This is a genomic window from Nocardioides sp. NPDC127514, from assembly GCF_040302125.1.
Lineage (GTDB): Bacteria > Actinomycetota > Actinomycetes > Propionibacteriales > Nocardioidaceae > Nocardioides.
The window spans coordinates 56162-107347 of the sequence record NZ_JBEORF010000027.1 but is presented as its reverse complement, the minus strand read 5'-3'; the positions used below and the strand labels follow the sequence as shown (position 1 = coordinate 107347).

Sequence of the window (51186 nt, the reverse complement as noted above, 5' to 3'; positions counted from 1 at the left end):
TGTCACCCTTGAACGGGACGCCCGCCGGCACGGCCTCGGCGCGGCTGGCCAGGATCTGCGAGGTCGGGGCGTTGTTGAAGTAGGGGTCCGTGGCGTTCTCCTCGGCCAGCGTGGACTGGGCCTCCAGGTTGGCCGGGAAGTTGCCGGCCACCTTCGAGGCAGCGACCTGGGACTCGGCGTTGGTCAGGTAGTTGGCGAACTCCTTGGCCTCCTCCTGGTGCTCGGACTGAGCCGGGACGGCGAGGTAGGAGCCGCCCCAGTTGCCGCCGCCGCCCGGGAAGGCGTCGACGATGTCCCAGCCCTTCACGTCAGGTGCGGAGTCCTTGATGTTGGCGAACATCCAGCCGGGGCAGGGGATGGTCGCGAAGCCGTCGTTGGTGAAGTTGGCCATCCAGTCCTCGCCCCACTGCTCGACCTTGGTCGACTGGGTGGCGGCGTGCTCGGCGACCGTGTCGTAGACCGCCCGGAGCTCCGGGTTGTCGGCGTCGACCTTCTGGTCCTTGGTCTGGAAGGGGTATTCCACCTGGTTGAGCATCGCCTGGGCGATCGCGCCGCTGGAGTCGTACCACGCGGTCTTGGGCATCTTCGCCTTGAACTTGTCGCCGGTGGCGAAGTAGGTGTCCCAGTCCTTGAAGAGGGCCTTCACGGACTCGCGGTCGCTCGGCAGGCCGGCCTTCTCGAAGAGGTCGGCGCGGTAGCAGAACGCCTCGGGGCCGGCGTCGGTCGGATAGCCGATCTGCTTGCCGTCGGCGGTCTGGCCCTCGAGGTACTTCGACTCCATCCAGCGGCTGTCGAGCTCCTTGTCGGTGAGGTCGACGAACTGGTCGGAGGCGCCCTCGGCGACGAGCGCGGGCATCATGTCGCCCTCGATGCCGACGATGTCGGTGAGACCCTCGCCCGACTGCAGGCCGGTGGTGAGGCTCTGCTTCCAGGTGTCCCACTCGGCAACGACGGTCTGCTTGACCTTGAAGGGGCGATCAGGGTCGGCGTTCCACTGCTCGATGAGGTCGCCGTAGCCGAACTCGCTGAAGGTCGTGATGGTCAGGGTGTCGTCCTTGCCGAGCTTGGCCTGCTCGCCGGTGTCGTCGCTGCCGCCGCAGGCCCCGACGAGGCCAGCGACGAGAGTGGCGACCGCGCCAGCGGCTAGACCGCGGCGCCAGGACTTGGAGATCTTGGACACGGGGTGCTCCTGCACGTCTGTGTGGGGAGTGAGAGCGCTTCCACTCTCGGGACTAGGGAGAGTGTGATCGCGCTCACAAGGCTCTGTCAAGTAGCCGGGTGGTAACGATTTCGTGACCGTGGGAGCGCTTCCACCAAACTGGGGAAACGAGGGCGTCGCTCAGCCCGAGATGACGGTGAGCAGCCGGGCGGTCTCGGCGGCCATCGCGTCGCGGCCGGCGCCGAGGTAGCGGCGCTGGTCGACCAGGGCCGGGTCCGCTTCGAGGGCGTCGCGGACGGCGCCGGTGAAGGCCTTGTTGAGCTGGGTGGCGACGTTGATCTTCGTCATCCCGGCGGCGATGGCGGCTCGGAGCCCGTCGTCGCTCACGCCGGAGGAGCCGTGCAGGACCAGCGGTACGTCGACGGCGCGGTGGATCGCTGCGATCAGCACCTCGTCCAGGGCCGCGTCGCGGGTGGTCATCTTGTGGCTCGAGCCGACCGCGACGGCGAGGGCGTCGACGCCGGTGCCGGCGACGAACGCGGCCGCCTCGGCCGGGTCGGTGCGTACGCCGGGCGTGTGGACGCCGTTCTTGCCGCCGACCTCGCCGAGCTCGGCCTCGACGTGGGCGCCGCGGTCGTGGCAGCGGCGGGCGACGGCGGCGGTGCGGGCGAGGTTGTCCTCATAGGGGAGCTGGGAGGCGTCGTACATCACGGACGAGAAGCCGAGGTCGACCGCGATCCCGACCAGGCGCTCGTCGGTCGCGTGGTCCAGATGGAGCGCGATCGGCATCGTCGAGCCGGACGCGACCGCGATCGCGGCCTGGGCCAGTGGAGCCAGGCCGCGGTGGTAGCGCACCGCGTTCTCGCTGATCTGCACGATGACCGGCCGGTTCGCGGTCTCGGCTCCGGTGGCGATCGCCTCGACGGTCTCCAGGTTGATCGCGTTGAAGGCGGCGACACCGCGGCCCTCCTCGTAGGCCGAGCTGATCAGCGAGGCGGTGGTCGTGAGGGTCATGGTCGAAGTGTCGCAGCCAGCCGACGACGAGAACGGCCGCCGACCCACGAGGGTCGGCGGCCGTCCGATGAGTCGATCAGGACTTGTTGGCCTTGCGGGCGCGGGAGGCGATCCTCAGACCTTCGGTCTGGATCGCTTCGCCTCCCGCGACAAGTCCAATCAAGCAGGCTCCGCTAGCGCTCCGCCTACTTGTTGGCCTTGCGCGCTCGGCTCGCGATCTTGGCGCGGTCGTTCTGGTCGAGGACGACCTTGCGGATGCGGACCATGTCGGGGGTGACCTCGACGCACTCGTCCTCGCGGCAGAACTCCAGGCACTGCTCGAGCGAGAGCTTCTTCGGCGGGATGAGCTTCTCGAAGTTGTCGGAGGTGGCGGAGCGGACGTTGGTCTGCTGCTTCTCCTTGGTGATGTTGACGTCCATGTCATCGGCGCGGGAGTTCTCGCCGACGATCATGCCTTCGTAGACCTCGGTCGCCGGCTCGACGAACATGACGCCACGCTCCTGCAGCGAGGTCATCGCGTACGCCGTGGCCGCACCGGCCCGGTCGGCGACGAGCGAGCCGTTGTTGCGCGAGCGGATCTCGCCGGCCCAGCGGTCGTAGCCCTCGGAGATGTGGTGGGCGATGCCGGTGCCGCGGGTCTCGGTGAGGAACTCGGTGCGGAAGCCGATCAGGCCACGCGCCGGGACGATGAACTCCATGCGCACCCAGCCGGTGCCGTGGTTGGTCATGCCCTCCATGCGGCCCTTGCGGTTCGCGAGCAGCTCGGTGATGGCGCCGAGGTACTCCTCCGGCGCGTCGATGGTCAGGCGCTCGAACGGCTCGTGGATCTTGCCGTCGATCTCCTTGGTGACCACCTGCGGCTTGCCGACGGTCAGCTCGTAGCCCTCGCGGCGCATCTGCTCGACCAGGATCGCGAGCGCCAGCTCGCCACGGCCCTGGACTTCCCAGGCATCGGGACGCTCGGTGTTGAGGATCTTCAGGGACACGTTGCCGATGAGCTCGGAGTCGAGGCGGTCCTTGACCAGGCGCGCGGTGACCTTCGAGCCCTTGACCTTGCCGACCAGCGGCGACGTGTTGGTGCCGATGGTCATCGAGATGGCCGGCTCGTCGACGTGGATGAGCGGCAGCGCGACCGGGTTCTCCGGGTCGGCGAGGGTCTCGCCGATGGTGATGTCCGGGATGCCGGCGATGGCGACGATGTCGCCGGGGCCGGCGATCTCGCCCGGCTTGCGCTCGAGGCCCTCGGTGATGAGCAGCTCGGTGATGCGTACGTTCTTGACCTCGCCGTCACGGCGCATCCAGGCGACGTTCTGGCCCTTCTTCAGGGTGCCCTGGTGGATGCGGACCAGCGCGAGGCGGCCGAGGAACGGGCTCGCGTCGAGGTTGGTGACGTGGGCCTGGAGGGGCGCGCCCTCGACGTACGTCGGAGCCGGGATCGTGTCCATGATCGTCTGGAACAGCGGCTCCAGGTCCTTGGAGTCGGGCAGCTCGCCGTTGCCGGGCTGCTCGAGCGACGCGACGCCGGCCTTGCCCGAGGCGTAGATCACCGGGAAGTCGAGCGCGTCCTGGCTGTGGGAGTCGTCGAGCAGGTCCATGAAGAGCTCGTACGTCTCGTCGACGACCTCCTCGATGCGGGCGTCGGGGCGGTCGACCTTGTTGACCACCAGCACGACCGGCATGTCGGCGTTGAGCGCCTTGCGCAGCACGAACCGGGTCTGCGGGAGCGGGCCCTCGGAGGCGTCCACCAGCAGCACGATCCCGTCGACCATCGACAGGCCGCGCTCGACCTCACCACCGAAGTCGGCGTGGCCGGGGGTGTCGATGATGTTGATCGTCATCCCCTCGGGCGCGCTCGGCCCGGTGTAGTGGATGGCGGTGTTCTTCGCGAGGATGGTGATGCCCTTCTCGCGCTCGAGCTCGCCGGAGTCCATGACCCGGTCGGCGACCGATTCGGCCTCGTGCTCGGTGAACGTGCCTGCCTGACGCAGCATGGCGTCGACCAGCGTGGTCTTGCCGTGGTCGACGTGCGCAACGATGGCGACGTTGCGTAGATTGGCCTTGAGGATCTCGGACATGTGCGAAGCGGCTCGATTTCTGGCGCGGGACGGGACGTCTGATCTTATCCGCCGTGACCTCCTTGACCCGCATCCGGAGATGACGGTTGGCTGAGGCCCATGACTTCTCGGAAACACGTCTGCCAGATCGTGCCCCCGTATCTCATGCAGCGGCTCGACGCCGGCCGCCTCGACGAGGACAACGCGTTTCGAGCCGCTCGGGCCGAGCACCTGACCAGGGTTCTCGCCCAGGGCGCCGCGCCCGAAGCAGGCGAGACCACCGCCGAGGCCGGGGACTGGACGGTCTACACCGCCAACAACGGCACCGACCTCCCCGGGCAGAAGGTCCGCGCCGCGGGTGAGCCGGAGTCGGGCGACGAGAGCGTCGACGAGGCCGCGACCGGGATCACCGGCTCGCTGGCGCTCTTCGAGGAGGTCTACGGCCGCGACTCCTACGACGGCCGGGGCATCGAGGTCGTGATGACGGTCCACTACGACCGCGACTACGCCAACGCCTTCTGGGACGGCACCCAGCTGGTCTTCGGCGACGGCGACGGCGAGATCTTCCAGCGGTTCACCAAGGCCGTCGACGTGATCGGTCACGAGCTCTCCCACGCGGTCACCGAGCACTCCGCCGGGCTCGTCTACCAGGGCCAGCCCGGCGCGCTCAACGAGTCGATGTCGGACGTGTTCGGCTCCTGCCTCAAGCAGCGCCTCCTCGGCCAGAGCGCCGACGAGGCCGACTGGATCATCGGCGAGGGACTCTTCACCGAGTCGGTCCAGGGCGTCGGGCTACGGCACATGCTCGAGCCCGGGAGCGCCTACGACGACCCCACCTTGGGCAAGGACCCGCAGCCGGCCCACATGGACGACCTCTACGACGGCACCGACGACAACGGCGGCGTCCACATCAACTCCGGCATCCCCAACCGCGCCTTCGCCCTCGCCGCGAAGGCGATCGGCGGCAACTCGTGGGACGGTGCCGGCAAGATCTGGTACGCCGCGCTGACCAGCGGCGCCGTCACCACCGACACCGACTTCGCCGGGTTCGCCGCGGCCACCATCGCCGAGGCCGGCGACCAGGCCGAGGCGGTCACCACCGCGTGGTCCGAGGTCGGGGTCACCCCAGCATCCGGGGCTCCCGCGTCCGATGGTGAGGGCCCGACCATGGTGAAGGTACGCCGCAGCGGCGGTTTCCTGGGACGTACCAAGGAGGGGGTCGCGGAGCTCGCGCCCTCGGCCGCCCATGTGGCCGCCCTGCGCAACCTGATCGCGCAGCGCGACGTCACCCCTTCGAAGCCGAAGGGTGCCGATCGCTACATCTACGAGTTCGAGGTCGACGGCCGGAAGGTGGTCGTGCACGAGGGCGACATGAGCCCCGAGCTGCGCGCCGTTGCCAACGAGCTGCTCGAGAGCTGATCAGCGTCAGGGCAGGGCGCGGTCGAGCGCGGCCTCGACGTGCACGGTGATGGCGTCGAGGATGGGTACGTCGACGTCGCTGGGTCGCACCAGCAGGCTGAGCTCGGAGGCGCCGAGGATGACGCCGTCGGCGCCCGCGTCCCACAGCTCGTGGACGACCTCGAGGACCCGCTTGCGCGAGCCGGACACGACGTTCCGGTGGATGAGCTCCTCGTAGATGATCGAGTCGAGCATCTCCACGTGGAGGGTGTCGGGCAGGTTCACGTCGACGCCGTGGTCCGAGATCCGCTGGGCGAAGAAGTCGTTCTCCACGGTGTAGCGGGAGGCGAGGAACCCAGCCTTGGTGATGCCGAGCTCCTTGGCCTTCGCGGCGAGCTCGTCGGCCAGGTGCAGCACGGGTACGTCGACGGCGGCAGCCACCTCGTCGTAGACCTTGTGGAAGGTGGTGGTGCACAGCAGGATGAAGTCGGCGCCGCCGGCCACCACACTGCGGGCCGCGGCGGTCAAGATCTCGGCGACCTGGTCCCAGGACTCCTTCTCCTGCAGTGCCGTCAGCTCGGCCAGGTCGACGGAGGCCAGCACGATCTTGGCGGAGTGGAGACCGCCGAGCCGCTCCTGGACACCCTTGTTGAGTCCCTCGTAGTAAGCGGCGGTGCTTTCCCAGCTCATGCCGCCGATGAGTCCGATCGTCTGCACGTCATCGAGTGTGACACCGTCGGCTCTCGCGTACTGAATCCTCGGCGTCGCTCTGACCTGGACTAGACCAGGTCAGAGGCCGGATCAGGGGCTGTCAGCCCTCGCGGTGCACCTTGTGCGGGGCCGCCTGGGCGCGCGGCTTGATGACCAGCTCGTCGATGTTGACGTGAGCCGGACGGGTCGCCATCCACACGATCGCGTCGGCGATGTCCTCGGCGACCAGCGGGTCGGCGACGCCCTGATAGACCGCGTCGGCGGCCGCCTGGTCGCCCCCGAGACGTACGAGCGAGAACTCCTCGGTCTGGACCATGCCCGGGGCGATCTCCATGATCCGCACCGGCTTGTCGACGATCTCCAGGCGCAGCGCCTCGGTGACCGCGCGGGTGCCGAACTTGGCCGCGTTGTAGCCCGCACCGCCCTCGTAGGCGCGCCGGCCGGCGATCGAGCCGACGTTGATGATCGCGCCCGCTCCCGAGGCGACCAGCGCGGGGAGCAGCGCCTTGGTCACGCGGGTCAGGCCGATCACGTTGACCTCGAACATCGCCTGCCACTTGGTCAGGTCCGCCTCGGCCACCTTGTCCACCCCGAAGGCGCCGCCGGCGTTGTTGACCAGCAGGTCGAGACGGTCGCCGACCGCCTCGACGAGCGTGGCGACGGAGTCGTCGGAGGTCACGTCGGTCGCGATCGCGGTGCCACCGATCTCATCGGCCAGCGCTGCGATCCGGTCGGCCCGGCGAGCGGCGAGGAAGACGTGGTAGCCCTCCTTGGCGAGCTGGCGGGCGGTGGCCGCGCCGATCCCGCTCGAGGCGCCGGTGACGACAGCATTCTTGGACGACATGGCGCCATTCTCTCGTCGCTCGCTCGACTTTGCCCACCGGGTCCCACGATCGAAGACGATTCACGTTGGTTCACGCGGCCGGGAATGATGAGCGAGATCCACGTGTTGAGAGACGGGACCACAGGCGTATACACAAAGGGGCAGGAATGATCCACCGCGTAGCGATGGTCAGTCTGCACACCTCTCCGCTCGACCAGCCCGGCACCGGCGACGCCGGCGGCATGAACGTCTACGTGCTCGAGCTCTCCCGGCGGCTGGCCACCCAGGGCATCGCGGTCGACATCTTCACGCGCGCGACCTCCTCGCGCCTGCCGCAGGTCGTGGAGGCGTACGACGGGGTCGCCGTCCACCACGTCCACGCCGGTCCGTTCGAGGGGCTGGCCAAGGGTGACCTTCCGGGGCAGTTGTGCACGTTCGCGCGCGAGGTGCTCCGCGCAGAGGCGTCCAACCCGCCGGGCTACTTCGACGCCGTGCACTCCCACTACTGGCTCTCGGGCCAGGTCGGTGCGCTCTCCCGCGACCGCTGGGGCGTGCCGCTGGTCCACTCGATGCACACGATGGCCAAGGTCAAGAACGAGGCGCTCGCCGAGGGCGACTGTCCCGAGCCCGAGGCCCGCGTGATCGGGGAGGAGCAGGTCGTCGATGCCGCCGACATGCTCATCGCCAACACCGACCTCGAGGCCAAGCAGCTGATCAACATGTACGACGCGGAGCCGGGCCGTGTCGCCGTCGTGCATCCCGGGGTCGACCTGCGGGTCTTCCGTCCGCGCGGGCGGGCCGCGGCGCGTGCCGCGCTCGGGCTCCCTGCCCGTGCTCACGTGCTGCTCTTCGCCGGTCGCATCCAGCCGCTCAAGGCTCCGGATGTGTTGTTGCGGGCGGCCGCGGTCATGCTCGCCCGGGACCCGTCGCTGCGCCCCAACCTCGTCGTCCCGATCGTCGGTGGTCCCTCCGGCTCCGGTCTGGAGCACCCGACCGGGCTGGCCGATCTGGCCGCTGAGCTGGGGATATCCGACGTGGTCCGGTTCGTCCCGCCGGTGCGCCAGGACCAACTCGCGCTCTGGTACTCGGCCGCCTCCGTCGTCGCCGTCCCCTCCTACAACGAGTCGTTCGGCCTGGTCGCCGTCGAGGCCCAGGCCTGCGGCACGCCCGTCGTCGCGGCCGCGGTCGGCGGGCTGACCACCGCCGTGCACCACGGCCGCAGCGGGCTCCTGGTCGACGGCCACGACCCGGCGCAGTGGGCCGACGCGCTCACCAACGCCATCGCCTCCCACTCACGCTGGTCCGCCCTGGCCGACGGAGCCCGCGAACACGCCCAGGACTTCTCCTGGGATCTCACCGCACGCAATACGCTCGAGGTCTATGAAGAGGCCAAGATGCTGATGCGTGAGGAGCTGACGGCATGACTGATGCGCGGACCGACCTGGAAGAGGTCGTACGCGGCTGGCTGAAGTCCAACGACCTGACCTGGGACGAGACGTCCCAGCCGGGTGGCGAGGTGGTCTTCTCGTTCTCGCTCCCGGGCGAGCGCAAGCTGCAGACGCCGGTCCGGCTCGACCTGGGGCAGCACGCCCTCGGCGTCCATGCCTTCGTCTGCCGCCGTCCCGACGAGAACCACGAGACCGTCTACCGCTGGCTGCTCGAGCGCAACCTGCGGCTCTACGGGGTCTCGTTCGGTCTCGACCGGCTCGGCGACATCTACCTCGACGGCCGGCTGCCCTTGGCGATGGTCGAACCGGGCGAGCTCGACCGGCTGCTGGGCTCGGTCCTGACGTACGCGGACGAGTCCTTCAACACCATCCTCGAGCTCGGCTTCGCCTCCTCGATCCGCAAGGAGTGGGAGTGGCGCAAGCTGCGCGGTGAGTCGACCGCCAACCTCGAAGCCTTCCGGGGCTGGCTCGAGGCGACCGAGTGAGGACGAGCGGCGAGCTTGCTCGTCCGCTCGCGCCGAGCGAGGGAGCAAGCGCGCGGAGCGCGCAGGCCGGCGAGGACTAACGCGGCTGGCGCCGGGTAATCAACACACCCGCGATGCACATCGCGCCACCGATGAAGGCGAGGGCCGGCGGCACCTCGTCGAGCACCAGCCATGCCATCAGCGCGGTGATGAACGGCACCAGGAACGTCGACTGTGCGAACTTGCCGGCATCGGAGTGTGACAGGGCATAAGCCCAGGTCACGAAGGCCAGCGCGCTCGGGAAGAGACCGAGGTAGACGATCCAGCCGATGTTGCCGACGCTGATGTCGGGGATCGTGGTGGCCAGCTCGAACGACCAGGGCAGGCAGATGACGAGGCCGGCGATGGCGTACCAGAACGTCAGCAGCAGCGCGCTCATCGTCGGCAGCAGCTTCTTCTGGGTGAGGACGCCGACCGCGAAGGTGAGCGCCGCGACGACCGAGAGGGCGACGCCGATCCAATCGCCGGTGTCACCGTTGGCCGAGGCGCGGCCGATGACGACGACCCCTGCGAAGCCGACGCCGGTGCCGATCAGGATCCACCGGTGGATCGTCTCCTTGAGCACGAGGCCGGCCAGCAGCGCCACCACGATCGGCCCGACCTGCACGATCAGCGCCGCCGTCGCGGCGTCGATCCGGCGCTCGGACTCGTTGAGCGCCAGGTTGTAGATCCCGAGCCACGATGCACCGCCCAGCGCGATCAGCGGCCATTCCTTCCGGGTCGGCAGCCGGAACCCGCCCTTCAGTGCGAGGTAGGCGCCGAGCGCCGCCACCATCACGATCAGCCGGCCCAGCGACAGGCTCCCCGGAGGAACGGTGTCGCCCAGGTGACGGATCCCGACGAACGCCGACGCCCACAGGACCAGCGTGATCCCGCAAGCGATCAGTGGCTTCCAGATCGGCGTGGTCGCAGCGGGCGCGGGGCTGATCGTCGTCGTCACGATAAAAGGGTAAAGATCCGCGCCCCGGGGCGCGAGCGGATATCAGCCATCCATGTTCGACATCCCGCCATCTCGCCCCCGCCGAGACGTCAGCCGCGTCGGCCGAAGCGTCACCGGCGTCGGCCGAGAGGTCACGGTGGTGCCCACTCGGCCGACCGGAGTGACGCCTCGGCCGACCGGGGTGACGCCTCGGTGGGGTCAGCCGCGGAAGGTGCGGCGGTACGCGGTGGGGGTGACGCCGAGGGCGGCGTGGAAGTGGAGGCGGAGAGACTGGGCGGTGTTGAGGCCGCAGCGGGCGGCGACCTGCTCCATCGAGAGGTCGGTGGTCTCCAGCAGGTTGCGGGCGAGCTCGATGCGCTGGCGCTGCAGCCAGCGGCCGGGGGAGTCGCCGGTCTCGTCGCGGAACCGCCGGGTGAAGGTGCGTACGGACATCGAGACCCGGGACGCCATCGCCTCCAGGCTCAGCGGCCGGTCGAGGTGGGCGAGGGCCCAGGCGGTCGCCGCCGAGATGCCGGTGTCGCCGGGGGCGGGGGCGTGATGCCGGATGAACTGCGCCTGCCCGCCGTCGCGGTGGGGAGGTACGACCGTCGCGCGGGCGACGCGGTTGGCGACCGCGGCGCCGTGGTCGCTGCGTACGACATGCAGGCAGAGGTCCAGGCCCGAGGCAACGCCGGCGGAGGTGAGGATGTCGCCGTCGTCGACGAAGAGTACGTCAGGGTCCAGCTTGACCTGCGGAAACAGGGCTCGGAAGTCGTCGGTGTGCGACCAGTGGGTGGTCGCCGGGCGGCCGTCGAGAAGACCCGCGGCGGCGAGCGCGAAGGCGCCGGTGCAGATCGACATGATCCGGGTGCCGGGCCGGATGAGGTCGAGCGCCTCCTTCAGCGGCGCCGACAGGACGCCGTCCGAGACCGTCGGGTAGTCGAGGCCGAACTTCGGGATCACCACGGTGTCCGCGTCCGCGAGCGCCTCGGGTCCGTGCGGTGCGAGGACGACCACGTCCGAGTCCGACTGCACCGGTCCGGCTTCGCCGGTGGTGCAGGTGACGACCTCGTAGAGCAGCCGGTCCTCGCTGTCGCGGGCCCTGCCGAAGATCCGGTGCGGGATGCCGATCTCGAACGGGATGAACCCGTCCTGGATCAGCACCGCGACCCGGTGCGGGGAAGCCACCCGTACGTCGCTCATGGCTGGATCTTACCGATAGATGACAATCAGGCCACTATCTGGAGTGGTGCGAATCCGGAAGGATCACCGTCATGACCCAGACGACGACCCCGCCGCCTGCCGGCCGCGCAGCCGCGCGCCGCCCCCGCATCCACCCGGCCTGGTGGGTGGCCGCCGTCGCCTTCGTGACCATCGTCGGCGCCGCCGCCTTCACCGCGGCGCCGGGCCTCCTGGTCGGTCCGCTGCACGAGGAGTTCGGCTGGTCGCGCGGCACGATCGGCGCCGGGATCACCCTGCAGCTCGCGCTCTACGGCCTGACCGCCCCGTTCGCTGCGGCGCTGATGGACCGCTTCGGGATCCGTCCGGTGGTCGCCGTCGCGCTCGCCATGATCACCCTCGGCTCGCTCGGCACCGTGTGGATGAGCCAGTCGTGGCAGTTCGTCCTCGGCTGGGGTGTCCTCGTCGGCGGCGGCAGCGGCTGCATGGCGCTCGCCTTCGGCGCGACGATCACCACCCGCTGGTTCGACAAGCGGCAGGGCCTGGTCAGCGGTCTGCTGACCGCCGGCGGCGCCTCGGGACAGCTGATCTTCCTGCCGGTACTGGCCGTGCTGATCGGGGAGCTCGGCTGGCGGGCCGCCTCGGTGACCATCGCCCTGGTCGCCGCCGCGGTCATCCCGTTCGTGCTGCTGCTGCTCCGCGACTACCCGGCGGATATCGGCTTGGCGCCCTACGGCGCCTCGAAGATCGTGCCGCGCCCCGCGCCCGCGACCGGCGCCGCGCTACGGACTGTGCGCGTGCTCGGGATGGCGATGCGTACCAAGGCCTTCTGGCTTCTCGCCGGTGCCTTCGCGATCTGCGGGATCACCACGAACGGGCTGATCAGGACCCACTTCGTACCCGCTGCGCACGACCACGGGATGGCCACCGTCGCGGCCGCCTCGCTGCTCGCCGTGATCGGGATCTTCGACGTCGTCGGGACGATCTTCTCCGGCTGGCTCACCGACCGCTTCAACCCCGTGGTGCTCCTCGGCGTCTACTACTCGCTGCGCGGGATCTCGCTGATCTTCCTGCCGATGCTGCTCTCGTCCGAGGTGCACCCGCCGATGGTGTTCTTCATCGTCTTCTACGGTCTCGACTGGGTCGCCACCGTGCCGCCCACGCTCGCGCTGTGCCGCGAGATCTGGCCCGAGGACGCTCCGATCGTCTTCGGCTGGGTGCTCGCCTCCCACCAGGTCGGAGCCGGCCTGGTCGCCTGGATCGGCGGCGTCGTACGCGATGTCACCGGGTCCTACGACCTGGTCTGGTACGCAGCCGGCGCCCTGTGCGCCGCCGCCGCGCTGATGTCTCTGGTGATGCCGCGCGGCGCGGACCTTCGTCAGGGTATGCAGGCCGAGGAACACATCCCCAGCGGAGCTCCGCTGGGGGAGTGAGCCTTCGGCTGCATACCTCGACGAAGGAACAGCCTCAGAGGTCGAGCTTGTAGCCCAGCCCTCGCACCGTGACCAGGAACTTCGGCTCCGACGGGTCCGGCTCGAGCTTGGCGCGCAGGCGCTTGACGTGTACGTCGAGGGTCTTGGTGTCGCCGACGTAGTCGGAGCCCCAGACGCGGTCGATGAGCTGGCCGCGGGTGAGGACGCGGCCGGGGTTGCGCAGGAACATCTCCAGCAGCTCGAACTCCTTGAGGGGCAGCCGCTGCTCGGACCCGTCCACGGTCACGACGTGGCGCTCCACGTCCATCCGGACGGGCCCGGCCTCGAGGGTGGCGGGAGCCGCGTCGGGCTCGGTGCCTCGGCGGAGGACGGCGCGGATCCGGGCGACGAGCTCGCGCGGGGAGTAGGGCTTGGTCACGTAGTCGTCGGCGCCGAGCTCGAGGCCGACGACCTTGTCGACCTCGTCGTCCTTGGCGGTCACCATGATGACCGGGACCGACGAGGTGGCCCGGATCTGCCGGCACACCTCGGTGCCGGAGAGGCCGGGAAGCATCAGGTCGAGCAACACGATGTCTGCCCCGTTGCGGTCGAACTCCTTCAGAGCGTCGGTGCCGTCCTCGGCGACGGCGACCTCGAAGCCTTCCTTGCGGAGCATGTAGGACAGTGCCTCGCTGTAGCTGGCTTCATCTTCGACGACGAGTACCCGGGTCACGGGCGTTCCTCCTTGCTTGTGCCGGACTTCCCGGCAGTTGGTAGGTGCTGGGGCAGGGTGAGGGTGAAGGTGGAACCTTGACCCTCCTGCGACCAGACCTTGACCTCGCCACCATGCGTAGCGGCGACGTGCTTGACGATCGACAGGCCGAGCCCGGTGCCACCGGTGGAGCGGTGGCGAGCCGGGTCGACGCGGTAGAAGCGCTCGAAGATCCGATCGATCTCCGTGGACGGGATCCCGATGCCCTGGTCGACCACGGAGATCTCGACGGAGCCGTCGGTCGCGCGGGTCGAGACGGTCACGGTCGAGCCGGGGTCGGAGTAGGCGACCGCGTTGGAGACCAGGTTGGTGACCGCGGTCGAGACCTGCTCGTCGTTGCCGAAGACGTGCAACCCGGCGGTGCCGGCGCTGACCACGTTGATGCCCTTGGCGTCGGCGTCGACCGTCGAGGCGTCGACGGCGGCCGCGATGACCTTGTCGACGTCGACCGCGATCGGCGCCTCCAAGGGCTCGTCGCCCTGGAGCCGGGAGAGCTCGATGATCTGCTGGACGAGCTCGGTCAGGCGCTCGGACTCGGTGATCATCCGGTGGGCGAAGCGGCGTACGGCCTCGGGGTCGTCGGAGGCCTCGGTGACCGCGTCGGCGAGCACTCGGATCGCGCCGACCGGCGTCTTGAGCTCGTGGCTGACGTTGGCGACGAAGTCGCGGCGTACGGCCTCGACGCGGCGTTCGCGGGTGCGGTCCTCGACCAGGGCGAGCGCCAGGCGGGTGCCGAGCGGAGCGACCCGGGCGGTGACGTGCCGCGAGGCCCCGTTGGCGCGCGAGATCACCAGCTCGGTCTCCCGGATTTGGCCGTCACGGCGCACACCGTGGACGAGCTCGGACAGCTCGGGCGAGACCAGCGAGGTGCCGCGCACCAGACCCAGGGCGTACGCCGGGGCGCTGGCCTTGAGCACCGTGTCGTGCTCGTCGACGACGACCGCGCTGCTGCGCAGGACCGAGAGGACCGCGGCCACCTCGGAGGGAACCTTCGGGGGCTCGACCTCGGGGATCCGGCGGCGGGAACGTTCGCTCATCGCCCACGCAAGCACCGCCGCTCCGGCGACGACAGCGCCGAGGAGCGCAGCAAGAAAGGCCTGCGTCGTCGAGTCCACACGATCAGGGTAAGCCCATCAAACACCCATTCTTCACCTCTGGACGTCTCCGCGCCGAACGTTCACCGTCGGTTCACTCGGGATGAAGATCAGTACATGTCGTGTGTCTAGGATCGGCCCATGCGCGCTGCTTTCCATGAGGACCTCGATGCCATCTTCACCGATCTCACCAGTGTCTGTGAGCTGGTGTCGGTGGCCGTACGCGACGCCACCACCGCTCTTCTCGAGGCCCGCAACGACCTCGCCGAGCAGGTGATCGACAAGGATGTCGAGATCGACGACGCCCGCGAGCGCATCGAGGAGAACGCCCTCGAGCTGCTCGGCCTCCAGTCGCCGGTCGCCGGCGACCTGCGCGTGGTCGTCGCCGCGCTGCGGATGATCTCCGACCTCGAGCGGATGGGCGACCTCTCCGTCCACGTCGCCAAGATCGCCAGGCTGCGTACGCCGAACAAGGCCGTCCCCGAGCTGGCCCAGCCGACCATCGGCAAGATGGCCGAGATCGCCCAGCAGATGGTCGAGCGCACCTGCGAGATCCTCCGCACCCGCGATATCTCCGCGGCTCAGGACCTGGTCGCCGACGACGACGAGATGGACCAGCTGCGACGCAAGTCCTTCGCCGAGCTGCTGGGCCAGGACTGGACCCACGGCGTCGAGCCGGCCGTCGACGTGGCTCTGCTGGGCCGCTACTACGAGCGCATCGCCGACCACGCCGTCACGGTGGCCAACCGGGTCGTCTTCGTCGTGACCGGCGAGACCCCCGCCGACTCCTGACCTGCCGAGTCGGCTCGTACTGACCGAAAATCCCGCCGGGTCGGCTCGTCAAGACGAGCCGACCCGGCGGGATTGTGGTTGTTACTGCTTGCCTTGGTTGGCGACGGCCTCGGCGGCGGCGGCCGCGGCCTCGGGGTCGAGGTAGGTGCCGCCGGTGACGACCGGCTTCAGCGACTCGTCGAGCTCGTAGACCAGCGGCTGGGCCGTGGGGATGTTGAGCTTGGCGATCTCGGTGTCGGAGATGTTGTCGAGGTGCTTGACCAGCGCGCGCAGGCTGTTGCCGTGGGCGGTGACCAGGACGGTCTTGCCGGCCTGGAGGTCGGGCACGATCGCCGACTCCCAGTAGGGGATCATCCGGGCGACGACGTCCTTGAGGCACTCGGTGGCGGGCACGTCGATGTCGGCGTAGCGCGGGTCACCGGCCTGGGAGTACTCGGAGTCGGCCTCGATCGGGGGCGGCGGTACGTCGTAGGAACGACGCCACAGCTGGAACTGCTCCTCGCCGAACTTCTTCAGCGTCTCGGACTTGTTCTTGCCCTGGAGCGCGCCGTAGTGGCGCTCGTTGAGACGCCAGTCGCGGCGCACCGGGATCCAGTGGCGGTCGGCGGTGTCGAGCGCGATGTTGGCGGTGTTGATCGCACGTCGCAGCAGGCTCGTGTGGACCAGGTCGGGAAGGATCCCGGCCTCGGCCAGCAGCTTGCCGCCGTTGACGGCCTCGGCCCGGCCCTTGTCGGTGAGGTCGACGTCGACCCAGCCGGTGGACAGGTTGAGCGCGTTCCACTCGCTCTCGCCGTGACGCAGAAGGACGAGCTTGTAGGTCATCAGTGAGCTTCCTCGGCACCGGGCAGAGCGGCCGGGGGGAACTCGCAGGAGTAGGGGTCCTCGGAGATGGTGCCCGCGGACTCGTCGTGCGCCTCGCCCTCGGTGGCGTGCTCGCCCTCGGTCTCGGTCGCGTGCTCGCTCTCGGCGGGCTCGTCGGCCGGCAGGGTCGACGCCTCCTCGGTGCCCTCGGCAGCGCCCTCGGCGGCAGCGTCCTCGGACGCCTCGGCCTCGGCGTTCTTGCCCTTCTTCGCGGGCTTCGTGGTCTCGTCGACGGCTGCGACGACCTCGGCGTACGGACCACACTGGGTGACCACCGGGACGGAGATGGTCTTCTCCTCACCCTCGGAGAAGGTGAAGGTCATCGGGATGCTGTCGCCCGGCTTGAAGTCGCCGGTGACCGCGATGCCACCGACGGTCGGGTCGGCCAGGTTGATGATGCCGGACTTCGGCAGCTCGATCGGTGTGAACGACTCGGGCGTGACCGTCTCCTCGGCGTCGGCCGCCGTGGCGATCGAGGTGACCGTCGGGAGCGCCTTGCCGGCGACCGCCGGGTTGATCGCCGGGTCGAGCGAGAAGGTGCCGACCAGGACGCCGGAGCCTTCCTGCGCGGTCACGATGCGAGCGGCGTTGATCCGGATGGCACCGTCGAGCGTCGACCCGCCGTGGGTGATCTCGTTGGGCCGGTCCGTCGCGTAGTCGAAGCTGCTGCAGGCGGTCAGCGCCGGAAGCGCGAGAGCCACGAGTGCGCCCGTCACTGCGAGCCGCTTCTGCATAACCTTGGTCGTCACGCGCGACACTCTATCCGCCCGATCCCGCGATCTCGGAAAAGGGTCAGGCACGCAGTCCGACGGCGCTCGCGGCGTACAGCATCCCGGCGATCACCACGGCGATGTAGACGAGCGTGACGAGGAGGAGCTTGCCGGCCCCGAGCTTCAGCCCGGCCTTGAGCGGCAGGTACGTCCACTTGTCCTCGTTGTCGGCGACCAGGCCCCACAGCGCGGTCAGGAAGTGCACGCCGACACCGAGCGCCGCGGCGAGCGCGACCATCACCCAGTGCGGCGGTCCGCCCGCGGACTCACCGGCCCAGCCGGCGTACGAGAGGTATCCGGGGTAGCAGGCGAAGGCCGCCGCCCACAGGACCCAGGAGAAGAGGCCCTTGCGGAGCAGTACGTTGGCGAGCATCCCGAGGACCAGCGAGCCGAGGTAGAACAGCCCCGCGACGGTGCCCGAGGTGACCGAGAGCGGAATGACGAGCAGTACGCCGCAGCACAGCGCGAACCAGACGCTGCCCGATTCGAGACGGCCGTCCGAGATCGGCTTGCCCTCGCGCTCGTGACGACGGTCGACGGCCTGGTCGACGAGGTCGTTGTGCCAGCCGAGAACGGCCTGGCCGACGAGCACGGTGACCGCGATCAGCGTGACCTCGCGCGTCGTCAGCCCGGCGAGGACGGCCGCCACCGACAGGCCGATGGCGGTCAGCACCGCCTGGCGGGGGTGGGCGGAGCGGATGAGGAGGAACGGGGCCCAGTTGCCCACCTTGTCCATGACGCTTGCTCGGCCCGCCGGGGCATCAGGAACGGCCGACGCACTGGCTTGCGTCTCTTCCGGGTCCTGATCCTGGGCGTGCGACGACGACACGGTGAAGATGGTCTTGGGGGCGCTCTGCGATGCATTCGCCATGGCGGCAGTATCGGGCACTCTGCCGAGCCGCGCAGGACAACAGGCTGGCTACGGCGAGATTTCGGAGTCGTTTCGAAATCAGCCATGCTGCCACGTTCAACGGGCCTGCGCGCGCGGAACCACACAAGTTATCAATCTGTCAACCCCAGATTGAGCCCCTGACCTGCGCAAACACGGAATCCGAATTCTAAGATCCGTGGTAGACTTATAGCCCTAGGAAGGGGTACCTAAAAATATGACTTTCACCGTCGGCGAGACCGTCGTATACCCGAACCATGGCGCGGCCGTCATCGAAGACATCGAGATGCGCACCATCAAGGGCGAGGAGCGGCAGTATCTGGTCCTCCGCATCATCGCTCAGCAGGACCTCGTGGTGCGTGTTCCGGCCAACAACCTCGAGCTCGTCGGAGTTCGAGACGTCGTAGACAAGGACGGGCTTGATCGAGTCTTCGAGGTGCTTCGTGCGGAGCACGTCGAAGAGCCGACCAACTGGTCGCGTCGTTACAAGGCAAACCTGGAGAAGCTGCACAGCGGCGATGTCATGAAGGTCGCCGAGGTCGTGCGTGACCTGTGGCGTCGTGAGCGTGACCGTGGCCTCTCCGCCGGGGAGAAGCGCATGCTCGCCAAGGCACGCCAGATCCTCGTCTCGGAGCTCGCGCTGTGCGAGCACACCAACGAAGACAAGGCTGAAGTCCTCCTCGATGAGGTGCTGGCCAGCTGACGCTGGTTTCGGTCTGCGTTACAGGCTCCGGGGAAACCCGGGGCCTGTTTCGCGTTTTGGTGTGGATACGGTGACTCTCATGGAGGACCCCTACGCCGACTACGACGAGATCGACGAGACTGCCGAGGTTCCGCCGGCCCTCGGGTTCGTCGCCGATGACGGTCGAGGCTCGCTGCCGTTCGCGTTGATCCACGGTGAGGCGCTGGTCGCCGCGGCGACCTGGTCCCTCGGGGAGTCCGGCGTGACGCCCGTCGACTTCACCACCTCGTGGGAGGGGATGGTCGAGGCCGAGGAGCCGCTGGTCCTGCACGACTCGCTGTGCCCGATGACCCCGCCGGCCTTCATTGCTCACTGTGTCTCGACCGCGCTCGCGCGCGAGGCGGTCGTCGTCGGCGTACGCCCGGTCACGGACACGGTCAAGAACCTGGCCATCGAGGACGGGGTGCCGGTGCTCGGCGCGACCATCGACCGCACCTCGCTGGTCTCGGTCGCCTCGCCGATCGTGCTGCCCCCGGCCGTCGTCGCGGCCCTGGACGACTGGCCTTCCGGCGACTTCGCCGAGATCGCGGGCTCGCTCGCCCGCCGGTTCCCGGTCGTCTCGGTCGAGGCGCCGCCGGTCGGCCGCCGCGTCGCCTCCGAGGATGACGTACGCCTGCTCGAAGCGCTGTCGGTCAGCGCCGTCAGCTGAGCAGCTTCCCGACCGCGCCCAGGTCGTCGGCGAAGGTGACCTTGAGGTTCAGCGACGAGCTGGGCACGGCGACGATGCGTACGCCGGAGGCGTAGCGCTCCAGGGTGGCGCCGGTGTCGGTGCCGTCGAAGCCGTCTGCCGCGGCCTGGGCATAGGCGGCCAGCAGGTCGGCCGCGCGGAACGCCTGCGGTGTCTGTACGCCGACGAGAGGACCTGCCACCGGCTGCAGGTCACGCGTCGAGAGGTGGCTGAGCGGGGCGGCGGGGATGGCGCCACCGTGCTTGCGGGCGACGCCGATGACCACGGAGAAGAGCTCGGGCGACACCAGTGGCCGGGCGGTGTCGTGGATCGCGACCACGTCGATCCCGTCCTCACCGGCTGCCTCGATGTCGGCCCGGAGCACGGCCAGTGCGGCCTGTTCGGAGGCGTGCCGGGTGTCGCCGCCGGCGACCATCACGACCTCACGGTCCCCGAGCAGGGGCTGGGCGACGGCCGCGACCGCCTCCTCGTCGCCGCTGCGTACGACCAGGACGAGACGGTGCACGTCGGGCACGGCCAGGGCGGTCCGGAGCGAGAGACCGAGGGCTGAGGAGGCCGGATCGTCGGACCCGTCGAGCGGGAGCAGCACCTTGTTGGTGGCGGCTCCGACGCGGGTGCCGGATCCGGCGGCCAGGAGGACGAGAGCGGCAGGCACCCCTGGAGGCTATCCGTTCGGCGGCGAAGACGGCCGATGGGCTGGGCGCTGGTGTTTACGTACGCGTAACAGAGCGAAACAGGAGGTGTCCCTCACGCGTCCTACGGTTCAAATCCACCGAAGGGAGGACCCGACGAATGTGGACGAAGCGGCTCGGGCCGGCGACGTCATGAGCGAGCGCCAGCGAGCGACCATCGGCCTCAGGCCGGCGGATCCGTATTCTTGGCCCTGTTCCACGGAGGCGCCGGCATGAGTGCGCACGCGCAGCGGGACGACCAGGGTGACTGGCAGTCCGTCTGCCCGGTCGACGCGCTCGAGGTGAAGCGCGGCGCCACGGCACTGGTCCACGGGCAGGCCATCGCCATCTTCCGGATGCCCGACGACGTCGTCTACGCCCTGGGGAACCACGACCCGTTCGCCAAGGCGTCGGTGATCGCCAAGGGCATCGTCGGGGTGCGCGACGGGGTGCCGTTCGTGGCCTCGCCCGCTCACCGGCACGGGTTCGACCTGCGTACGGGACAGTGCCTGGACGACCCGCACGTGACGATCCCCGCCTACGAGGTCCGGGTCGTCGACGGGCTCATCCACGTCGGCCACCGAAAGGCTGCCTGAGTCCTATCTGGGAGACTGCGGAGCGTGCAGCTTCCTCTGGTCGGCATCGGGACCGACGTACACAGCCTTGCCGACGGTGTCCCGATGCATGTGGCCGGTCTCGCCTTTCCCGACGAGCCGCAGGGTCTCGCCGGGCACTCCGACGGGGACGTCGCCGCCCACGCCTGCTGCGACGCGCTCTTCTCCGCCGCGGGGCTCGGCGACCTGGGGTCCAACTTCGGCACCTCCGAGCCCGAGTGGGCGGGGGCGGCCGGAGTCGTCCTGTTGGCCGAGGCCGCGCGCCGCGTCCGTGAGGCCGGCTTCGAGATCGGGAATGTCGCGGTGCAGGTGATCGGCAACCGGCCCAAGATCGGTCCCCGGCGGGCCGAGGCCAACGAGACGCTCTCCGCGGCGGCGGGCGCGCCGGTCGCCGTGACCGCCACGACCACCGACGGCCTCGGGCTCACGGGCCGCGGCGAGGGCGTAGCCGCGATCGCAACCGCGCTCATCGTGCGTCGCGATAGGTAGGGAACCCGCGTACGTCCCTAGACTTGGGGCATGGCACTCAGGCTCTACGACTCGGCGACCCGTGAAGTACGTGACTTCACCCCCTTGCAGCCCGGCAAGGCGTCGCTCTATGTCTGTGGCCTGACCGTGCAGAGCGAGCCGCACGTCGGGCACGTGCGGAGCGGGGTGAACTTCGACGTGCTGCAGCGGTGGCTGCGAGCGTCGGGCTACGAGACCACCTTCATCCGCAACGTGACCGACATCGACGACAAGATCCTGGCGAAGTCGGCCGAGCAGGGACGTCCCTGGTACAACCTCGGTTACACCATGCACCGCGAGCTCGACGCCGCGTACGCCTCGCTCAACGTCGCCCGGCCGACCTACGAGCCGCTGGCCACCGGTCACATCCCCGAGATCATCGCGCTGATCGAGGAGCTGATCGCGAAGGGCCATGCCTACGCTGCCGAGGACGGCTCTGCGGACGTCTACTTCGACGTGCGCTCCTGGCCCTCCTACGGCGAGCTGTCGGGGCAGAAGGTCGACGACATGGAGGCCGCCGCCGACGCCGACCCGCGCGGCAAGCGCGACCCACGTGACTTCGCGCTGTGGAAGGGCCGGAAGGTCTCCGAGCCGGAGACCGCCTCCTGGCCCTCGCCCTGGGGGCTGGGACGGCCCGGGTGGCACATCGAGTGCTCGGCGATGGCCGGGAAATACCTCGGTCCCGCCTTCGACTTCCACGGTGGCGGCATCGACCTGCGCTTCCCGCACCACGAGAACGAGCAGGCCCAGTCGCGCGCTGCCGGCCGGCCCTTCGCGAGCTACTGGCTGCACAACGCCTGGATCACGACCTCCGGCGAGAAGATGTCGAAGTCGCTGGGCAACTCGCTGGTCATCCCCGAGGTCCTGAAGAAGGTACGCGGCATCGAGCTGCGCTACTACCTCGTCGCGGCCCACTACCGGTCCCACGTCGAGTTCTCCTTCGAGGCGCTCGAGGAGGCCGCAGCCGGATTCCAGCGGATCGAAGGCTTCCTGGAGCGCGCGGCGGCTGCGATCGGAGAGATCCCGGGCGACGGCGTCCCGTGCGCCGACTTCGTCAACGCGATGGACGACGACCTCGGCACCCCGGCCGCCGTGGGCGCCCTGCACGAGGTCGTCCGCGAGGGCAACAAGCTGCTCACCGACGGCGACAGCCCAGCGCTGCGCGGGGTCGCCGCTAGCGTCCGCGCGATGCTGGACGTGCTCGGTCTGGACCCCGCCGACCCGGCGTGGGGCCCGGCGAGCGGTGATGACGAGAAGCTGACCGGCGCGCTCGACGTACTTGTTCGCGGGGTCCTGGCCGAGCGCGCCGAGGCGCGCGCCGCCAAGGACTGGGCCCGCGCCGATGCCATGCGAGACCGGCTCAAGGACGCCGGGATCGAGATCGAGGACACCCCTGAGGGTCCGAAATGGAGCGTTAACTGATGGCAGGCAACTCCCAGCGTCGCGGAGCGATCGCGAAGGGGCGTAAGAAGGGTGCCCAGGTCGGCACCGGCGGCAACCGGCGCAAGGGTCTGGAGGGCAAGGGCCCGACGCCGAAGGCGAAGGACCGGCCCTACCACAAGGCCCACAAGGCGGCTCAGGCCGCGGAGCAGCGCAACAAGGGTCCGCGCAAGCGGGCCGCCGGTGACGCCGAGTGGATCATCGGACGCAACTCCGTGGTCGAGGCACTGCGCGAGGACGTACCGGTCAACGGGCTCTACGTCGCCGAGGGTGCTGAGCGCGACGGCCGGCTGCGCGAGGCGTTCATGCTCGCCTCCGAGAAGGGCATCTCGCTGCTCGAGGTGACCAAGGTCGAGCTCGACCGGCTCACCGGCTTCAACGGCCACCAGGGGCTCGCGGCGCGGATCCCGGCCTACGAGTACGCCCACGCCGACGACCTGCTCGACCGCGCGGCCGAGGTCAGGGAGAAGGCGCTGATCGTCGCTCTCGACCAGGTCACCGACCCGCGCAACCTGGGCGCCATCGTGCGCTCGGCCGCGGCTTTCGGAGCCCATGGCGTGGTGATCCCGGAGCGGCGTGCGGCCGGGATGACCGCCGCGGCGTGGAAGACGAGCGCCGGCGCCGCGGCGCGGATCCCGGTCGCGCAGACGGTCAACCTGACCCGGCAGCTGAAGGCCTACCAGGAGGCCGGCTGCATGGTCGTCGGGCTCGACATGGAGGGCGACATCACGCTGCCCGAGCTGGGTGCTCCTGAGGGCCTCGCCGATGGTCCGCTGGTGATCGTCGTCGGTGCCGAGGGTGGTGGGCTGTCCCGCTTGGTCCAGGAGACCTGCGATCAGATAGTGTCGATCCCGATGGCCAACTCCGTAGAGTCCCTCAATGCCGGCGTCGCTGCGTCGGTCGTGCTCTACGCGGTCGCGGAGGCGCGCCGCTGATCTCTCGCCGCACTCTGTTTCGGGGCCTCGCCGTCTGGGCGGGGCTCGGAGTGCTGTGGCTCGTGCTGGCCGTGGCGCTGAGCGCGTGGCTCTTCCTGTCCAGCGAACGCCAGGTGGTCCTGGCCGGCCACGACTCGGTCCTGCGCCCGACGTTGTCGGGGAAGGCGGTCATCCACACCGGACCGGTGCTGCCTGACGTACGTCTGGACGTCGGCGGCCCGGTCGGCGTCGACGTCACCCTCGGGAAGACCGAGCTGCGGTCGATGGACGAGCTCTTCGAGCGCTACGCGGTCCTCGGGTCGGCCCCCGCCGGCCAGCGCGCGGTCGTGGTGGAGCAGGTCGAGTCGATGCTCGTCGCGGCCGTGGTCCGCGGCGCCGCGGTCTCCTTGGCGATCGTCGCCGGGGGAGTCGTGCTGTGGTGGCTGCCCGGCTCCCAGCGCCGCGCCGACCTGCGCAGACGCATCAAGGAGTCGGCCCGCACCCGGCGCGGTCTCACCACCGCGGGCATCGGCGTGGTCGCAGTGGCGGTGATCGCGGCCGCGGTCTGGCAGCCCTGGGGCGAGGCAGGAGCGCCCGCCGCGGACAAGGAGGCCGGACCGGTCGCCGGCGAATGGACCCCGCTGGCCGACTTCCTCGGCGCGGCGATCCCCGTGCCCGAGGAGCTGGCCGAGGTGGAGGTCCGCGGCGACGCCTACGCCAACCAGACCCGCCGGCTCGTGGCCAGCGCCGTCGACACCTACAACTCCAGCCGGACCTTCTACGAGAAGGTCGTGGAGAAGGTCCCGGACCTGGCGCTGCGCGAGCCGGGCGAGGACGAGACCGTGTCGGTCCTCGTCTCCGACCGCCACGACAACGTCGGCATGGACTCCGTGGTCCGCGCGATCGCCGACGAGGGCGGCGCGACCGGCATCCTCGACGCCGGCGACGACACCTCGACCGGATCCGACTGGGAGACCTTCTCCCTCGACTCGCTCACCGACGCCAGCGACGGCCTGGACAAATGGGCGGTCACCGGCAACCACGACTACGGCCCGACGGTCGGTGACTATCTCGCCGACCGGGGCTGGACCATGCTCGACGGCGAGGTCGTCGACGGGCCCGGTGGCTCGACGCTCCTGGGCGTCCCCGACCCGCGCACCAGCGGCCTCGGCAACTGGATCGACGAGAAGGGCGTCACCCTCGAGGAGGCCGGCGAGAAGCTGGCCGACATCGCCTGTGCCTCGATGGAGGACGGCAAGCCCGTCGCGACCCTCCTCGTCCACGACCCCTCCCTTGGACGCGAGACGCTACGACGGGGCTGCGCGACCCTCGTCGTCGGCGGCCACCGCCACGTCCACCTGGGGCCGAGCGAGGTGACCGGTGAGAACGGCGAGATCGGCTGGACCTACACCAACGGCACCACGGGCGGCGCGGCGTACGCCTTCGCGATGGGGAAGATCCGCCGCACCGCCGAGGTCACCCTGATCACCTACGCCGACGGGCTCCCCGTTGGTCTCCAGTCCGTCGAGCTGGAGACCAACGGCGCCCTGACCGCCCACGAGTACATCCCGCTGGACGCCCCGCCGGGGACGAGTGACGCGAGCCCCTAGACCCCGCTCGCGCCCGGACTCGTAGGTCTCCCTGCACGTGTTTTCAAGGGGATGCCTCGGCGCGCGTCACGGTCAGGACGGCACGCCGGATGCGCACTCGGGCCAATGACTGGCTACGATTGTCCCGCCGTTGCGGATGCGTACGGCATGCCGGTGTAGCTCAGTTGGTAGAGCGTTCGCCTTGTAAGCGAAATGTCGCGGGTTCGACTCCTGTCACCGGCTCCACGAAATGTCGGTGGTCGGCCATACAGTCATTGCCATGAGCCGATGCTTGGGGTGCGGGCGAGAACTTACCCAGCGCCACCAGAAGATCTACTGCAGCAACGCCTGCCAGATGCAGGTCAAGCAGAAGCGCATGGTCGAGGAGTGGCTGGCGACCGGGATCGGCAAGGCCCTGAGCAAGCGTCGCCACTACATCCGTGACTATGTCCTCGAGCAGCAGGAGGGCCTGTGCGCGATCTGTGCCATCCCCGCCGAGTGGAATGGCTTGGAACTCGCCTTCGTGCTGGACCACATCGACGGGGACGCGTCGAACAACCGACGTGAGAACCTTCGGCTCCTCTGCCCGAACTGCGACAGCCAGCTGCCGACGTACAAGGCCAAGAACCGGGGAAGTGGCAGGGCCTGGCGGCGACAGCGGTACGCCGACGGCAAGTCCTACTGATCAGCGGAGCTGAGTGACCTCGTACGTCGTCGGCGGGTTGGCGATGTCGTCCTGGGAGGCGACGAGCTCGAGCTCGCGACGGCCCGACTTCAACGTCCGGTCGAGGATCGCGAAGAGGGTGTTCGCGGTGCGGCCGAGGGCGGCCGGCGTCGAGCCGGTCGAGAGCAGGTGGGAGAGGTAGACCGCCGCAGTGACGTCGCCGCCGCCGTTGGGGGAGATCGGGAGCAGGGGAGTGGTGACCGACCAGGCGCCCTCGTCGGAGACGGCGACCAGGTCGAGATGGGTCGGGTCCTTGGTGATCACCGAGGTCACCAGCACGTTGGACGGGCCGGACTCGCGGACGATGTCGACGGCGGCGAGCACCTCCTGCAGCGTGTCGGTCGACTCGAGGCCGGCGAGGAAGTTGAGCTCGAAGTGGTTGGGCGTGATCACGTCGGCGGCGGGCACGACCTCGTCGCGCATGAACTCCGGGATGCCCTCACGGACGAACATCCCGCGCCCGACGTCGCCCATCACCGGGTCGCAGCAGTAGAGGGCGCGCGGGTTGAGCGCCTTCACGCGGCGTACGGAATCCAGGATGATCGCGCCGACAGCCGGGTCGCCCTGGTAGCCGGACAGCACGGCGGAGACGGTGGAGAGACCGTCGCGCTCGGAGATCCCCTCGATGACCTCGGCGACCTGGTCGGCGGCCACGACCGGTCCACGCCACTCGCCGTAGCCGGTGTGGTTGGAGAAGTTGACCGTGAGCACGGGCCAGACCTCATGACCGAGGCGCTGGATCGGGAAGACTGCCGCCGAGTTGCCGACGTAGCCGAAGGCCACGTGCGACTGGATGGAGAGGATCTGCATGAAGCCAGTCTCCATCAGCTGGTTCAGGCGGGCTTCTTCTGGGCCTGCTTCTGGGGCGGGTCGTTGAGCAGCCAGGCCGCCAGCGCGCCACCGATCGCGCCGAAGAGGTGACCCTGCCAGGAGACGCCGGTCTGCCCCGGGAGTACGCCCAGGAGCAGGCTGCCCCAGGCCAGGAAGATGAGTACGCCGATGACGATCTGGCCGACGCGGTGACTGAACAGGCCACGCAGGATCAGGTAGACGAGCCAGCCGAAGATCAGCATCGAGGTGCCGGCGGTGATGCTGCCCGGGGGCGACATCAGCCAGACGCCGACGCCTCCGACCACCCAGATGATGAGTGTCGCCACGATCCCGCGGCCGACGCCCGAGGCGAGCACCAGGAAGCCGAGGACGAGTGCGAACAGGGTGTTGCCGTAGAGGTGGGCCCAGCCGAAGTGGAGCACCGGAGCGAACACGATGCCGAGCAGGCCGGCATCGGTGCGCGGCTGGATGCCCAGCGTGTCGAGCTGGTGTCCGCTGATGTAGTCGGTGGCCTCGAGCACCCAGAGCAGGGCGACGAAACCGAGCGACCAAATGCCGGCCCGAAGCCAGTTGGCGCGCTGGGGCCGCGTGGGGGAGTCCTGGCTCACGCTTGAAATCTTACCTACCGCTCCACAGCGGCGAGTCTTTGCTCGAGACTCTCATAGAGGTAGGGGACGGCGGCCGGGTGCGGACCGGTCTCGTAGAGCTCGGTGGCGAGGCCCCGGGGCGACTCCCCGGCGTGGTCGGCCGCCCAGGTCTGGCCACCCCCGGTGATCCGCCCGCCGTCGAGGGGCAGGACCGCCTCGGCCGCCAGCGCCACCCAGCGTCCACCGCCGTCCTCGAGCCAGGCCACCGGCACTGCGTACGCTTCGCCCTCGGTCATGTCGGCGTCGAGGTTGATCCCGCGGCCGATCGGGTGGGCTCCCTGCCGGCTCCACAGGATGGTCGTGACCTCGAGCCGGTCCGCGTCGTCAGGGCCGGCGGTGCCGAGGACGAGGTGGTCGGCGAAGGTCGCCCAGTCGCGTACGTCGGTCGCGGGGTACTCCGGGGGACCGGCCCGTTCCAGGAGGGTCCGTCCGCCGAGCACGGCGGCCCAGACCGCTATCAGGACGACGACGATGGTCCCGCCGATCTTGAGCCGCCGTGACACCGACAGCGTCGGTCCGGTCGTGTTCTCGCCCACGTGACCCCCGTTCACCGCGCCGATGTGCCGATGGGGCGACCCTCATCAGGCAGAGCCTAATCGGGAAGGGACCAGTCGACCGGGGAACCGCCCTGCTCGACCAGGAGGGCGTTGGCGCGGGAGAACGGCCGGGACCCGAAGAACCCCCGGCGCGCGGAGAGCGGCGAGGGGTGGACGGACTTGATCGCGGGCACCCCGTTGAGCTGTGGCTCGAGATTCTGCGCGTGCCGGCCCCACAGGATCGCGACCAGCGGTCCGCCGCGTCGGCCGAGGACGTCGATCGCCCGCCCGGTGACCTCCTCCCAGCCCTTCTTCGAGTGGGAGGCGGGAGCACCCGGCCGCACCGTCAGCGAGGTGTTGAGCAGCATCACCCCACGGTCGGCCCAGGCCGACAGGTCGCCGTGCTCGGGCATCTTCAGGTCGAGGTCGGTGGCCAGCTCGGCATAGATGTTCCGCAGCGACGCCGGCAGCGGACGTACGTCCTTCTCGACCGCGAAGCTGAGCCCGATCGGGTGCCCGATGGTCGGGTAGGGGTCCTGGCCGACGATCAGGACGCGTACGTCTCGCAGCGGGCGCCGGAAGGCGTTGAAGATCCGGTCGCCGTCGGGAAGGTAGGGACGCCTGGCCGCCAGCTCGTCGCGCAGGAAGCGGCCCATCTGCTCGATCTGCGGCTCGGCCGGCGCCAGCGCCTCGGCCCAGTCGGCAGCCATCAGGCCCTTGTCCACGAGTCCGGCGAGTGCGCTCATAGTCGCTCAACATATCGTTCGCCACCCACACCGGCGCTGGATAGGTTGGATGCATGAAGTTCGGACTCTTCATCCCGCAGGGATGGCGCTTTGACCTCGTCGGCATCGACCCGGCGGACCAGTGGACGACGATGAAGGAACTCGCGCTGCACGCCGACTCGGGCGAGGCGTGGGAGTCGGTCTGGGTCTACGACCACTTCCACACCACCCCGGAGCCGTCCGACCAGGCGACCCACGAGGCCTGGTCGCTGATGGCGGGTCTGGGCGCGGTGACGTCACGGGTGCGCCTCGGGCAGATGTGCTCGTGCATGTCCTACCGAAACCCGGCCTACCTGGCGAAGGTCGCTGCGACCACCGACCACATCAGTGGCGGCCGGGTCGAGATGGGCATCGGCGCGGGCTGGTACGAGCACGAGTGGCGGGCCTACGGCTACGGCTTCCCCGAGGCGCGCGACCGTCTCGGGATGCTCCGCGAGGGCGTTCAGATCTTCCAGCAGGCCTGGACCAAGGGCATCTCGTCGCTGGACGGGAAGTACTACCAGGTCGACGGCGCCATCTGTCAGCCGCTGCCGCTGCAGCAGGGCCGATCCGGCATTCCGCTGTGGATCGCCGGCGGCGGCGAGAAGGTGACCCTCAAGATCGCGGCCCAGTACGCCGACTACACCAACTTCGCCGGCGACCCGGAGACGTTCAAGTCCAAGTCCGACATCCTCGCGGGGCACTGCGAGAACCTCGGCCGCGACTTCTCGGAGATCACCCGCTCGTCCAACTACAACGTCTTCATCGGCGAGACCGAGAAGGACGTCCAGGACAAGATCGACTGGTACGCCGACCACCTCGCCAAGTCGCTCGGAGAGGCCGCCGGCGCGGAGCATGCCCGCCGCAGTGGCGTCCAGGGGCTGGCCGGCACGCCCGAGCAGATCGTGGAGAAGCTGAAGTCGATGGAGGAGCTGGGGATGACGTACGCCATCACCTACTTCGGAGACGCCGCCTACGACCGCTCTTCGATCGAGCTCTTCGAGTCGAAGGTCGTTCCCGAGTTCGCCTGAGTGACGCCCGGCGACACGGTCGCGGACTTTTACAACGAGGAGACCGCCCGGTAGGAAGACGTACATGAAGATGACGACCCTCCTCGGGGGAGTGGCAGTTGCCGCCGGCGTGGTCGCCGCGCGCGACCTGACCCAGCGCAAGCACGCGATCCTGCGGAACTTCCCGGTGATCGGGCACGCGCGTTACCTGATGGAGAAGATCGGGCCGGAGCTGCGGCAGTACATCGTGACCGGCAACGACGAGGAGAGGCCCTTCAGCCGTGACCAGCGGCGCTGGGTCTACGCCTCGGCCAAGGAGCAGAACAACTACTTCGGCTTCGGCACCGACAACGACATCGAGCACACCCAGGGCCACATCCACATCAAGCACCGTACGTTCGCCGACTCCCTGCCCGATGACCACGACCGGGCCGCCAGGCTCCCGTCGGCGAAGGTGCTCGGAGGTCCGCGCGGGCGCGCGAAGGCGTTCCGGCCGGAGTCGGTCGTCAACATCTCGGCGATGTCGTTCGGGTCGCTGTCCGGGCCGGCGATCACGGCGCTCAACCGGGGTGCGTTCAAGGCCGGCGCGATGCACAACACCGGCGAGGGTGGCATCTCGTCCTACCACCTCGAAGGTGGTGCGGATCTGGTGATGCAGATCGGCACCGCGTACTTCGGGTGCCGGAACGCGGACGGCACCTTCTCGATCGATCGGCTCAAGGAGCGGGTCGCCACCGCGCCGGTCAAGGCGATCGAGATCAAGCTCTCCCAGGGCGCCAAGCCCGGCCTCGGTGGACTGCTGCCGGCGGCCAAGGTGACCCCGGAGATCGCCGCGATCCGCGGCATCGAGGTCGGCAAGGACTGCGTGTCGCCGTCTCGCCACTCCGCCTTCCACGACGTCGACTCGATGCTCGACTTCGTCGAGATGATCGCCGCCGAGACCGGGCTGCCGGTCGGCATCAAGTCGGCGGTCGGTGAGATGGAGTTCTGGCGGGAGCTCGCCGCCAGAATGCGCTCGGGGGAGCGGGGCGTCGACTTCGTCACCGTCGACGGCGGCGAGGGAGGCACCGGCGCCGCGCCGTTGATCTTCTCCGACGCGGTCGCGATGCCGTACCGGATCGGGTTCTCGCGGGTCTACGGCACCTTCGCCGAGCTCGGCCTGACCGACTCGGTCACCTTCATCGGCTCGGCCAAGGTCGGTCTGCCGGAGAACGCCGCCGTCGCCTTCGCGCTCGGCGCCGACATGGTCAATGTCGGCCGCGAGGCGATGATGTCGATCGGCTGCATCCAGGCTCAGAAGTGCCACGACGACACCTGTCCGACCGGCGTCGCGACGCAGAGCAAATGGCTCTCCGGCGGCCTCGACCCGCTGGACAAGGGCGACCGCTGCGCCAGCTACCTCAGGACCCTGCGCAGGGAGCTGACGAAGGTCTCCGCCGCCGTCGGCGTCGCCCATCCCGGTCTGATCACGCCCCACGACATCGAGGTCATGAACGGCGACTACGAGTCACGCACCCTCGCCGGTGTCTACGGCTACAAGGACCACTGGGGCGCCCTCGGCCCCGAGATCGCCCGCGAGCTGCTCGCGGTCGTGCAGCCGCACCGCACGTTCAACGAGAAGCCGAACACCGCCTGAGAGCCGAGCCGTCAGGTACGTCGGCCGAGACGTCACTCGCGTCGGTCGAGTCGGCACCTGGGTGCCAACTCGACCGACGCAGCTGACGTCTCGGCCTGCGGGGGTGACTTCTCGTCAGGACTCGCTCGCGTAGCGGGCGCCGATGGACTCGCGGATCATGTCCATCTGGCGCATCAGACTGAGCGTCTGGCTGTGGGGCACCAGCGGGGACTCCAGAAGACCCTCGCGCAGGCAGCGCTGCACCTCGGCGATCTCGTTGCCGTACGCCGCGCCGATGACGGGCTCGTCGCCGACGATCTCGACGGGCTCGTCGCCGTTGGCGGGCTTGAAGACGGCCGAGGACGGGTGGTGGAAGTCGGTCAGCTCGATGCGGCCCTGGTCGGTGGCGATGGCCGCCGAGCGCGAGGAGTAGGAGGTGACCGAGGAGACCATGGTGGAGAGCTCGTTGCCGGCGTACTTCCCGGTCATCACCAGGTCGAGGTCGAAGGTGCCGCCGTCGGCCCCGGTGCCGATGTTGGCCTGAGCGGTCAGCGCGCGGGCCTCGCCGAAGAGCAGGTGGGCGAAGGTGAGCGGGTAGATGCCCATGTCGAGCAGCGCGCTGGCTCCGAGCGCGGGGTCGAGGAGGCGCTGGTGCTGCTCGGGGTCGGCGACGAAGCCGAGCTCGGCGTGTACGTGTCGGGGGACCCCGAAGCGGCCCGACTTCACGTCGGTGACGAGCCGCCGGATGATCGGGTTGGTCGCCATCCACATGGCTTCCATGAGGAAGAGCTTCTTGGAGATGGCCAGGTCGACCATCTTCTGCGAGTCGGCGGCGTTGAGCGTCAGCGCCTTCTCGCACAGCACGTGCTTGCCGGCCTCGAGCATGAGGGTGGCGTGCTCGAGGTGGTGGGAGTGGGGGGAGGCGACATAGACGACGTCGACGTCCTCGTCGGCGGCGAGCTCCTCATAGGAGCCGTGCGCGCGGACCGGGCCGTTGGCGGCGTACTCCTTCGCGAACGTCTCCGCGGACTCCGTGCTCCGGGAGCCGACGGCCGCGAGCCGGCCGTCGGGGACGAGCATCAGATCGGTGGCGAGGGAGTGGGCGATCCGGCCGGTGCCGAGAATTCCCCACCTGATCGGGTCAGAGTTGGTGGTCACGCGACGACTCTAGCCACCTGGCCGGTCCTAGTGGGCGTTGGGCGGAAGGACGTTCTTGGTGTGGCTGCCCTGCACCCCGGCGAGCTCCTCGAGGAAGGAGTCGGCCCAGTAACGTACGTCCTTGGAGGCGACCTGCTTGCGCATCGCCCGCATCCGGCGGGTGAGCTCCTTCGGCTCGGCCTTGTACGCCTCGAGCAGCGCGGCCTTCATCCCGTTGATGTCGTAGGGGTTCACGAGCCAGGCCTGGCGCAGCTCCTCGGCCGCGCCGGCGAACTCGGAGAGCACGAGGGCGCCGTCGTTGTCGTAGCGGCAGGCGACGTACTCCTTCGCGACCAGGTTCATGCCGTCGCGGTAGGGAGTGACGACCATGATGTCGGCGGCGCGGTAGAGCGCGGCCATCTCCGCACGGGGGAGCGAGGTGTGGAGGTAGGAGATCGCGGGACGGCCGATGCGGCCGAGATCGCCGTTGAGCCGGCCGACGAGGCGGTCGATGTCGTCGCGCAGCTTGCGGTACTGCTCGACGCGCTCCCGCGAGGGCACTGCGACCTGGACGAAGATCGCGTCCTCGACGTCGAGCTCGGTGTCGCGGAGCATCTCGCCGTAGGCACGCAGCCTGGCGTAGATGCCCTTGGTGTAGTCGAGCCGGTCGACACCGAGCAGGATCTTCTTCGGGTCGCCGAGCTGCTGGCGGATCTCCTTGGCACGCTGGTTGATGGCCTCGTCGTGGGCCATCTCGTCGAAGCCCACGAAGTCGATCGAGATCGGGAAGGCGGCCGCGTGCACGGTGCGCCCGTCAGGGAGATAGACCAGGTCACGATGGGTCTTGTGGCCCACGCGCTGGCGCACCAGGCGGACGAAGTTCTGGGCCGCCTGCGGCAGCTGGAAGCCGACCAGGTCGGCGCCGAGGAGGCCCTCGAGGAGCTGGCGGCGCCAGGGGACCTGCTGGAAGAGCTCGGCCGGTGGGAACGGGATGTGCAGGTAGAAGCCGATGCGTAGGTCGGGGCGGAGCTCGCGCAGCATCTGCGGGACCAGCTGGAGCTGGTAGTCCTGCACCCAGACGGTCGCGCCCTTCGCGGCGACGTCCGCGCACTTCTCGGCGAACCTCTGGTTGACGCGCTGGTAGCCGTCCCACCACTCGCGGTGGAACTCCGGCTTGGCCACGACGTCGTGGTAGAGCGGCCACAGGGTGCCGTTGGAGAAGCCCTCGTAGTGCTCCTCGATGTCCTGAGCGGTCATCGTCATCGGCAGCAGGTGGAGCCCGTCGTCCTCGAACGGCTCGAGGTCTTCGTCGGTGCCGCCTGGCCAGCCGATCCAGACGCCGTCGTTGGCCCGCAGGACCGGCTCGAGGGCGCTGACCAAGCCTCCTGGGGAGCGCCGCCACGCCTTCGTTCCGTCCGGCATCTCCACACGATCCACGGGGAGCCGATTGGCCACGATTACCAGGTCAGCCTGCACATCTCCGACTGTAATGGACCGGCGCCAGGTTCGGCGCCGAGTCGTTCCACCCATGACTTCCGGCCCTCTGATGCGAATACCTGTCGAGTAACACGCCGGGAGGGTGAACCACAGCGGTGTAGTTCGGCGCGTTAGGGTGTGGTCAGATGCAGACGACACCGGGGGACGAGGAATGAGCGCTGTCAACGTGCAGGTCACAGGCCCAGGCGAGGACCCCCCGAGCCTCAGCGAGCGAGACAAGCAGATCCTCGACTTCGAGCGTCAGTGGTGGAAGTACGCCGGAGCCAAGGAAGCCGCTGTGCGTGAGGCGTTCAACATGTCCGCCACCCGTTACTACCAGGTGCTCAACGCTCTCATCGACAAGCCGGAGGCGCTTGAGGCCGACCCTCTGCTGGTACGCCGCTTGCGGCGGCTCCGCGCGGCCCGGCAGCGTCAGCGCTCGGCGAGACGGCTCGGTTTCGAGGTCTGAATGACCGGCTGCGTACGTCCTTCGAAGGGTGAGCGTGGCGTTGCGCTCCCCACACCCGTCATCGCGCTGAGCGTGGTGGCCGTGGTCGCCGCGGTGATCATCTTCTGGATCACCGGTGGCGACGAAGATGAGGGCAAGGAGATCGCCCAGGCCGGCGGCAGCCCCTCGGCTTCGGCGTCGGCCTCGCCGAAGGCGGCCAAGGCGGAGGAGAAGAAGCCGGCGAAGGCCGAGCCCTCGCCCGTCGACCGTGCCAAGGTCAGCGTCGAGGTCTACAACAACACCAACATCGCCGGCCTGGCCGGTGAGGTCGCGGCCAAGGCGACCACGGTCGGGTGGAACGTCGTCGGCGAGGACAACTGGATGGGCTCCATCCCGGAGAACACCGTCTACTACCCGAGCGAGATGAAGCGCGAGGGTCAACAGCTCGCGGACGACCTCGGCATCAAACGCACCCATGTGTCGGTCGAGGGCTCAATGAAGGGCGACCGGTTGACGGTGGTTCTGACCGGGGCTCTCTGAGCCTTTCCGGCCGTTGTCGCGGGTGTGTGATCTACCGCACGGCGGCGACCTCGCGGTCGGCTCCGAGGTGGTTGCCGTGTCACAGTTGAGGCATGGCCGAACTCCAGCCTGATGGCACCGCAGGAGAGCAGAAGTACGCGGCGATCGCGGCTGCTGCCGCCGAGACCCTCGTCGGTCTCGACTTCGACGGCACGCTCTCCCCGATCGTCGAGGATCCGGCCGCGGCTCGGATCCATCCGGACGCGGCCGCGGTCCTGATCGCGCTCGCATCCCGGGTGAAGGCACTGGCCATCGTCACCGGCCGACCGGCCGGACAGGTCGTCGAGCTCGGCGGGCTGGCCGCGATCGCCGACGCGCTCGCGGAGGCGGGCAAGGAGCTGTACGTCTTCGGGCAGTACGGCAACGAGCGCTGGAGCGGTGCCGACCGGGTCGTCGTCGGCCCGCCGCCGCCCGACGGCCTGGCCGCCTTCGAGGCGGCGCTGCCGGGGGTGCTCGCCGTTCACGGGGCGCAGGACGCCTACATCGAGGAGAAGGGTCTCGCCGTCGGGGTGCACACCCGCCGGTTCCCCGACCCCGACGGCCTCGCCGCGCGCCTGCTTCCGCCGCTGACCGAGCTGGCCGGCGAGCACGGGCTCGTGATCGAGCCCGGCAAGCAGGTCATCGAGGTGCGTGCCCCTGGCACGCACAAGGGTCACGCGATCGACGCGCTGATCTCGGAGGTCTCGCCCGGTGCGATCCTGTTCGGCGGCGACGACCTGGGTGACATCGAGGCGTTCGAGGCGGTCAGGGCCTGGGGAAAGACCACCGGATCGGCGACGCTGCTCGTCTACTCCCACGCCGGGCCCGACCGGGGTCCGCTCGCGGACCTCGCCGATCTCGAGGTGCAGGGGCCGGAAGGCGTACTGGGGCTGCTGCGTGAGCTGACCGCCGACGCCGTCCGCTGACAGCGAACACGATAACCGGAGGGAACATCCGGTTGCTCCCAGAAGTTGAGCCAGTATCACTCAACTCTTCTAGGAGGGTCCGCAAATGGACAAGCTTCCTGTGCTGTTCGTCTCGGATGTCGTGGTCCTGCCGGGGATGGTCGTGCCCATCGAGCTCGACGAGGCCGCGCAGGCTGCGATCGACGCCGCCCGGGCCGGCTCGGAGAGCCGGCTGCTGGTCGCGCCGCGGCTGGGGGACCGGTATGCGACGTACGGCGCTGTGGCCACGATCGAGCGCGTCGGCCGGTTCCGGGGCGGTGAGCCCGCGGCGGTGCTGAGGGCCGTCGGCCGCGCGAAGATCGGCTCCGGCGTGACCGGCCCCGGTGCTGCGCTGTGGGTCGAGGTCGAGACCGCCGCCGAGACGACCACGGAGCACGCGAAGGAGCTGGCCGAGGAGTACAAGCGGCTGGTCGTCGCGGTGCTCCAGCGTCGCGAGGCGTGGCCGGTCATCGACCAGGTCAACCGGCTCACCGAGCCGTCCGAGATCGCCGACACCGCCGGCTACGCGCCCTACCTCGACGACGAGGCGAAGCGTGAGCTGCTGGAGACGCCGTCGGTCGAGGAGCGGCTCGAGAAGGTGATCACCTGGGCCAAGGACTACATCGCGGAGTCCGAGGTCAGCGACAAGATCGCCGAGGACGTACGCGAGGGCATGGAGAAGACGCAGCGGGAGTTCCTGCTGCGCCAGCAGCTCGCCGCGATCCGCAAGGAGCTCGGCGAGGGCGAGCCCGAGGGGTCCGACGACTACCGGGCCCGCGTCGAGGCCGCCGACCTCCCCGAGGCCGTACGCGAGGCCGCGCTGCGCGAGGTCGACAAGCTCGAGCGTGGTTCCGAGCAGAACCCCGAGACCGCCTGGATCCGCACCTGGCTGGACACGGTGCTGGAGCTGCCGTGGTCGGTCCGGACCGAGGACTCGACCGACGTGGTTGCGGCTCGTGAGGTGCTCGACGCCGACCACCACGGCCTCGAGGAGGTCAAGGACCGGATCGTGGAGTACCTGGCGGTGCGGACTCGACGTGCCGAGCGGGGCCTGCAGGTCATCGGTGGCCGGGGCTCCGGTGCCGTGGTGCTGCTCGCCGGCCCGCCAGGGGTCGGCAAGACGTCGCTGGGTGAGTCGGTCGCGCGTTCGCTCGGACGGAAGTTCGTCCGGGTCGCGCTGGGCGGTGTCCGCGACGAGGCCGAGATCCGTGGTCACCGGCGTACCTATGTCGGGGCTCTGCCCGGCCGGATCGTGCGGGCCATCAAGGAGGCCGGCTCGATGAACCCGGTCGTGCTCCTGGACGAGGTCGACAAGGTCGGCTCGGACTATCGGGGCGACCCCGCCGCTGCACTGCTGGAGGTGCTCGACCCGGCGCAGAACCACACCTTCCGCGACCACTACCTCGAGCTCGACCTGGACCTCTCCGACGTCCTGTTCATCGCCACCGCCAACGTGGTCGAGCAGATCCCGTCGGCGCTGCTGGACCGGATGGAGCTGGTCACGATCGACGGCTACACCGAGGACGACAAGGTCGCCATCGCCCGTGACTTCCTGCTGCCCCGGCAGCTCGAGCGCGCCGCGGTGACCTCCGAGGAGGCCACGGTCACCGACGACGCGCTGCGTGAGCTGGCCGCGAACTACACCCGCGAGGCAGGCGTACGCCAGCTCGAGCGGCTCATCGCCAAGGCGCTGCGCAAGGTGGCGACGCGGCTGGCCACCGGTGCGGAGCACGTCGAGATCGGCCTGGACAACCTCAAGGACCTGGTCGGACGGCCTCGGTTCACGCCGGAGTCGGCGGAGCGTACCTCTGTCCCGGGGGTCGCCACCGGACTGGCGGTGACCGGGCTCGGTGGGGATGTGCTCTTCATCGAGGCGTCCTCGGCCGAGGGGCAGACCGGCCTCAACATCACCGGTCAGCTCGGCGAGGTGATGAAGGAGTCCGCGCAGATCGCGCTCTCCTTCGTCCGCTCGCACGCCGCCGAGCTGGGCGTCGACCCGGCTGTGCTCGACCGCTCGCTCCACGTCCACGTGCCCGCGGGTGCGGTCCCCAAGGACGGCCCGAGCGCCGGCATCACGATGGTCACCGCCCTCACCTCTCTCGCCACCGGTCGCCCGGTGCGCAGCGAGGTCGGCATGACCGGTGAGGTCTCGCTCTCCGGGCGGGTGCTGCCCATCGGCGGCCTCAAGCAGAAGCTGCTCGCCGCCCAGCGAGCCGGCCTGACCGAGGTCTTCGTGCCCCAACGCAACGAGCCCGACCTGGACGAGGTCCCCGACGAGGTGAAGCAGGCCCTGAAGATCAACCTGGTGAGCGATGTCAGGGATGTCGTACGCGGCGCTCTCGCGCCTGCTGAGGGAGAGGCCACCACCCAGAGCACGGTTGCCGCTGCCTGACCGGATCGTTCCGGATGCTGCCCGCTTGATGCCTCGTGCGTCGAGCGGGCAGCTCGCACACTGGGGACATGAGCAACCGAGCGCTTCTCGTCATCGACATCCAGGAGTCCTTCCGGCAGCGGGAGGTATGGCAGCAGACTCTTCACCCCGACATCGCCGACCGCGCCGACCGGCTGGTGAGCCTCGCGCGGGCCGCGGGCGACCTGGTGGTCTGGGTGGTCCACACCGAGCCCGGCAGCGGCGGCGTCTTCGACCCGGAGTCGGGTCACGTTCGCTACCTCGACGGGCTCAGCGGCCCCGAGCCGGGCGATGTCGAGCTGCGCAAGACCGCCCACAACGCCTTCACCACGACCAACCTGCAGCAGGTGCTGACCGAGCGCGGGATCACCGAGCTCGTGGTGTGCGGGATCCGCGCCGAGCAGTGCGTCGAGACCACCGCGCGGGTCGGCTCCGACCTCGGCTACCGGGTCACCTATGTCGCCGATGCCGTCACCACCGAGCCACTGGGCGGGCTCTCGGCCGAGGAGGTCGTGGAGCGTACGAAGCTCGTGCTCAGCGGCCGGTTCGCCGAGATCGCGACCATCGATGATCTGGAGGCTGTGGCAGCATCTGCGGCATGACCGCAGTCGTGTTCGTGCTGCTGCCCGGCGTACATCTGCTCGACCTCGCCGGGCCGGCACAGGCGTTCCACACCGCGGGCAACCTCGGACACCCCTACGACCTCGCGTACGTCGCGGGTGCCGAGCCGGGGGAGGTGCTCTCCGCGCAGGGTCTGGCGCTGACGGCCACCGCGGAATGGCCCGATCTCGACCCCGGTGACCTGCTCGTCGTGCCGGGCTGGCGAGCGGCGTACGACCTCGTCGCCGGCCCCCGGCTCAGCCGTGATGCCGCCGAGCGGCTGCGTGCCCATCATGCGGCCGGGGGTGAGGTGGCCAGCGTCTGTGCCGGCGCCGACGCCCTCGGGCAGGCGGGCCTCCTCGACGGACGTCGCTGCACCACTCATCACGATCTCCAGGACGCGCTGTCACGGCGCTACCCGAAAGCCCGGGTGGTGCGCGACGTGCTCTTCACCAGCGATGACCGGATCGTGACGTCAGCAGGCATCGCCAGCGGCATCGATCTGAGCCTGCACCTGCTCGCGGTACGCCACGGACCGGCGCTGGCGGCTCGCGTGGCCCGCGACATGGTCGTCTACGCGCGGCGCAACGGGGACCAGCCGCAGGAGAGCGTCCTGCTGCGCCACCGGAACCATCTCGACGACACCGTCCACCATGTGCAGGACGTCATCGACGCCCGGTTCGCCGAGCCGCTCCCGCTCTCCGCTCTGGCGGACGGTGCGGGGGTGAGCGAACGCACCTTGACCCGCGCCTTCGTCGCGGCGACCGGTCTGACTCCGCTCCGCTACCAGCAGGCTCTCCGTCGCGAACGGGCCGACCATCTGCTGGCCGCGGGCACCACGATGGAGTCGGCCGCTCGAGCGGTCGGTTTCGACGACGCCCGGATGCTGCGCCGCCTCCGATCGCGCTGATTGAGGACCCCGCCGGTGTCCAAATGGTGGACACTTGGTCCGCGGAGTGGAACCCGGGTGTGTTTCAGGCAAGTTGCCTGCCGTACGATCGGTATCGCTCATCGAGAGGGACTGAGGGAACGGCCCAGTGAAGTCCCGGCAACCGACCACGAGCCTCCTCCCGGCCATCGGGTAGGGCGTGGAGCAGGTGCTAATTCCGGCCCGGCGCGAGAGACGTGATCGGGGAAGATGAGGAGGAGGTTTCTCATGAGCGCTGCGACCACGGAGACGAAGGGCCTGCGCGAGGGTGCTTTCGGCAACGCCTCGGCGCTGTCGTGCCGGGAGTGTGGGCACCAGATCGAGCTCGGACCGCATTACGCCTGTCCGGAGTGTTTCGGGCCACTGGAGGTGGCCTATGACTTCCCGGCCGTGACCCGCGAGGAGATCGAGGCCGGACCCCGCAACATCTGGCGCTACAAGGCCCTGCTGCCGGTGCCCGACGACATCGAGCAGAGCCCCAACACCGAGCCCGGCTTCACCCGGCTGCTGGACGCGAAGAACCTCGCGCGTGAGCTCGGCATCGAGAAGATCTGGGTGAAGGACGACTCGACCAACCCGACCAACTCCTTCAAGGACCGCGTGGTCGCCTGTGCTCTGAGCGCCGCCCGCGAGCTCGACGCCAAGGTCTTCGCCTGCCCCTCGACCGGCAACCTGGCGAACGCCGTCGCTGCCGCCGGCGCCCGCGCCGGGATCCCCACCGCCGTCTTCATCCCCAGCAACCTCGAGCAGCCCAAGCAGGTCAACTCCGCCGTCTTCACCGACAACCTGATCGCCGTCGACGGCAACTACGACGACGTCAACAAGCTCGCGCAGGAGATCGCCGCGGAGGAGGACGGCTGGGCGTTCGTGAACGTCAACGTACGTCCCTTCTACGCCGAGGGCTCCAAGACGCTCGGCTTCGAGATCGCCGAGCAGCTCGGCTGGCGCCTGCCCGACCAGATCGTCATCCCGGTGGCCTCCGGATCCCAGCTGACCAAGGTCGACAAGGCCTTCAAGGAGCTGATCAAGCTCGGTCTGGTCGAGGAGAAGCCCTACCGGATCTTCGGCGCCCAGGCCACCGGCTGCAACCCGGTCGCGACCGCGTTCAAGGCCGGCGTCGACGCCATCCGCCCGGTCAAGCCCGACACGATCGCCAAGTCGCTCGCCATCGGCAACCCGGCCGACGGCATCTACGTCCTCGACGCCACCCGCTCCTCCGGCGGTGCTGTCGAGGAGGTCACCGACGACGAGATCCGCGCCGCGATCGTGCTCCTGGCCCGCACCGAGGGCATCTTCACCGAGACCGCCGGTGGCACCACGCTCGCGGTCACCAAGAAGCTCGTCGACAACGGTCTGCTCGACCCGAGCCTGGAGACGGTGATCATCAACACCGGCCACGGTCTCAAGACGCTCGACGCGGTCAGCGGCATCGTCGGCCCCCGCGCCACCATCGCCCCCAACTACGACGCCTTCGAGGAAGCCGGGCTCTCCCAGGCGTAGGACCTGCGTCAAGGAACCTTGCGTTCACACTCGTGCGCTACAGATAAGGAATGTGAGCAGCGCGAAGACGAGTGAAGAGGCCAGGTGGCTCGGCATGGTCGCCGCCACAGCTGGAGTCGCCGGCGCAGTCGGTGTGGTGGGTGCGGCGGCCGGTGCCGGGTTCGTGACGTTGCTGAAGAGACAGGCGGCGCACGCGCGCGACGTGATCGGCAAGCCGCTCGGCGAGGAGGCGATCGACGCCGACAAGGTCTACAAGAAGACCTACGGAGGTACGCCGGTCGAGCTCCTCATCCTCGGCGACTCGATCGCCGCCGGGCTGGGTGCGGAGACCAGGGGCGGCACCCTCGGGGCCCGGCTGGCCAAAGGCACGGCCAAGGCTCTGCTGAGGCCGGTGCGGCTGCGTACCGCGGCCGTGGTCGGCGCCGAGACGTCGATGGTCCCCGCGCAGCTCGAGTCGCTGCCGGAGGGCTACCGGCCCGACGTGGCGGTGGTCATCGTCGGTGGCAACGACGTCACCCACCGGGTGCCGCAGAAGGACTCCACCCGGGTGCTGGGGGAGGTCATCGACGCCCTGCGCGAGCGTGGCGCCGAGGTCGTGGTCGGAACCTGCCCGGACGTGGGCGCGGTCAGGCCGCTGCCCCAGCCGTTGCGCTCGCTCGGGCGCAGGATCGCCAAGCAGCTGGCCGACGGCCAGCGGGAGACCGCGCTGGCCAAGGGTGCCCACGTGGTCTCACTCTCCGACGTGGTCGGGCCGTTCTTCATCACGAACCCCGACGAGATGTTCGCGATCGACCACTTCCACCCCAGCGCGATGGGCTACAAGCGCACCGCCAAGGCGATGCTGCCCTCCGTCCTCGCTGCCCTCGGGCAGATCCAGCAGGTCCCGTTCGGACACCACCTGCCCGAGCTCCCGCCCGAGGCGACCGAGCCGCCGGATCCCGACACGAACACCGGTCGAGTCGGCTCGTCGTAACGCGCCGACTCGGCGCGTCTGTCCCGCTAAACGATCCCGAGTCGGCGCCAATGTCCCAGCTGCTTGGGACATTCGCGCCGACTCGGTGTCCGGCGGCGGGGCAGTTGCGCCGACTCGGCTACTTTTCGGCTGCCACGTCCTCCGGGCTCTTGCCGCCGGTGCTGAGCATGTCGGCGGTGAGGCCGGTGGCGGCGCGGTAGTCGACGGTCCCCGCAGGCGTACGCGGCACCGACTCGACCAGCAGGACGAGCTTGGGCTCGTGCGACTCCCCGAGCCGGTCGCGGGCGTGCTTGCGCAGGTCGGCAGCCGTCGTCTCGGTCGACGGGGTCAGCTGCACCAGCGCCGCGACCTGCTGGCCCCAGCGCGGGTGGGGCATGCCGAAGACGGCGGCGTCGACGACGTCCTCGTGGGCGAGGAGCACGCCCTCGATGGTCTCGGGGTGGATCTCGAGGTCACCGGTGCGTACGAGCGTGGCAGCTCTGCCGAGCAGGGTGATCGAGCCGTCCTGCTCGCGGCGGGCGAGGTCGCCGGGGAAGGTCCAGCGGCGGTTGTCGATCAGCTTGATCGCGGTGGCGGAGCGGGCGTTGTCCTTGTAGTAGCCGAGAGCCGAGGGGCCGGAGCGGGCCAGCAGGCCCTCGACGCCGGGAGCCGCCGGGGTGAGGTCGGGGTTGAACACCTCCACCTCAGGACCCACCATGAACCGCGCCTCGCCGGGCACGAGCGGGGATCCGTCGTCGGCGCGGGAGCCGGTGACGCCGGTCTCGAGGGTGCCGTAGGAGTCGACGATGACCCGGCGGGCGAAGGCGTTGCGCAGGGTGCCGAGGACACCGTCGGAGAGCGGCGCCGCAGTGTTGGAGACCCCGGCGAGCGAGCGCAGCGGCCAGCGCTTCTTGCCGGTCAGCCGGGCGTTGGCCACCGGCCGCGCCTGGGCGTCTCCCAGCAGCGTGATCGCGGTCGCGCCGGCCTGCTCGGCGAGGTCGAGGAAGGCCTCGGCGGAGAAGGTCGGAGAGGTGTCGAGCACCGCGGTGCCGCCCGCGACCAGTGCCCGCAGGAGCAGCAGCTGGCTCTGCCCGTGCAGCAGCGGACCGCCGGCGAGCAGGACGACACCCGAGTCACGAGCGGCCGCCTCGGCGGCGAGCCCCTCGACCGACGGGATCGGCGCGTTGCGGCGGACGGTGTTCAGCGCGGCCCAGATCAGGTCCTCCTGGCGCCAGACCGCACCCTTCGGGGTGCCCGTGGTGCCGGTGGTGAAGATGATGTGCCAGTCGCCGGGCGTACGTCCGACCGTCGGCCGCTCCTTGGACGCCGCGGCGACCTTGGCGTCGTAGTCGGGACCCAGGACGACGCGGTGGTCGAGCCTCAGGTCGAGCTCGTCGAGGTCGTCGGTGAACTCGGGGGAGACGATGGCTGCGACGCAGTCGGTGGCGGCGTACGTCCTGGCGAGCTCGTCGCGCCGGTAGGCGTGGTTGATGTTGACCGGGATGGTGCGGGCCTTGAGGCACCCGTAGAGGGCGTCGACCCACTCGATCCGGTTGGTCGCGTGGACGGCGACCTGGGCACCCGGCTCGAGGCCGACGCTCAACAGGTGGTTGGCCAGGCGCGTGGCACGCTCGTCGATCTCGGCGTACGAGTAGGTGCGGTCGGAGGTGACGACGGCCGTGCGATCGGGGATCGCGTCGGCCATCGCTTCCAGGATGTCGGGCAGTGTGAGGGGGATCACGGCGGACACAGCGACGTACGTGCCTTCCAATTGATAGAGCCAGGGGTAGGGCCGTACGGCACCGAACCGTACGTCCGATCAGCCGGCCGTCACGTACGCGCCTCGAGCAGCTCCGCAGCGACCGTAGCGCTGGCACGATAGTCCACCTTGCTCACGGGCGTGCGGGGGACTCGCTCCACGAGCAGGATGTCCTTGGGCACCTTGTAGGCGGAGATGAGGCTGCGACAGTGCTCGCGAAGGGCATCGGTCGAGGTCGCGGCGCCGTCGCGGAGCTGCACGAGAGCGGTGACCTGCTGGCCCCAGCGCTCGTGGGGGGTGCCGACGACCGCGGTGTCGAAGACGTCGCCATGACGCAGCAGGACCGACTCGACCTCCTCGGGGAAGACCTTCTCGCCACCGGTGTTGATGCAGCCCGACCCGCGGCCGAGGACGGTGATCGAGCCGTCCTCCTCGCGCCGCGCGAAGTCGCCCGGGATCGACCAGCGCTGCCCGTCGACCTCCTTGAACGTCGCCGCGGTCTTCACCGGGTCGTTGTAGTAGCCCAGCGGGATCGACCCGGTGCGCGCGAGCATCCCGGTCTCACCCGGCGCGCACGGCCTCATGTCGGTGTCGAAGACCTGTACGTCCATCCCGACCTGGAACTTCGGCGCGGCCTGGACGCCTTGGTCGCCGTCGTCGACCTGCATGCCGGCCGCCCCGGACTCCGAGGCGCCGTAGGAGTCGAGGATGTAGCGGCCCGGCAGTGCCTCCCGGAGCTGGGTGCGGACCCCCGCGGAGAGCGGGGCGGCGCCGTTGGAGACTGCGAAGAGGCTGCTCAGGTCCCAGCGCTCCGGCTCGCGCAGGATCGCCTCGGCGACCGGGCGGCCCATCGCGTCGCCCAGGAAGGTGAGCGAGTTGACCCCGGCGGCCTGGACCAGGTCGAGGATCGTCTCGGGCGACCAGGTCGGCTCGGTGTAGAGCGAGACCGTGCAGCCGGCGACATGGCCGTTGCCCATGATCCACTGGCTGCCGCCGTGCATCATCGGGCCGCAGGCCAGCAGCACCATCGGCGACTCCTGTGCCGCGGCCTCCTGGGCGAGCTGCTCGACGGTGTCGAAGGGAGCTCCGAACCGGCTCGCGTTCATCGCGGCGCGGATGATGTCCTCCTGGCGCCACACGACGCCCTTCGGCATCCCGGTCGTGCCGCCCGTGTAGATGACGTAGCGGTCGTCGGCGCTGCGCTCGATGTCGGGGCGCTCCTTGGATGCGGCGGCGACCGCGGCGTCGTACTCCTCGCCCAGGACCAGCGTCGGGATGCCCAGGCCGAGCGCGGCGACCGCCTCGACGTGCTCCGGTCCGATGATCGCCGCGACCGCGTCGGAGTTGCGGTAGAGGTGGTCGAGCTCGTCGTGGAGGTACTTGTGGTTGATGTTGATCGGCACCGCCCGCGCCTTCATGCACCCGTAGAAGGCGTCGACCCATTCGATCCGGTTGCGGGAGTGGACGGCGACGTGGTCGCCGGGTTGGATGCCCTGCCCGAGGAGGTGGTTGGCCAGCCTGGTCGCGCGCTCGTCGACCTCGGCGAAGCTGTAGGCGTGTTCCATCGTGAACACGGCGGTGCGGTCGGGGATGGCGTCGGCCATCGCCTCGAGGATGTCAGGGAGAGTGATCGGGGTCACATCCCTGAGTGTGGCAACTAGAACGTGTTCTCGTCCAGGGAATGAGGTTCAAAAACTCCCAGGACGTACGCGGCGGTGATCACGTCATCGGGATCACGGGTGGGACAAGCCCGAATCGACACCGAGAAAGAACGATGATGGACGCCATCCGTTCAACTGACCCCGGAAGGCTCCGCGTGTGACCGACCCCCTGCTGCGAGGCGACCTCGCACCCGAGCCCCGGACCCTCGTCGACATCTTCCGGGCCACCGCGGCCCAGGTGCCCGACGAGCCGGCCGTCGACGCGGGCAACGGGCTGCTGACGTACGCCGAGCTCGAGGAGGCCGCCGACGGGCTGGCCGCCGAGCTCAACGCCGCCGGGATCGGGCCGGGGGACAAGGTCGGGCTGCGGATCGCGAGCGGCACCACCGACCTATACGTCGCGATCCTCGGGATCCTCTGCGTGGGTGCCGCCTATGTGCCGGTCGACGCCGACGACCCCGAGGAGCGGGCCCGGCTGGTCTTCGGTGAGGCGCAGGTCGCCGCGGTCGTGACCAACGACCTGCGGGTCACCACGGTCGGGACCGGCGAGGCGCGTGAGCCGGAGGAGCCGTCGACCGACGACGACGCCTGGGTGATCTTCACCTCCGGCTCGACCGGGACGCCGAAGGGCGTCGCGGTGACCCATCGCAACGCGGCGGCGTTCGTCGACGCCGAGTCGCGCCTCTTCCTCCAGGACGCCCCGATCGGGGTCGGCGACCGGGTGATGGCGGGCCTCTCGGTGGCCTTCGACGCGAGCTGTGAGGAGATCTGGCTGGCGTGGCGCTACGGCGCCTGTCTGGTCCCGGCTCCACGGGCGCTGGTGCGCTCCGGTGTCGACGTCGGTCCGTGGCTGGTCGCCAACCAGATCACCATCGTCTCGACGGTGCCCACGCTGGTCGCGCTGTGGCCGTCGTCCTCGCTCGACCGGGTCCGGCTGCTGATCACCGGCGGCGAGGCGATCCCGCCCGAGCTCGCGGCCCGACTGGTCACGGCCGACCGAGAGGTGTGGAACACCTACGGCCCGACCGAGGCGACGGTCGTGGCCTGCGGTGCCCGGCTGACCGCGGAGGGACCGGTACGCATCGGCCTGCCGCTCGACGGCTGGGACCTCGCCGTCGTCGACCCTGCCACCGGCCTCCCGGTCCCCGAGGGCGAGACCGGCGAGCTGATCATCGGCGGCGTCGGCCTGGCGCGCTATCTCGACGCGGCCAAGGACGCCGAGAAGTACGCCCCGATGCCCACCCTCGGCTGGGAGCGCGCCTACCGGTCCGGTGACCTGGTCGTCAACGACCCCGCCGGGCTGCTCTTCGGCGGGCGCGCCGACGACCAGATCAAGCTCGGCGGCCGGCGCATCGAGCTCGGCGAGATCGACAGTGCCCTGCTGCAGCTGGACGGGGTCGTCGGGGCCGCGGCAGCCGTGCGGAGGAGCGCCGCGGGCAACAGCCTGCTGGTCGGCTACGTCACCGTCGACGACACCTTCGACCAGTCAACGTCCGTCGCCCGGCTCAGGGCCGACATGCCCGCGGCCCTGGTGCCGCGGCTGGCCGTGGTCGACAGCCTCCCGACGCGTACGAGCGGGAAGGTCGACCGCGACGCACTGCCCTGGCCGCTCGCCTCCGCCGCGGGTTCGGGCGAGGGGCTCAGCGACACCGAGGCCTGGCTGGCCGGGCTGTGGAACGATGTCCTGGGCGCCGAGGTCTCCGGGCCGGGGGCGGACTTCTTCGACCTCGGCGGTGGAAGCCTGACCGCGGCCCAGATGGTCAGCCTGATCCGCGAACGCTTCCCCGAGGTCGCGCTCGGCGACATCTACGACCAGCCGAAGCTCGGGGCGCTCGCCACCTACATCGACGAGATGGGCAGCTCTGCCGCGCTCTCCGAGCACGAGGTGCCGGCCGTACGCCTCAAGACCCAGGTCGCTCAGGTGGTCGCCACCATCCTGCTGCGCTGCCTCGCGGCACCGCGTTGGCTGACCTGGATCGCGCTCGGGACGACGCTCGCCCAGCCGTGGGCGCCCTGGCTGCCCGCACTCAGCTGGTGGGTCCTCGCACCGGCCGTCCTCGCCTTCCTGACCCCGCCCGGCCGGATGCTGCTCGCCGCGGGCGCGGCGCGGCTCATCCTGCACGGCGTACGTCCAGGGGAGCACCCCCGCGGCGGCAAGGTCCATCTCCGGCTCTGGCTGGCGACGCACGCCGTCGACGAGCTCGGCGCCCACGGTCTCGCCGGGGCACCCTGGATGCTCTGGTATGCCCGGCTGCTCGGCGTGCGGATGGGCAAGAACGTCGACCTGCACAGCCTCCCGCCGGTCACCGGCATGCTCACCCTCGGCAAGGGCTGCTCGATCGAGCAGGAGGTCGACCTCTCCGGTCACTGGATCGAGGGCGACGTGCTCCATCTCGGTGAGGTCGAGGTGGGCGAACGGGCTCGGGTCGGCGCCCGGTCGACGCTGCTGCCCGGCGCCCGGGTCGGCGACGACGCCGAGGTCGGACCGGGTTCGGCGGTCTTCGGCGTGGTGCCGGCGGGCGAGTTCTGGTCGGGTTCGCCGGCGGCTCGTGCCGCGTGTGAGGCCCGCGGGCCGTGGCAGCCGCCCCAGGCTCGCGCCCAGGTCTGGATGCTCCTCTACGGGATCGCGGCCGGCGTCCTCGCTCTGCTTCCCGCGGTCGCCATCGGCGTCGGGGTGCTCGTCGGCGTCGCCCTCGCCGGCGTGCCCACCTCCTACACCGACATCGGGGCGCTGCTGGCCTGGAGCCCGGTCGCGGTCGCGGCCGGCTTCGCCACCCTGGCCGCGCTGATCTGGGCGGTGGTGCGGCTCGCCGGTCTGGCGATCGCCCCCGGCGTACATCCCGTACGCAGCCTGGCCGGTGTCGCGGTCTGGTCGACGATGCAGGTGCTCGATGAGGCCCGCACCTGGCTCTTCCCGCTCTACTCCTCGACGCTGACGCCCCTGTGGCTGCGGGCGCTGGGCGCGAAGATCGGCAAGCACGTCGAGGCCTCGACGGTGCTGATGATCCCCGGGCTGACGCAGGTCAACGACCAGAGCTTCCTGGCCGACGACACCCTGATCGGCGGCTACGAGCTCGGCGGCGGCTGGCTGCGGGTGGAGCGGGTGAAGATCGGCAAGCGGGCCTTCGTCGGCAACTCCGGCATGGCCGCACCCGGCCGCAAGGTGCCGAAGGCGTCCCTGGTCGCCGTGCTCAGCGCGGCCCCGCGCCGCAAGCGCGCGCAGAAGGGTGAGAGCTGGCTCGGCTCGCCGCCGGCGCCGCTGCGCCGGGCGGCCGGCGAGGCCGACTCGGGACGTACCTATGACCCGCCGGCCGGGCTCAAGATCGCACGGGCGCTGGTCGAGCTGGCCCGGCTGGTGCCGCAGACGCTCGCGGTGCTGCTCTACGCCGGGGTGGCCTATGTGCTCGTCAGGATCTGGGAGGCGACCGACCTCCTCGTCGCGATCCTGGTCACCGGGCCGGTGCTCGCCGCCGCCGGAGCGGTCGCCGCCGGCATCACGGTGGCGGCGAAGTGGCTGCTCGTGGGCCGCATCCGGGCAGGGTCGCACCCGCTGTGGAGCTGGTTGTGTGGGCCAACGAGCTGGCCGACACCTTCGTCGAGGTGCTCGCCGCGCCCTGGTTCACCGGCGCCGTGTCCGGGACCCCGGTGCTCAACCTCTGGTTTCGGGCGCTCGGCGCGAAGATCGGCCGCGGCGTGTGGATCGAGACCCACTGGCTCCCCGAGACCGACCTCGTCGAGGTCGGCGACGGCGCCACGGTCAACGCCGGCACCGTCGTGCAGACCCACCTCTTCCACGACCGCGTCCTGGCCCTCGACGAGGTCGTCCTCCGGCGCGGCGCCACGCTCGGCCCCAACTCGGTGATCCTGCCCGCCGCCGCCATCGGCCGGCATGCGGTCGTCGGCCCGGTCTCGCTGGTCATGCGCGGGGAGAGCCTCCCGGACAAGACCCTGTGGATCGGCAACCCGATCGGTCCCTGGGACCAGGCCGGCTGAACGGATGCCTCTAACATGACCGCCGTGCCGAAGCTCCCCACAGCAGACCCCTACCTCTCAGGTCACGGGGACCTGTCGTGGAGCGCGACCCACTACGACCTCGAGCTCACCTACGATCTGGTCGGCAACCGGCTCGCGGGCACGGCGACGATCCGTGCCGTCGCCGTCGACGACCTCAGCCGCGTCGTCCTCGACCTCTCCCACCTGCGGGTGCAGAAGGTCGCGATCGACGGCCGCCCGCCGGCCAAGTGGTCCCACCACGACCACCGCCTGGTACTGAACCTCCGCTCGCGGATCGCTGCCGGCGAGGAGTTCGTGGTCACGGTCAGATACTCCGGCAAGCCTCGTCCGGTGGTGCTCTCGCACCACGGCGACGCCGGCTGGGAGGAGCTCGACGACGGTGTCATCGTCGCAGGTCAGCCGCATGGTGCGCCGACCTGGTTCCCATGCAACGACCGCCCCTCCGACAAGGCCCGCTACGCGATCAGCGTGACCACCGCGCCGGGCTATGCGGTCGTCTCCAACGGCGAGCTGACCTCCCGCGTACGCCGCGGCAGCGGGGAGACCTGGCGCTACTGGCAGGCCGAGCCGATGGCGACCTATCTGGCCACGGTGCAGATCGGGCGCTACCGGGTCGTCGACATCGCGCCGGCCGAAGGGCCGGGCGGTCGGGTGCCGATCCGGGCCGCGTACCCGGTCGACGCCACCGCCGGGTTCGAGGCCTCCTTCGGGCGCCAGCGGGAGATGATGGCCTACTTCACCTCGGTCTTCGGGCCCTACCCGTTCGCCTCCTACTCCGTCGTGGTCACCGACGACGAGCTCGAGATCCCGCTCGAGTCGCAGTCGCTGTCGACCTTCGGGCGCAACCACCTCACCGGCGAGTGGTCGGAGGTACGCCTCGTGGCCCACGAGCTCGCCCACCAGTGGTTCGGCAACGCGGTGACGTTGCGCGAGTGGCGCGACATCTGGCTGCACGAGGGCTTCGCCTGCTACAGCGAGTGGCTGTGGTCCGACGCCTCCGGCGGCCGGTCGTGCGGCGAGCACGCGCGCCACCACCACCGCCGGCTGTCCGCCCTGGCGCAGGACCTGGTCCTCGCGGACCCCGGCCCCGCCGACATGTTCGACGACCGCGTCTACAAGCGCGGAGCGCTCACCCTGCACGCGCTGCGACGCACCGTCGGCGACGAGGCCTTCTTCACGATCCTGCGCACCTGGGTGGCCCGGCACAGCGGGGGATCGGTCACCACCGCCGACTTCGAGGCCCTCGCGGCCGAGGTCTGCGGCCGCGACCTCACCGCGCTCTTCGATGCCTGGCTGCGGCGGGCGGCGCTGCCCGACCTGCCCGCCTGATTGTCGCTCTGTCGTATTTTGGGGCTCGTGCCCGAGCTGACCTTCCGTGACGCCAACCTCGTAGACGTCGAAGCCCTGGTCGGGCTGATCGAGTCGGCCTACCGCGGCGACGCCTCCCGTGCCGGCTGGACCACCGAGGCGGACCTGCTCGCTGGCCAGCGCACCGACCCCGACGGCGTACGTGAGGTGATCACCGCTGCGGGCTCCCGGCTCCTGGTCGCCGAGCGCGCCGGCGAGATGGTCGCCTGCTGCCAGCTGCAGAAGCGAGAGGCGTACGTCTATTTCGGCATGTTCTCCGTCTCGCCGCAGCTGCAGGGAGCTGGCGTCGGCAAGGTCGTCATGGCCGAGGCCGAGCGGAT

At 69.8% G+C, this 51186-nt stretch carries 48 protein-coding genes, 1 tRNA gene and 1 riboswitch (1 of these 50 running past the window's edge); of the genes, 28 read left to right on the top strand and 21 right to left on the bottom strand.

Going from position 1 to position 51186, the window contains the following annotated elements:
• From ABTX24_RS21270 to typA, 3 genes are all read right to left on the bottom strand, one after another.
• Positions 1 to 1180: ABC transporter substrate-binding protein (locus ABTX24_RS21270; RefSeq protein WP_350842378.1), on the bottom strand; the 1180-nt coding region annotated here is incomplete at its 3' end.
• Positions 1181 to 1339: 159 nt separating this feature from the next.
• On the bottom strand, positions 1340 to 2173 hold the full coding sequence (locus ABTX24_RS21265) for a class II fructose-bisphosphate aldolase (RefSeq protein ID WP_350842376.1): 834 nt from the start codon (positions 2171 to 2173) through the stop codon (positions 1340 to 1342).
• A 185-nt stretch (positions 2174 to 2358) separates the two neighbouring features.
• Entirely contained in the window at positions 2359 to 4248 is a 1890-nt protein-coding gene (gene typA / locus ABTX24_RS21260; RefSeq protein WP_350842374.1) for a translational GTPase TypA, read from the bottom strand.
• 99 nt (positions 4249 to 4347) lie between these two features.
• On the opposite strand from typA, the gene ABTX24_RS21255 reads away from it, so the two are divergent.
• On the top strand, positions 4348 to 5646 hold the full coding sequence (locus ABTX24_RS21255; protein WP_350842372.1) for a M4 family metallopeptidase: 1299 nt from the start codon (positions 4348 to 4350) through the stop codon (positions 5644 to 5646).
• 6 nt (positions 5647 to 5652) lie between these two features.
• Here the strand turns inward: ABTX24_RS21255 and ABTX24_RS21250 are convergent, their stop codons facing one another.
• Both ABTX24_RS21250 and ABTX24_RS21245 read right to left on the bottom strand, forming a co-directional pair.
• Positions 5653 to 6342, bottom strand: a complete 690-nt coding sequence (locus tag ABTX24_RS21250; RefSeq protein WP_350715585.1) for an aspartate/glutamate racemase family protein — start codon at positions 6340 to 6342, stop codon at positions 5653 to 5655.
• A gap of 94 nt (positions 6343 to 6436) precedes the next feature.
• Positions 6437 to 7180 carry an SDR family NAD(P)-dependent oxidoreductase gene (locus tag ABTX24_RS21245; protein ID WP_350842370.1) on the bottom strand — a complete coding sequence of 248 codons (744 nt, stop codon included), beginning with the start codon at positions 7178 to 7180 and terminating at the stop codon, positions 6437 to 6439.
• Between the two features lie 146 nt (positions 7181 to 7326).
• Between ABTX24_RS21245 and mshA the strand changes: the two genes are divergently transcribed.
• Both mshA and ABTX24_RS21235 read left to right on the top strand, forming a co-directional pair.
• Complete coding sequence (gene mshA / locus ABTX24_RS21240) at positions 7327 to 8583, top strand: D-inositol-3-phosphate glycosyltransferase (protein ID WP_160026813.1); 1257 nt, start codon at positions 7327 to 7329, stop codon at positions 8581 to 8583.
• Positions 8580 to 9092, top strand: coding sequence for a type III secretion system chaperone family protein (locus ABTX24_RS21235; RefSeq protein ID WP_350715581.1), 513 nt, complete (start codon positions 8580 to 8582; stop codon positions 9090 to 9092). The genes mshA and ABTX24_RS21235 overlap by 4 nt, the downstream gene beginning before the upstream one ends.
• A gap of 76 nt (positions 9093 to 9168) precedes the next feature.
• Here the strand turns inward: ABTX24_RS21235 and ABTX24_RS21230 are convergent, their stop codons facing one another.
• Both ABTX24_RS21230 and ABTX24_RS21225 read right to left on the bottom strand, forming a co-directional pair.
• The gene (locus ABTX24_RS21230) at positions 9169 to 10071 is read right to left on the bottom strand and encodes a DMT family transporter (RefSeq protein WP_160026815.1); all 903 of its coding nucleotides are present in this window, start codon (positions 10069 to 10071) and stop codon (positions 9169 to 9171) included.
• Positions 10072 to 10269: 198 nt separating this feature from the next.
• Positions 10270 to 11253 carry a GlxA family transcriptional regulator gene (locus ABTX24_RS21225; protein WP_350842368.1) on the bottom strand — a complete coding sequence of 328 codons (984 nt, stop codon included), beginning with the start codon at positions 11251 to 11253 and terminating at the stop codon, positions 10270 to 10272.
• Positions 11254 to 11324: 71 nt separating this feature from the next.
• Here ABTX24_RS21225 and ABTX24_RS21220 point away from each other — a divergent pair, with 71 nt between their 5' ends.
• Complete coding sequence (locus ABTX24_RS21220; RefSeq protein WP_350842366.1) at positions 11325 to 12662, top strand: MFS transporter; 1338 nt, start codon at positions 11325 to 11327, stop codon at positions 12660 to 12662.
• A gap of 34 nt (positions 12663 to 12696) precedes the next feature.
• On the opposite strand, the gene ABTX24_RS21215 is transcribed toward ABTX24_RS21220, so the two are convergent.
• A complete protein-coding gene (locus ABTX24_RS21215; protein WP_091046002.1) occupies positions 12697 to 13374 on the bottom strand; it encodes a response regulator in 678 nt (225 codons plus the stop codon).
• Positions 13371 to 14528, bottom strand: coding sequence for a sensor histidine kinase (locus tag ABTX24_RS21210; protein ID WP_160026818.1), 1158 nt, complete (start codon positions 14526 to 14528; stop codon positions 13371 to 13373). Before ABTX24_RS21210 ends, ABTX24_RS21215 begins: the two co-directional genes overlap by 4 nt.
• Positions 14529 to 14648: 120 nt before the next feature.
• Here ABTX24_RS21210 and phoU point away from each other — a divergent pair, with 120 nt between their 5' ends.
• On the top strand, positions 14649 to 15299 hold the full coding sequence (gene phoU / locus ABTX24_RS21205) for a phosphate signaling complex protein PhoU (protein WP_160026819.1): 651 nt from the start codon (positions 14649 to 14651) through the stop codon (positions 15297 to 15299).
• 81 nt (positions 15300 to 15380) lie between these two features.
• Here the strand turns inward: phoU and ABTX24_RS21200 are convergent, their stop codons facing one another.
• From ABTX24_RS21200 to ABTX24_RS21190, 3 genes are read right to left on the bottom strand one after another with little or no spacing between them, the layout of a single operon-like run.
• Entirely contained in the window at positions 15381 to 16121 is a 741-nt protein-coding gene (locus tag ABTX24_RS21200; RefSeq protein WP_160026820.1) for a phosphoglyceromutase, read from the bottom strand.
• The gene (locus tag ABTX24_RS21195; RefSeq protein WP_160026821.1) at positions 16121 to 16909 is read right to left on the bottom strand and encodes a hypothetical protein; all 789 of its coding nucleotides are present in this window, start codon (positions 16907 to 16909) and stop codon (positions 16121 to 16123) included. Before ABTX24_RS21195 ends, ABTX24_RS21200 begins: the two co-directional genes overlap by 1 nt.
• Before the next feature lie 43 nt (positions 16910 to 16952).
• Complete coding sequence (locus tag ABTX24_RS21190) at positions 16953 to 17801, bottom strand: UbiA family prenyltransferase (protein WP_350842364.1); 849 nt, start codon at positions 17799 to 17801, stop codon at positions 16953 to 16955.
• A gap of 235 nt (positions 17802 to 18036) precedes the next feature.
• On the opposite strand from ABTX24_RS21190, the gene ABTX24_RS21185 reads away from it, so the two are divergent.
• Entirely contained in the window at positions 18037 to 18522 is a 486-nt protein-coding gene (locus ABTX24_RS21185; protein ID WP_008360791.1) for a CarD family transcriptional regulator, read from the top strand.
• Positions 18523 to 18601: 79 nt separating this feature from the next.
• Complete coding sequence (locus tag ABTX24_RS21180) at positions 18602 to 19210, top strand: hypothetical protein (protein ID WP_350842362.1); 609 nt, start codon at positions 18602 to 18604, stop codon at positions 19208 to 19210.
• On the opposite strand, the gene ABTX24_RS21175 is transcribed toward ABTX24_RS21180, so the two are convergent.
• On the bottom strand, positions 19203 to 19904 hold the full coding sequence (locus tag ABTX24_RS21175; RefSeq protein ID WP_350842361.1) for an IspD/TarI family cytidylyltransferase: 702 nt from the start codon (positions 19902 to 19904) through the stop codon (positions 19203 to 19205). The genes ABTX24_RS21180 and ABTX24_RS21175 overlap by 8 nt on opposite strands.
• 249 nt (positions 19905 to 20153) lie before the next feature.
• Between ABTX24_RS21175 and nirD the strand changes: the two genes are divergently transcribed.
• The 7 genes from nirD to ABTX24_RS21140 all read left to right on the top strand — a co-directional run bounded on the left by nirD (position 20154) and on the right by ABTX24_RS21140 (position 25669).
• Positions 20154 to 20516, top strand: a complete 363-nt coding sequence (gene nirD / locus ABTX24_RS21170) for a nitrite reductase small subunit NirD (RefSeq protein ID WP_350715866.1) — start codon at positions 20154 to 20156, stop codon at positions 20514 to 20516.
• Between the two features lie 24 nt (positions 20517 to 20540).
• Positions 20541 to 21023 carry a 2-C-methyl-D-erythritol 2,4-cyclodiphosphate synthase gene (ispF, locus tag ABTX24_RS21165; RefSeq protein ID WP_350842360.1) on the top strand — a complete coding sequence of 161 codons (483 nt, stop codon included), beginning with the start codon at positions 20541 to 20543 and terminating at the stop codon, positions 21021 to 21023.
• Between the two features lie 30 nt (positions 21024 to 21053).
• Positions 21054 to 22463, top strand: a complete 1410-nt coding sequence (gene cysS, locus ABTX24_RS21160) for a cysteine--tRNA ligase (RefSeq protein WP_350842358.1) — start codon at positions 21054 to 21056, stop codon at positions 22461 to 22463.
• Positions 22463 to 23416: a 23S rRNA (guanosine(2251)-2'-O)-methyltransferase RlmB gene (rlmB, locus tag ABTX24_RS21155; RefSeq protein ID WP_350715564.1), complete on the top strand. Its 954-nt coding sequence runs from the start codon at positions 22463 to 22465 to the stop codon at positions 23414 to 23416. Before cysS ends, rlmB begins: the two co-directional genes overlap by 1 nt.
• Before the next feature lie 50 nt (positions 23417 to 23466).
• A complete protein-coding gene (locus ABTX24_RS21150; RefSeq protein WP_160026829.1) occupies positions 23467 to 25005 on the top strand; it encodes a metallophosphoesterase in 1539 nt (512 codons plus the stop codon).
• 149 nt (positions 25006 to 25154) lie between these two features.
• Positions 25155 to 25230, top strand: a tRNA-Thr gene (locus ABTX24_RS21145).
• A 34-nt stretch (positions 25231 to 25264) separates the two neighbouring features.
• Positions 25265 to 25669 carry an HNH endonuclease gene (locus ABTX24_RS21140; RefSeq protein WP_160026830.1) on the top strand — a complete coding sequence of 135 codons (405 nt, stop codon included), beginning with the start codon at positions 25265 to 25267 and terminating at the stop codon, positions 25667 to 25669.
• On the opposite strand, the gene pdxY is transcribed toward ABTX24_RS21140, so the two are convergent.
• From pdxY to ABTX24_RS21120, 4 genes are read right to left on the bottom strand one after another with little or no spacing between them, the layout of a single operon-like run.
• Positions 25670 to 26518: a pyridoxal kinase PdxY gene (gene pdxY, locus ABTX24_RS21135; protein WP_008360814.1), complete on the bottom strand. Its 849-nt coding sequence runs from the start codon at positions 26516 to 26518 to the stop codon at positions 25670 to 25672. It abuts the gene before it with no gap.
• Between the two features lie 23 nt (positions 26519 to 26541).
• Positions 26542 to 27147 carry a rhomboid family intramembrane serine protease gene (locus ABTX24_RS21130; protein WP_160026831.1) on the bottom strand — a complete coding sequence of 202 codons (606 nt, stop codon included), beginning with the start codon at positions 27145 to 27147 and terminating at the stop codon, positions 26542 to 26544.
• 14 nt (positions 27148 to 27161) lie between these two features.
• Positions 27162 to 27722, bottom strand: a complete 561-nt coding sequence (locus ABTX24_RS21125) for a hypothetical protein (RefSeq protein ID WP_350842356.1) — start codon at positions 27720 to 27722, stop codon at positions 27162 to 27164.
• 56 nt (positions 27723 to 27778) lie between these two features.
• Positions 27779 to 28468, bottom strand: coding sequence for a uracil-DNA glycosylase (locus ABTX24_RS21120; protein ID WP_350842354.1), 690 nt, complete (start codon positions 28466 to 28468; stop codon positions 27779 to 27781).
• A 53-nt stretch (positions 28469 to 28521) separates the two neighbouring features.
• Here ABTX24_RS21120 and ABTX24_RS21115 point away from each other — a divergent pair, with 53 nt between their 5' ends.
• Together ABTX24_RS21115 and ABTX24_RS21110 are read left to right on the top strand one after the other, a co-directional pair.
• Positions 28522 to 29517 carry an LLM class F420-dependent oxidoreductase gene (locus ABTX24_RS21115; RefSeq protein WP_350842352.1) on the top strand — a complete coding sequence of 332 codons (996 nt, stop codon included), beginning with the start codon at positions 28522 to 28524 and terminating at the stop codon, positions 29515 to 29517.
• 64 nt (positions 29518 to 29581) lie between these two features.
• On the top strand, positions 29582 to 31132 hold the full coding sequence (locus ABTX24_RS21110; RefSeq protein ID WP_350842350.1) for an FMN-binding glutamate synthase family protein: 1551 nt from the start codon (positions 29582 to 29584) through the stop codon (positions 31130 to 31132).
• Between the two features lie 114 nt (positions 31133 to 31246).
• On the opposite strand, the gene ABTX24_RS21105 is transcribed toward ABTX24_RS21110, so the two are convergent.
• Together ABTX24_RS21105 and ABTX24_RS21100 are read right to left on the bottom strand one after the other, a co-directional pair.
• A complete protein-coding gene (locus ABTX24_RS21105; RefSeq protein ID WP_350842348.1) occupies positions 31247 to 32269 on the bottom strand; it encodes a Gfo/Idh/MocA family protein in 1023 nt (340 codons plus the stop codon).
• A 27-nt stretch (positions 32270 to 32296) separates the two neighbouring features.
• A complete protein-coding gene (locus ABTX24_RS21100; RefSeq protein WP_160026837.1) occupies positions 32297 to 33778 on the bottom strand; it encodes an alpha,alpha-trehalose-phosphate synthase (UDP-forming) in 1482 nt (493 codons plus the stop codon).
• A gap of 118 nt (positions 33779 to 33896) precedes the next feature.
• On the opposite strand from ABTX24_RS21100, the gene ABTX24_RS21095 reads away from it, so the two are divergent.
• The 8 genes from ABTX24_RS21095 (at position 33897) to ABTX24_RS21060 (ending at position 42085) form a co-directional block, all read left to right on the top strand.
• A complete protein-coding gene (locus tag ABTX24_RS21095; RefSeq protein WP_350842346.1) occupies positions 33897 to 34193 on the top strand; it encodes a DUF3263 domain-containing protein in 297 nt (98 codons plus the stop codon).
• The gene (locus tag ABTX24_RS21090; RefSeq protein ID WP_350842344.1) at positions 34194 to 34712 is read left to right on the top strand and encodes a LytR C-terminal domain-containing protein; all 519 of its coding nucleotides are present in this window, start codon (positions 34194 to 34196) and stop codon (positions 34710 to 34712) included.
• 92 nt (positions 34713 to 34804) lie between these two features.
• A complete protein-coding gene (otsB, locus tag ABTX24_RS21085; protein WP_350842342.1) occupies positions 34805 to 35656 on the top strand; it encodes a trehalose-phosphatase in 852 nt (283 codons plus the stop codon).
• A gap of 85 nt (positions 35657 to 35741) precedes the next feature.
• Complete coding sequence (lon, locus tag ABTX24_RS21080) at positions 35742 to 38066, top strand: endopeptidase La (protein WP_350842340.1); 2325 nt, start codon at positions 35742 to 35744, stop codon at positions 38064 to 38066.
• Between the two features lie 68 nt (positions 38067 to 38134).
• Positions 38135 to 38686: an isochorismatase family protein gene (locus ABTX24_RS21075; protein WP_350842338.1), complete on the top strand. Its 552-nt coding sequence runs from the start codon at positions 38135 to 38137 to the stop codon at positions 38684 to 38686.
• The gene (locus ABTX24_RS21070) at positions 38683 to 39594 is read left to right on the top strand and encodes a GlxA family transcriptional regulator (RefSeq protein WP_350842336.1); all 912 of its coding nucleotides are present in this window, start codon (positions 38683 to 38685) and stop codon (positions 39592 to 39594) included. Before ABTX24_RS21075 ends, ABTX24_RS21070 begins: the two co-directional genes overlap by 4 nt.
• Before the next feature lie 95 nt (positions 39595 to 39689).
• Positions 39690 to 39829: riboswitch (SAM riboswitch) on the top strand.
• 11 nt (positions 39830 to 39840) lie between these two features.
• Positions 39841 to 41112: a threonine synthase gene (gene thrC / locus ABTX24_RS21065; protein ID WP_160026856.1), complete on the top strand. Its 1272-nt coding sequence runs from the start codon at positions 39841 to 39843 to the stop codon at positions 41110 to 41112.
• 52 nt (positions 41113 to 41164) lie between these two features.
• The gene (locus ABTX24_RS21060) at positions 41165 to 42085 is read left to right on the top strand and encodes an SGNH/GDSL hydrolase family protein (RefSeq protein WP_350842334.1); all 921 of its coding nucleotides are present in this window, start codon (positions 41165 to 41167) and stop codon (positions 42083 to 42085) included.
• A gap of 118 nt (positions 42086 to 42203) precedes the next feature.
• On the opposite strand, the gene ABTX24_RS21055 is transcribed toward ABTX24_RS21060, so the two are convergent.
• Both ABTX24_RS21055 and ABTX24_RS21050 read right to left on the bottom strand, forming a co-directional pair.
• Positions 42204 to 43805 carry an AMP-binding protein gene (locus ABTX24_RS21055; RefSeq protein WP_350842332.1) on the bottom strand — a complete coding sequence of 534 codons (1602 nt, stop codon included), beginning with the start codon at positions 43803 to 43805 and terminating at the stop codon, positions 42204 to 42206.
• 89 nt (positions 43806 to 43894) lie between these two features.
• Positions 43895 to 45463 (bottom strand): AMP-binding protein, encoded by a 1569-nt coding sequence (locus ABTX24_RS21050; RefSeq protein ID WP_350842331.1) that lies wholly within the window; start codon positions 45461 to 45463, stop codon positions 43895 to 43897.
• Positions 45464 to 45641: 178 nt separating this feature from the next.
• On the opposite strand from ABTX24_RS21050, the gene ABTX24_RS21045 reads away from it, so the two are divergent.
• The 4 genes in view from ABTX24_RS21045 to ABTX24_RS21030 are tightly spaced (at most 27 nt apart) and all read left to right on the top strand, a layout consistent with a single transcriptional unit that may run on beyond the window.
• The gene (locus tag ABTX24_RS21045) at positions 45642 to 49346 is read left to right on the top strand and encodes a Pls/PosA family non-ribosomal peptide synthetase (RefSeq protein ID WP_350842329.1); all 3705 of its coding nucleotides are present in this window, start codon (positions 45642 to 45644) and stop codon (positions 49344 to 49346) included.
• Positions 49343 to 49477 (top strand): hypothetical protein, encoded by a 135-nt coding sequence (locus ABTX24_RS21040; protein ID WP_350842327.1) that lies wholly within the window; start codon positions 49343 to 49345, stop codon positions 49475 to 49477. Before ABTX24_RS21045 ends, ABTX24_RS21040 begins: the two co-directional genes overlap by 4 nt.
• Positions 49478 to 49492: 15 nt before the next feature.
• Positions 49493 to 50827, top strand: a complete 1335-nt coding sequence (locus ABTX24_RS21035) for a M1 family metallopeptidase (RefSeq protein ID WP_350842325.1) — start codon at positions 49493 to 49495, stop codon at positions 50825 to 50827.
• A gap of 27 nt (positions 50828 to 50854) precedes the next feature.
• A protein-coding gene (locus tag ABTX24_RS21030) for a GNAT family N-acetyltransferase (RefSeq protein WP_350842323.1) crosses the window boundary here: on the top strand, positions 50855 to 51186 show its 5' portion. 190 nt of this gene lie beyond the right edge of the window; only the first 332 of its 522 coding nucleotides appear in the window; the start codon lies at positions 50855 to 50857; its stop codon lies off the right edge, out of view.

Excerpts from the sequence above, each read along its gene's own strand:
- ABTX24_RS21235 (WP_350715581.1), top strand. The coding sequence starts at position 8,580 with ATGACTGATGCGCGGACCGACCTGGAAGAGGTCGTACGCGGCTGGCTG.
- nirD (WP_350715866.1), top strand. The coding sequence starts at position 20,154 with ATGAGTGCGCACGCGCAGCGGGACGACCAGGGTGACTGGCAGTCCGTC.
- typA (WP_350842374.1), bottom strand. The coding sequence starts at position 4,248 with ATGTCCGAGATCCTCAAGGCCAATCTACGCAACGTCGCCATCGTTGCG.
- otsB (WP_350842342.1), top strand. The coding sequence starts at position 34,805 with ATGGCCGAACTCCAGCCTGATGGCACCGCAGGAGAGCAGAAGTACGCG.
- ABTX24_RS21120 (WP_350842354.1), bottom strand. The coding sequence starts at position 28,468 with ATGAGCGCACTCGCCGGACTCGTGGACAAGGGCCTGATGGCTGCCGAC.
- ABTX24_RS21185 (WP_008360791.1), top strand. The coding sequence starts at position 18,037 with ATGACTTTCACCGTCGGCGAGACCGTCGTATACCCGAACCATGGCGCG.
- ABTX24_RS21180 (WP_350842362.1), top strand. The coding sequence starts at position 18,602 with ATGGAGGACCCCTACGCCGACTACGACGAGATCGACGAGACTGCCGAG.
- lon (WP_350842340.1), top strand. The coding sequence starts at position 35,742 with ATGGACAAGCTTCCTGTGCTGTTCGTCTCGGATGTCGTGGTCCTGCCG.
- ABTX24_RS21200 (WP_160026820.1), bottom strand. The coding sequence starts at position 16,121 with ATGACCTACAAGCTCGTCCTTCTGCGTCACGGCGAGAGCGAGTGGAAC.
- ABTX24_RS21110 (WP_350842350.1), top strand. The coding sequence starts at position 29,582 with ATGAAGATGACGACCCTCCTCGGGGGAGTGGCAGTTGCCGCCGGCGTG.
- ABTX24_RS21190 (WP_350842364.1), bottom strand. The coding sequence starts at position 17,801 with ATGGCGAATGCATCGCAGAGCGCCCCCAAGACCATCTTCACCGTGTCG.
- ABTX24_RS21095 (WP_350842346.1), top strand. The coding sequence starts at position 33,897 with ATGAGCGCTGTCAACGTGCAGGTCACAGGCCCAGGCGAGGACCCCCCG.
- ABTX24_RS21070 (WP_350842336.1), top strand. The coding sequence starts at position 38,683 with ATGACCGCAGTCGTGTTCGTGCTGCTGCCCGGCGTACATCTGCTCGAC.
- ABTX24_RS21225 (WP_350842368.1), bottom strand. The coding sequence starts at position 11,253 with ATGAGCGACGTACGGGTGGCTTCCCCGCACCGGGTCGCGGTGCTGATC.
- ABTX24_RS21090 (WP_350842344.1), top strand. The coding sequence starts at position 34,194 with ATGACCGGCTGCGTACGTCCTTCGAAGGGTGAGCGTGGCGTTGCGCTC.
- ABTX24_RS21255 (WP_350842372.1), top strand. The coding sequence starts at position 4,348 with ATGACTTCTCGGAAACACGTCTGCCAGATCGTGCCCCCGTATCTCATG.
- thrC (WP_160026856.1), top strand. The coding sequence starts at position 39,841 with ATGAGCGCTGCGACCACGGAGACGAAGGGCCTGCGCGAGGGTGCTTTC.
- ABTX24_RS21265 (WP_350842376.1), bottom strand. The coding sequence starts at position 2,173 with ATGACCCTCACGACCACCGCCTCGCTGATCAGCTCGGCCTACGAGGAG.
- ABTX24_RS21140 (WP_160026830.1), top strand. The coding sequence starts at position 25,265 with ATGAGCCGATGCTTGGGGTGCGGGCGAGAACTTACCCAGCGCCACCAG.
- ABTX24_RS21075 (WP_350842338.1), top strand. The coding sequence starts at position 38,135 with ATGAGCAACCGAGCGCTTCTCGTCATCGACATCCAGGAGTCCTTCCGG.
- ABTX24_RS21035 (WP_350842325.1), top strand. The coding sequence starts at position 49,493 with ATGACCGCCGTGCCGAAGCTCCCCACAGCAGACCCCTACCTCTCAGGT.
- ABTX24_RS21245 (WP_350842370.1), bottom strand. The coding sequence starts at position 7,180 with ATGTCGTCCAAGAATGCTGTCGTCACCGGCGCCTCGAGCGGGATCGGC.
- cysS (WP_350842358.1), top strand. The coding sequence starts at position 21,054 with ATGGCACTCAGGCTCTACGACTCGGCGACCCGTGAAGTACGTGACTTC.
- ABTX24_RS21115 (WP_350842352.1), top strand. The coding sequence starts at position 28,522 with ATGAAGTTCGGACTCTTCATCCCGCAGGGATGGCGCTTTGACCTCGTC.
- ABTX24_RS21220 (WP_350842366.1), top strand. The coding sequence starts at position 11,325 with ATGACCCAGACGACGACCCCGCCGCCTGCCGGCCGCGCAGCCGCGCGC.
- ABTX24_RS21100 (WP_160026837.1), bottom strand. The coding sequence starts at position 33,778 with ATGGGTGGAACGACTCGGCGCCGAACCTGGCGCCGGTCCATTACAGTC.
- rlmB (WP_350715564.1), top strand. The coding sequence starts at position 22,463 with ATGGCAGGCAACTCCCAGCGTCGCGGAGCGATCGCGAAGGGGCGTAAG.
- mshA (WP_160026813.1), top strand. The coding sequence starts at position 7,327 with ATGATCCACCGCGTAGCGATGGTCAGTCTGCACACCTCTCCGCTCGAC.
- phoU (WP_160026819.1), top strand. The coding sequence starts at position 14,649 with ATGCGCGCTGCTTTCCATGAGGACCTCGATGCCATCTTCACCGATCTC.
- pdxY (WP_008360814.1), bottom strand. The coding sequence starts at position 26,518 with ATGCAGATCCTCTCCATCCAGTCGCACGTGGCCTTCGGCTACGTCGGC.